The 53,977-nt window shown below is 64.3% G+C and carries 59 protein-coding genes (2 of these 59 only partly in view); 30 read left to right on the forward strand and 29 right to left on the reverse strand.

Annotated features, from left to right (window positions below; genetic code table 11):
• The 11 genes from CSQ95_RS18415 to CSQ95_RS18465 form a co-directional block, all read right to left on the reverse strand.
• Positions 1–715: the 5' portion of a DUF5009 domain-containing protein gene (locus CSQ95_RS18415; protein WP_180279098.1), read on the reverse strand. Its footprint begins 485 nt before the window's first position; 715 of the gene's 1,200 nt are visible here — the first part of the coding sequence; its start codon is at positions 713–715; its stop codon lies beyond the left edge, outside the window.
• An 80-nt stretch (positions 716–795) separates the two neighbouring features.
• Complete coding sequence (locus CSQ95_RS18420; protein WP_099410558.1) at positions 796–2,112, reverse strand: M48 family metallopeptidase; 1,317 nt, start codon at positions 2,110–2,112, stop codon at positions 796–798.
• 159 nt (positions 2,113–2,271) lie between these two features.
• Positions 2,272–3,405: an ABC transporter ATP-binding protein gene (locus tag CSQ95_RS18425; RefSeq protein WP_099410559.1), complete on the reverse strand. Its 1,134-nt coding sequence runs from the start codon at positions 3,403–3,405 to the stop codon at positions 2,272–2,274.
• 14 nt (positions 3,406–3,419) lie between these two features.
• Positions 3,420–4,742 carry an MFS transporter gene (locus CSQ95_RS18430; protein WP_099410560.1) on the reverse strand — a complete coding sequence of 441 codons (1,323 nt, stop codon included), beginning with the start codon at positions 4,740–4,742 and terminating at the stop codon, positions 3,420–3,422.
• A 26-nt stretch (positions 4,743–4,768) separates the two neighbouring features.
• Positions 4,769–5,605 (reverse strand): carbohydrate ABC transporter permease, encoded by an 837-nt coding sequence (locus CSQ95_RS18435; RefSeq protein ID WP_099410561.1) that lies wholly within the window; start codon positions 5,603–5,605, stop codon positions 4,769–4,771.
• Positions 5,606–5,618: 13 nt separating this feature from the next.
• On the reverse strand, positions 5,619–6,488 hold the full coding sequence (locus CSQ95_RS18440) for a carbohydrate ABC transporter permease (RefSeq protein WP_099410562.1): 870 nt from the start codon (positions 6,486–6,488) through the stop codon (positions 5,619–5,621).
• Between the two features lie 7 nt (positions 6,489–6,495).
• Positions 6,496–7,752 (reverse strand): ABC transporter substrate-binding protein, encoded by a 1,257-nt coding sequence (locus tag CSQ95_RS18445; RefSeq protein ID WP_099410563.1) that lies wholly within the window; start codon positions 7,750–7,752, stop codon positions 6,496–6,498.
• 100 nt (positions 7,753–7,852) lie between these two features.
• On the reverse strand, positions 7,853–8,866 hold the full coding sequence (locus CSQ95_RS18450) for an SIS domain-containing protein (RefSeq protein WP_070221837.1): 1,014 nt from the start codon (positions 8,864–8,866) through the stop codon (positions 7,853–7,855).
• Positions 8,856–9,968 (reverse strand): N-acetylglucosamine-6-phosphate deacetylase, encoded by a 1,113-nt coding sequence (gene nagA, locus CSQ95_RS18455; protein ID WP_070221836.1) that lies wholly within the window; start codon positions 9,966–9,968, stop codon positions 8,856–8,858. Before nagA ends, CSQ95_RS18450 begins: the two co-directional genes overlap by 11 nt.
• A complete protein-coding gene (locus CSQ95_RS18460; protein ID WP_099410621.1) occupies positions 9,965–10,699 on the reverse strand; it encodes a GntR family transcriptional regulator in 735 nt (244 codons plus the stop codon). The genes nagA and CSQ95_RS18460 overlap by 4 nt, the downstream gene beginning before the upstream one ends.
• Positions 10,700–10,701: 2 nt before the next feature.
• Positions 10,702–11,574, reverse strand: a complete 873-nt coding sequence (locus CSQ95_RS18465; RefSeq protein ID WP_099410564.1) for a BadF/BadG/BcrA/BcrD ATPase family protein — start codon at positions 11,572–11,574, stop codon at positions 10,702–10,704.
• 348 nt (positions 11,575–11,922) lie between these two features.
• Between CSQ95_RS18465 and CSQ95_RS18470 the strand changes: the two genes are divergently transcribed.
• Positions 11,923–12,210: a hypothetical protein gene (locus CSQ95_RS18470; protein WP_034759823.1), complete on the forward strand. Its 288-nt coding sequence runs from the start codon at positions 11,923–11,925 to the stop codon at positions 12,208–12,210.
• A gap of 51 nt (positions 12,211–12,261) precedes the next feature.
• On the opposite strand, the gene CSQ95_RS18475 is transcribed toward CSQ95_RS18470, so the two are convergent.
• A complete protein-coding gene (locus CSQ95_RS18475; protein WP_141750096.1) occupies positions 12,262–12,540 on the reverse strand; it encodes a hypothetical protein in 279 nt (92 codons plus the stop codon).
• A 417-nt stretch (positions 12,541–12,957) separates the two neighbouring features.
• On the opposite strand from CSQ95_RS18475, the gene CSQ95_RS18480 reads away from it, so the two are divergent.
• The 8 genes from CSQ95_RS18480 (at position 12,958) to CSQ95_RS18515 (ending at position 20,517) form a co-directional block, all read left to right on the forward strand.
• On the forward strand, positions 12,958–13,482 hold the full coding sequence (locus CSQ95_RS18480; RefSeq protein ID WP_099410565.1) for a hypothetical protein: 525 nt from the start codon (positions 12,958–12,960) through the stop codon (positions 13,480–13,482).
• 51 nt (positions 13,483–13,533) lie between these two features.
• Complete coding sequence (locus tag CSQ95_RS18485; RefSeq protein ID WP_099410566.1) at positions 13,534–15,165, forward strand: ExeA family protein; 1,632 nt, start codon at positions 13,534–13,536, stop codon at positions 15,163–15,165.
• A 1-nt stretch (position 15,166) separates the two neighbouring features.
• Positions 15,167–15,865 (forward strand): general secretion pathway protein GspB, encoded by a 699-nt coding sequence (locus tag CSQ95_RS18490; protein ID WP_099410567.1) that lies wholly within the window; start codon positions 15,167–15,169, stop codon positions 15,863–15,865.
• 102 nt (positions 15,866–15,967) lie between these two features.
• Positions 15,968–17,461 carry an alkaline phosphatase family protein gene (locus CSQ95_RS18495; RefSeq protein ID WP_099410568.1) on the forward strand — a complete coding sequence of 498 codons (1,494 nt, stop codon included), beginning with the start codon at positions 15,968–15,970 and terminating at the stop codon, positions 17,459–17,461.
• 94 nt (positions 17,462–17,555) lie between these two features.
• On the forward strand, positions 17,556–18,080 hold the full coding sequence (gene mobB / locus CSQ95_RS18500) for a molybdopterin-guanine dinucleotide biosynthesis protein B (RefSeq protein ID WP_099410569.1): 525 nt from the start codon (positions 17,556–17,558) through the stop codon (positions 18,078–18,080).
• 57 nt (positions 18,081–18,137) lie between these two features.
• A complete protein-coding gene (locus CSQ95_RS18505; RefSeq protein WP_034781856.1) occupies positions 18,138–18,338 on the forward strand; it encodes a YjfB family protein in 201 nt (66 codons plus the stop codon).
• Positions 18,339–18,571: 233 nt separating this feature from the next.
• A complete protein-coding gene (locus CSQ95_RS18510) occupies positions 18,572–18,874 on the forward strand; it encodes a DUF2282 domain-containing protein (RefSeq protein ID WP_070313700.1) in 303 nt (100 codons plus the stop codon).
• 17 nt (positions 18,875–18,891) lie between these two features.
• Entirely contained in the window at positions 18,892–20,517 is a 1,626-nt protein-coding gene (locus CSQ95_RS18515; protein ID WP_099410570.1) for a DUF692 family multinuclear iron-containing protein, read from the forward strand.
• 4 nt (positions 20,518–20,521) lie between these two features.
• Here the strand turns inward: CSQ95_RS18515 and CSQ95_RS18520 are convergent, their stop codons facing one another.
• The 3 genes from CSQ95_RS18520 to fumC form a co-directional block, all read right to left on the reverse strand.
• Complete coding sequence (locus tag CSQ95_RS18520; RefSeq protein ID WP_070221826.1) at positions 20,522–20,806, reverse strand: hypothetical protein; 285 nt, start codon at positions 20,804–20,806, stop codon at positions 20,522–20,524.
• 125 nt (positions 20,807–20,931) lie between these two features.
• The gene (locus tag CSQ95_RS18525) at positions 20,932–21,153 is read right to left on the reverse strand and encodes an RNA-binding S4 domain-containing protein (protein ID WP_099410571.1); all 222 of its coding nucleotides are present in this window, start codon (positions 21,151–21,153) and stop codon (positions 20,932–20,934) included.
• Positions 21,154–21,248: 95 nt separating this feature from the next.
• Positions 21,249–22,643, reverse strand: a complete 1,395-nt coding sequence (fumC, locus tag CSQ95_RS18530) for a class II fumarate hydratase (protein ID WP_099410572.1) — start codon at positions 22,641–22,643, stop codon at positions 21,249–21,251.
• A 172-nt stretch (positions 22,644–22,815) separates the two neighbouring features.
• Here fumC and CSQ95_RS18535 point away from each other — a divergent pair, with 172 nt between their 5' ends.
• Positions 22,816–23,934, forward strand: coding sequence for a FimV family protein (locus CSQ95_RS18535; RefSeq protein ID WP_143450005.1), 1,119 nt, complete (start codon positions 22,816–22,818; stop codon positions 23,932–23,934).
• Between the two features lie 432 nt (positions 23,935–24,366).
• On the opposite strand, the gene CSQ95_RS18540 is transcribed toward CSQ95_RS18535, so the two are convergent.
• Both CSQ95_RS18540 and CSQ95_RS18545 read right to left on the reverse strand, forming a co-directional pair.
• Positions 24,367–24,663, reverse strand: coding sequence for a flagellar protein FliT (locus CSQ95_RS18540; protein ID WP_070221823.1), 297 nt, complete (start codon positions 24,661–24,663; stop codon positions 24,367–24,369).
• A gap of 178 nt (positions 24,664–24,841) precedes the next feature.
• On the reverse strand, positions 24,842–25,669 hold the full coding sequence (locus tag CSQ95_RS18545; protein ID WP_099410574.1) for an HDOD domain-containing protein: 828 nt from the start codon (positions 25,667–25,669) through the stop codon (positions 24,842–24,844).
• A 155-nt stretch (positions 25,670–25,824) separates the two neighbouring features.
• Here CSQ95_RS18545 and CSQ95_RS18550 point away from each other — a divergent pair, with 155 nt between their 5' ends.
• From CSQ95_RS18550 to CSQ95_RS18560, 3 genes are all read left to right on the forward strand, one after another.
• The gene (locus CSQ95_RS18550; RefSeq protein ID WP_099410622.1) at positions 25,825–27,894 is read left to right on the forward strand and encodes a M13 family metallopeptidase; all 2,070 of its coding nucleotides are present in this window, start codon (positions 25,825–25,827) and stop codon (positions 27,892–27,894) included.
• A gap of 67 nt (positions 27,895–27,961) precedes the next feature.
• Positions 27,962–28,603, forward strand: coding sequence for a bifunctional 2-polyprenyl-6-hydroxyphenol methylase/3-demethylubiquinol 3-O-methyltransferase UbiG (locus tag CSQ95_RS18555; RefSeq protein ID WP_099410575.1), 642 nt, complete (start codon positions 27,962–27,964; stop codon positions 28,601–28,603).
• A gap of 155 nt (positions 28,604–28,758) precedes the next feature.
• Positions 28,759–28,944 carry a CsbD family protein gene (locus CSQ95_RS18560; RefSeq protein WP_034759763.1) on the forward strand — a complete coding sequence of 62 codons (186 nt, stop codon included), beginning with the start codon at positions 28,759–28,761 and terminating at the stop codon, positions 28,942–28,944.
• A 75-nt stretch (positions 28,945–29,019) separates the two neighbouring features.
• Here the strand turns inward: CSQ95_RS18560 and CSQ95_RS18565 are convergent, their stop codons facing one another.
• The 3 genes from CSQ95_RS18565 to CSQ95_RS18575 all read right to left on the reverse strand — a co-directional run bounded on the left by CSQ95_RS18565 (position 29,020) and on the right by CSQ95_RS18575 (position 33,667).
• Complete coding sequence (locus tag CSQ95_RS18565) at positions 29,020–31,230, reverse strand: S9 family peptidase (RefSeq protein WP_099410576.1); 2,211 nt, start codon at positions 31,228–31,230, stop codon at positions 29,020–29,022.
• 190 nt (positions 31,231–31,420) lie between these two features.
• Positions 31,421–32,260, reverse strand: a complete 840-nt coding sequence (locus CSQ95_RS18570) for a PhzF family phenazine biosynthesis protein (RefSeq protein WP_099410577.1) — start codon at positions 32,258–32,260, stop codon at positions 31,421–31,423.
• 15 nt (positions 32,261–32,275) lie between these two features.
• Positions 32,276–33,667 (reverse strand): MATE family efflux transporter, encoded by a 1,392-nt coding sequence (locus CSQ95_RS18575; protein ID WP_099410578.1) that lies wholly within the window; start codon positions 33,665–33,667, stop codon positions 32,276–32,278.
• A 193-nt stretch (positions 33,668–33,860) separates the two neighbouring features.
• Between CSQ95_RS18575 and CSQ95_RS18580 the strand changes: the two genes are divergently transcribed.
• The 6 genes from CSQ95_RS18580 (at position 33,861) to CSQ95_RS18605 (ending at position 38,844) form a co-directional block, all read left to right on the forward strand.
• Positions 33,861–34,532 (forward strand): beta/gamma crystallin family protein, encoded by a 672-nt coding sequence (locus tag CSQ95_RS18580; protein WP_099410579.1) that lies wholly within the window; start codon positions 33,861–33,863, stop codon positions 34,530–34,532.
• A 180-nt stretch (positions 34,533–34,712) separates the two neighbouring features.
• Positions 34,713–35,585, forward strand: a complete 873-nt coding sequence (locus CSQ95_RS18585) for a beta/gamma crystallin-related protein (RefSeq protein ID WP_099410580.1) — start codon at positions 34,713–34,715, stop codon at positions 35,583–35,585.
• 102 nt (positions 35,586–35,687) lie between these two features.
• Positions 35,688–36,680, forward strand: a complete 993-nt coding sequence (locus CSQ95_RS18590; RefSeq protein ID WP_070221817.1) for a beta/gamma crystallin-related protein — start codon at positions 35,688–35,690, stop codon at positions 36,678–36,680.
• Between the two features lie 160 nt (positions 36,681–36,840).
• Positions 36,841–37,512, forward strand: a complete 672-nt coding sequence (locus CSQ95_RS18595; RefSeq protein ID WP_099410581.1) for a beta/gamma crystallin-related protein — start codon at positions 36,841–36,843, stop codon at positions 37,510–37,512.
• A 96-nt stretch (positions 37,513–37,608) separates the two neighbouring features.
• A complete protein-coding gene (locus CSQ95_RS18600) occupies positions 37,609–38,529 on the forward strand; it encodes a DnaJ C-terminal domain-containing protein (protein ID WP_099410582.1) in 921 nt (306 codons plus the stop codon).
• A 3-nt stretch (positions 38,530–38,532) separates the two neighbouring features.
• On the forward strand, positions 38,533–38,844 hold the full coding sequence (locus CSQ95_RS18605) for a MerR family transcriptional regulator (RefSeq protein ID WP_070292118.1): 312 nt from the start codon (positions 38,533–38,535) through the stop codon (positions 38,842–38,844).
• Positions 38,845–38,851: 7 nt separating this feature from the next.
• Here the strand turns inward: CSQ95_RS18605 and CSQ95_RS18610 are convergent, their stop codons facing one another.
• Positions 38,852–39,079 carry a hypothetical protein gene (locus tag CSQ95_RS18610; protein ID WP_086138121.1) on the reverse strand — a complete coding sequence of 76 codons (228 nt, stop codon included), beginning with the start codon at positions 39,077–39,079 and terminating at the stop codon, positions 38,852–38,854.
• Between the two features lie 169 nt (positions 39,080–39,248).
• Entirely contained in the window at positions 39,249–40,166 is a 918-nt protein-coding gene (locus tag CSQ95_RS18615; RefSeq protein WP_099410583.1) for a LysR family transcriptional regulator, read from the reverse strand.
• 134 nt (positions 40,167–40,300) lie between these two features.
• Here CSQ95_RS18615 and CSQ95_RS18620 point away from each other — a divergent pair, with 134 nt between their 5' ends.
• Both CSQ95_RS18620 and CSQ95_RS18625 read left to right on the forward strand, forming a co-directional pair.
• Positions 40,301–40,906: an FMN-dependent NADH-azoreductase gene (locus CSQ95_RS18620; RefSeq protein WP_099410584.1), complete on the forward strand. Its 606-nt coding sequence runs from the start codon at positions 40,301–40,303 to the stop codon at positions 40,904–40,906.
• 113 nt (positions 40,907–41,019) lie between these two features.
• The gene (locus tag CSQ95_RS18625) at positions 41,020–41,574 is read left to right on the forward strand and encodes a nuclear transport factor 2 family protein (protein WP_099410585.1); all 555 of its coding nucleotides are present in this window, start codon (positions 41,020–41,022) and stop codon (positions 41,572–41,574) included.
• A gap of 17 nt (positions 41,575–41,591) precedes the next feature.
• Here the strand turns inward: CSQ95_RS18625 and CSQ95_RS18630 are convergent, their stop codons facing one another.
• A complete protein-coding gene (locus CSQ95_RS18630; RefSeq protein WP_099410586.1) occupies positions 41,592–41,891 on the reverse strand; it encodes a hypothetical protein in 300 nt (99 codons plus the stop codon).
• A 167-nt stretch (positions 41,892–42,058) separates the two neighbouring features.
• Between CSQ95_RS18630 and CSQ95_RS18635 the strand changes: the two genes are divergently transcribed.
• The gene (locus tag CSQ95_RS18635; RefSeq protein ID WP_257218104.1) at positions 42,059–42,283 is read left to right on the forward strand and encodes a hypothetical protein; all 225 of its coding nucleotides are present in this window, start codon (positions 42,059–42,061) and stop codon (positions 42,281–42,283) included.
• On the opposite strand, the gene CSQ95_RS18640 is transcribed toward CSQ95_RS18635, so the two are convergent.
• A complete protein-coding gene (locus tag CSQ95_RS18640) occupies positions 42,265–42,504 on the reverse strand; it encodes a TIGR02450 family Trp-rich protein (RefSeq protein ID WP_099410587.1) in 240 nt (79 codons plus the stop codon). The genes CSQ95_RS18635 and CSQ95_RS18640 overlap by 19 nt on opposite strands.
• Positions 42,505–42,576: 72 nt before the next feature.
• On the opposite strand from CSQ95_RS18640, the gene CSQ95_RS18645 reads away from it, so the two are divergent.
• Together CSQ95_RS18645 and pncB are read left to right on the forward strand one after the other, a co-directional pair.
• Positions 42,577–43,440, forward strand: coding sequence for a cysteine hydrolase (locus CSQ95_RS18645; RefSeq protein WP_099410588.1), 864 nt, complete (start codon positions 42,577–42,579; stop codon positions 43,438–43,440).
• Between the two features lie 79 nt (positions 43,441–43,519).
• Complete coding sequence (gene pncB / locus CSQ95_RS18650; RefSeq protein ID WP_070221805.1) at positions 43,520–44,710, forward strand: nicotinate phosphoribosyltransferase; 1,191 nt, start codon at positions 43,520–43,522, stop codon at positions 44,708–44,710.
• 181 nt (positions 44,711–44,891) lie between these two features.
• Here pncB and CSQ95_RS18655 read toward each other — a convergent pair whose 3' ends face one another.
• Both CSQ95_RS18655 and CSQ95_RS18660 read right to left on the reverse strand, forming a co-directional pair.
• Positions 44,892–45,191 (reverse strand): antibiotic biosynthesis monooxygenase, encoded by a 300-nt coding sequence (locus CSQ95_RS18655; protein ID WP_070221804.1) that lies wholly within the window; start codon positions 45,189–45,191, stop codon positions 44,892–44,894.
• 66 nt (positions 45,192–45,257) lie between these two features.
• Positions 45,258–45,692, reverse strand: coding sequence for a hypothetical protein (locus CSQ95_RS18660; protein ID WP_099410589.1), 435 nt, complete (start codon positions 45,690–45,692; stop codon positions 45,258–45,260).
• A gap of 195 nt (positions 45,693–45,887) precedes the next feature.
• Between CSQ95_RS18660 and CSQ95_RS18665 the strand changes: the two genes are divergently transcribed.
• The 4 genes from CSQ95_RS18665 (at position 45,888) to CSQ95_RS18680 (ending at position 49,332) form a co-directional block, all read left to right on the forward strand.
• On the forward strand, positions 45,888–46,469 hold the full coding sequence (locus CSQ95_RS18665) for a DJ-1/PfpI family protein (protein WP_070221802.1): 582 nt from the start codon (positions 45,888–45,890) through the stop codon (positions 46,467–46,469).
• Between the two features lie 64 nt (positions 46,470–46,533).
• A complete protein-coding gene (locus CSQ95_RS18670) occupies positions 46,534–47,766 on the forward strand; it encodes a GAF domain-containing protein (RefSeq protein ID WP_070221801.1) in 1,233 nt (410 codons plus the stop codon).
• Between the two features lie 53 nt (positions 47,767–47,819).
• On the forward strand, positions 47,820–48,467 hold the full coding sequence (locus CSQ95_RS18675) for a response regulator (protein ID WP_180279099.1): 648 nt from the start codon (positions 47,820–47,822) through the stop codon (positions 48,465–48,467).
• 166 nt (positions 48,468–48,633) lie between these two features.
• Positions 48,634–49,332, forward strand: a complete 699-nt coding sequence (locus CSQ95_RS18680) for a Crp/Fnr family transcriptional regulator (protein WP_099410590.1) — start codon at positions 48,634–48,636, stop codon at positions 49,330–49,332.
• Here the strand turns inward: CSQ95_RS18680 and CSQ95_RS18685 are convergent.
• Entirely contained in the window at positions 49,329–50,519 is a 1,191-nt protein-coding gene (locus CSQ95_RS18685) for an MFS transporter (protein ID WP_099410591.1), read from the reverse strand. The two genes, CSQ95_RS18680 and CSQ95_RS18685, sit on opposite strands and share 4 nt — an antisense overlap.
• A gap of 91 nt (positions 50,520–50,610) precedes the next feature.
• Here CSQ95_RS18685 and CSQ95_RS18690 point away from each other — a divergent pair, with 91 nt between their 5' ends.
• Both CSQ95_RS18690 and CSQ95_RS18695 read left to right on the forward strand, forming a co-directional pair.
• Positions 50,611–51,063, forward strand: coding sequence for a helix-turn-helix domain-containing protein (locus CSQ95_RS18690; RefSeq protein WP_099410592.1), 453 nt, complete (start codon positions 50,611–50,613; stop codon positions 51,061–51,063).
• A complete protein-coding gene (locus CSQ95_RS18695) occupies positions 51,060–52,283 on the forward strand; it encodes a D-amino acid dehydrogenase (RefSeq protein WP_099410593.1) in 1,224 nt (407 codons plus the stop codon). Before CSQ95_RS18690 ends, CSQ95_RS18695 begins: the two co-directional genes overlap by 4 nt.
• Here CSQ95_RS18695 and CSQ95_RS18700 read toward each other — a convergent pair.
• Both CSQ95_RS18700 and CSQ95_RS18705 read right to left on the reverse strand, forming a co-directional pair.
• Positions 52,258–53,337 carry a hypothetical protein gene (locus CSQ95_RS18700; protein WP_099410594.1) on the reverse strand — a complete coding sequence of 360 codons (1,080 nt, stop codon included), beginning with the start codon at positions 53,335–53,337 and terminating at the stop codon, positions 52,258–52,260. The genes CSQ95_RS18695 and CSQ95_RS18700 overlap by 26 nt on opposite strands.
• A 69-nt stretch (positions 53,338–53,406) precedes the next feature.
• Positions 53,407–53,977, reverse strand: partial view of a MerR family transcriptional regulator gene (locus tag CSQ95_RS18705; RefSeq protein ID WP_099410595.1) — the 3' portion only. It continues 461 nt past the right edge of the window; only the last 571 of its 1,032 coding nucleotides appear in the window; its start codon lies off the right edge, out of view — the gene reads right to left on this strand; it ends in the stop codon at positions 53,407–53,409.

Raw genomic sequence — 53,977 nt, forward strand, 5'->3', positions numbered from 1 at the left:
GCACCTGCGGCACGTTGACGAAGGCGTTGACGCCTGCCGGCAGGAAATCGAGGCTGCCCGCCATGCCGCCCATATACAGCATGAGCAGCAGGGCGAACATGCCCATCAGGGCCGTGCCGCTGCCCCGGCACGCCAGGTACAGCAGGCTGCACAGCAGGTAGGACCAGCCTATCATGCCGAGGATGCCCCACCAGGACGGCTGCAGCCAGGTGCTGGAAAATTCGCTGTTCAGCTCTCCGCGGAACGTCGCCAGCAGGAACAGCATCAGCGCGCCGCCCACGGCCAGCTCCAGCTTGCCCGCGCCCTGGCGCCACAGCAGGATCATGGCCACGTAAAACAGCAGGAAGTAGACGGCGTGCGGCAGCGGCGCTGCCTGCGCATCGTAGCGGTAGGCATTCGCCAGCACCACGCCGGCCAGCATCAGGCTGGCGGAGCGCCACAGCAGGCGTCCCAGCAGGGCGGGCGTGACGTGGCCGCAATGGCGCTGCGAGGCCAGCGGTATGGCCATGCCGACCATGAACAGGAAGCCGGGAAAGACCAGGTCGGGCAAGGTGATGCCGTCGGCGCGGGGCCCCGCGTGTTCGAGCCACCAGGCGATGCCGGGCATGCCGGCCAGATAGTTGACCCAGATCATGACGACGATCACGCAGCCGCGGAAGGCATCCAGGCTGGTCAATCGTTCAGGTACAGGTGCGGAGGCGGTGGCTGGCGGCATGGGGGAGTGAAAAAGGTCGAAAAAAAAGCAGCCCCGGCGTGAGCCGGGAACTGCCTTGCGCATGCTGGCGGGAACAGGAATTACTGTGCCGCTGCTGCCGGTGCCGCCGCTGCCGTGGCAGGACGGTTCAGCCACAGGATCCAGTAGCGGGCCAGGTCGCCCACGCCGTCGCCGCCCTTGACCGTTTCCAGGACCTTGATGGCGTCATCTTTCTTGCCAGCCATGGCGTAGGAATAACCGAGGCGCAGCTTGGCGTCTTCAGGACGCTTCAGGCCGCCCTTGGCGATGCCTTTCTGGATCAGGTCGATACCTTTGTCGAACTGGTCCATCGTCACGAAGGCGTAGCCGAGGTTGATCAAGCCCGTGCCATCCTTGCTCTTCATGGCCGACGCTTCGCCGCTGGCGATGTTCTTCGCATCGTCGGCGGCAGCCTTGTTGGCCTGGTCGCGCAGTTTCTTGTGCTTGGCGGCATTTGCTCCCGTGCCCAGTACGCCTTTGGCAAAGCCGGCGTCCAGCACTTTTTTCGCTTCCGTCGGGAAGGCGTTTTGCAGGGCGATTTCAGCCATGTCGCTGTAATCTTGCGGCGGCATGGTGCCCACGGCCTTGAATTGCAGGCGCAGCACGTCGAGCGCGAAGCGGTCGGAATAGCCGGCCTTGCCTTGCGTGCGGCTCAGCAGATCGCTCCAGTAGTCATCCGACGGGTAGTAGCGCACCAGGTTTTCCATGGCGACCAGGTAGGTGGCCGGGTCCTTGCTTTTCGAACCCGTGTTGGCCAGCAATTGCAATTCTTCGATGGTCGGCGTCTTGCCCGCTTGCTGCTTGGCCGTCAGGTCGGCCATCAGTTCCTGTTTCGCGCGCGCGAAATCATTGCTGAAGTAGTAGGCGCGGATGATGTACGGGCGCATGGTGGTCACGTCGCCTGTTTCCGTTTGGTAACGGGTGAACCACTTGATGGCGTTCGGATAATCCTTGGCGTTGTAGTGGTAGCTGGCCAGCGCCTGGATGAAGTCGCCCTGGGCTTTCTTGTCCAGCTTGCCTGATTCGATGACCGCTTCCAGCGCCGTCATGGCCATCGGTGCATTGTTGGTGGTCGACGCCAGCGCCACGCGCAGGCGGTTCAGCACGAACGTTTCATACGGCGTCAGGGCGGGAATGGCGGCAGCCTGGTCGATGCGGCTTTGTACGTCGGCGTAGTTTTTCGCATCCATCGATGCCTTCACGGCAACCGGATCGAGCAGCTTGAACACTTCAGGACGTACCGAATCGGCCGGCGCGGCGACAGGCGCACCGGCGGCTGCGGCCGGCTTGGCATCCTGCGCGTGCGACAGGGCTGGCAGGACATTGAGGCCGATGGCGGCCAGGAGCAAGCTAAGACGGGCAAGACGGAATTGGGACATGGGTTATCCTTCAATCAATAACAAAAATACGCTCCGGTACTGGCTGCCGCAACAGGGTGCGGCGGCATTTGCCGGGGGCAGGGAATCTAAAAAAACACGTATTCTGCCATCCTGACCGCACAAGTCAAAGGGCGGCAGCATGGTAAACAACGGCTATTGTCACATAAACGGCTGGGCTGGAGCGCCAAACGTGCGCGCCAGGGCTTGCCCTTTGGCATCGAACAGCAGGCAGCGCTGCGGCGGCAGATGCAGGCGCATGGCGTCGCCCGCCTGGCGCAAGCCCTCCTCGGCCGGCAGCTTGACGGCCAGCATCTCGGTCACGCCCCGCATGCTGGCGTAAACGATGGCCACGTCGCCCAGGTATTCGACGTGGCTGACAGTGGCGTCGACGACGTTGTTGTTCGTCGTCGCCCCGTCCTGCAGGCTGACATGCTCGGCCCGCACGCCCAGGGTCAGCTGGTTGCCCGGCGCCACAGCGTCACCTTGCGCCTCGATGTCGATCACGGCGCCGCCAGGCAGGCGCACGGCCACCGAGCCGGGGCCGCAGGCCACGGCCTCGCAGGCGATGAAGTTCATCTTCGGCGCGCCGAGGAAGCCGGCGACGAACAGGTTGCCGGGATTGTTATACAACTCGTGCGGACTGCCCACCTGCTCGATGCGCCCGCCGTTGAAGACGACTATGCGCTCGCCCAGGGTCATGGCTTCGACCTGGTCGTGCGTGACGTAGATCATGGTCGTCTTCAACTCCTGGTGCAGGCGCGAAATTTCCACGCGCATCTGTACGCGCAGCGAAGCATCGAGGTTCGACAGCGGTTCGTCAAACAGGAAGACCTTGGGCTTGCGCACGATGGCGCGGCCGATGGCCACGCGCTGGCGCTGGCCGCCCGACAGGTCCTTCGGCTTGCGTTTCAACAGTGGCGTGATCTGCAGGATGTCGGCCGCGCGCTCGACGGCGGTGCGCACCTCGGCCTTTTTATGTCCGGCCAGGGAGAGGGCGAAGGCCATGTTCTCGTACACCGTCATGTGCGGATACAGGGCGTAGCTCTGGAAGACCATGGCCAGGCCCCGCTCGGCCGGCGCGATATCGTTGGCCAGCTGGCCGCCGATATGCAGCTCGCCGTCCGTGATGTCTTCCAGCCCGGCGATCATGCGCAGCAGGGTCGATTTGCCGCAGCCGGACGGCCCCACGAAGACGACGAATTCGCCGTCGCGGATATCGAGGTCGATGCCGTGGATGACGGGGTGCTTGTCGTCGTACAGCTTGACGATGTTCTTTAAAACGATGTGTGCCATGGGTTGTGCGATTCCTAGCTGGCGCTGGCCGGCGCGGACGTGGCGCCGGCGTCAGACGGGTCGGAGGTATCCTTCGGGCCGATGCGCATGAAGCGCGACAGGATCAATACGGGCACGGCCGACACCAGCACCCACAGGAAAAAGGTCTTGTAGCCGAGCGCCGTCTGGATGTCGCCGCTGATCATCTTGAACAGCACGAAGCCCAGCTGCATCACGCCGGTGGCGAACGCATAGTGGGCCGTCTGGTACTTGCCGACAGAAACCACCTGCATCATGAACAGGATCAGGCCGACGAAGCCGAAGCCATAGCCGAACATTTCCACACTGAGCGCGGCCGTGATCAGGGTCAGGTCGGTCGGCATGCTGTGGCTCAGGTAGTAGAACACCAGGTTCGGCAAGTTCATGGCCAGGATCAGGAAGAACATGGCGCGCTTGAGGCCCAGCCACGACGTGAAGTAGCCGCCGCCTATGCTGCCCAGCAAAAAGGCCACGGTGCCGGCCGTGCCGTACACGGCGCCCACTTCCGTCGTCGACAGGCCGAGTCCCCCCAGTTCGCGCGCTTCGCGCAGGAACAGCGGGCCGATGGTCTGCACTTGCGCCTCGCCCGCGCGGAACAGGATGATGAAGGCGATCATGCCCCAGATGCCGGGTTTTTTCAGGAAGTCCACCAGCACGTCCCACAGGGTGCGGCTGATGCCGGCCACGCTCTTGTCGGCCACGGCCGCATTGCGCACCTGCGGCAGCGCCCACAGGTGGTACGCGGCCAGCGACAGCATCATGGCGCCGATGATCAGGAAGATCACCGACCAGGCGGGCTGGATGCCGATTTTTTTCTCCAGGTAGCCGGCCAGGATCACCAGGCCGCCCAGCGAGATGAACTTGCCCGCGTTGAAGAAGGCGCCTTGCCAGCCGGCGTAGGCCGCCTGCTGCTTGTCCGACAGACTGGCGATATACAGGCCGTCGCAGACGATGTCGTGCGTCGACGAGGCCAGCGCGGCGACGAACAGCACGGCGATGCAGGCTGCAAACCACAGCGGCGTTTGCAGCGCCAGCGCGATCAGGCCCAGGCTCAGGCCACCGGCGAACTGGAACAGCACCACCATGGTCTTCTTGCTCGACGCCAGTTCCAGGAAGGGACTCCACAGCGACTTGAAGACCCAGGCAAAGCCGATCAGGCCCGTCCAGCGGGCGATCTGGTCGTTCGGCACGCCCATGCTCTTGAACATCAGGCCGGCCACCAGGGCCACGGCGTAGAACGGCAAGCCCTGGGCGAAGTACAAGGTCGGCACCCAGGAAATCGGGCTGCGTTTGCCAATGTTGGTGCGCTTGTCGTGCATGGAGGCTTCCTTATCGAGAGATGTTTTCATTTGACTGCGCCGTCCATGCCGCGCATGAAGAAGCGTTGGGTAAACAGGAAGGCGAGCAGGGTCGGCACGATGGTGATCAAGGTGCCGGCCGCGATCACGCGCGTGCTGCTGCCGAAGGTGCCGCGCAAGTACAGCACGCCCACCGACAGCGGGAATTCATCGGGCTTGCTCATGACGATCGACGGCCAGATGTACTCATTCCACGATTCGACGGCCGTCAGGATGCCGACGGTGGCCAGCCATGGCGTAATCAGCGGCAGCATGATGCGGCTGAAGATGACCCATTCGGACGCGCCATCGACCCTGGCCGCGTCGATCAGGTCCTGCGGCACTTCCTCGAACGCCTGCTTGAGCAGCAAGATGGCCACGGCCGTCACCACGTTGGGCAGGATCACGCCCGTGTAGGTGTCGACCAGGCTCATTTGCGTGATGGTGATGAAGTTGACGAGAAAGTTCACCTCCGACGGCAGCACCAGGGTGGCGAGGATCAGGCCGAACACCAGCTTGCGGCCACGGAATTTCAGGCGCGCCAGCGGATACGCGGCCAGGGAACACAGCAGCAGTTTCCAGAACACGGTCAACACGGCGATCAGCACGGAGTTCTTGAAGAACGACCAGATGGGAATCGCGTTGAACACTTCGATGAAGTTCTCGAAGGACGGCGCCTGCGGCCAGAAGGTGGGCGGGAAGGCGAAGATATTGCCTTGCGTGGAAATGGCCGTCACGAGGGTCCACCAGAACGGGAAGACGCAGACGAGGGCGATCGCGCACAGCACGGCATAGTGGCCCAGTATGTGCAGACGGGTTTTCAGGGGACGGGAACGTTTTTGCATGGTCTTGTCCCGGTCAGCGGTGCTTGGGTTTGAGGTAGCGCAGGCACAGCAGGGCGATACCGATGCAGAATAGGGACACGACGAAGCTGGCGGCCAGCGCGCGCGGCAGTTTCAAGTGCTTCAAGCCCTGGTCATACGCGTAGTACAGCGCCGTGAAGGTGGAATTCATCGGGCCGCCCTGTGTCAGCACGTCGACTTCCTGGTACGCCTTCAGGGCCGCCAGCACGGACAGGATGGAGCACAGCATGATGGTCGGGCGCAGCATCGGTACGGTGATCTTCCAGAAGCGCTGCCAGCGGTTGGCGCCGTCGAGCATGGCCGCTTCCTGCATGTCCGACGGGATCGATTGCAGCGCTGCCAGGTACATCACCATGTACCAGCCCAGGCCGCGCCACAGGGTGACGAACATCACGGCAAACAGGGCCTGGCTGTCGTTCGACAGCCAGCCCAGGGGCGCGTTCACCAGTTTTAACGTCATCATCACGTAGTTCAGCGCGCCCTGTTCGTGGAACATGAAGCCCCACATGATGCCGACCACGGACACGGTCGTCACCACGGGCACGTAGAAGGCGGCGCGGAACAAACGGATGCCGGGCAGGCGGTTGTTCACCAGCACGGCCAGCGTGATGGCGCCCACCTGCACGAAGGGCACCATCAGCAAAAACATCAGCGAGTTTTTCAGGCCCGAGACGAACATCTCGTTGTTGAAGATGTAGCGGAAGTTATCGAGGCCGACGAAGCGCGTCTCGCGTATCAGGCTGTAGTCGGTGAAGGCCAGCACGGAGCCGTAGCCGACGGGCCAGAAGGAAAAGGCGGCCAGCAGCAGCAGGGCCGGGGCGAGGAACAACCAGGCTTGCACGGTATGGCGGTGGGCGAGTTTCATGGTGTCCTTAGTGGCGCGGCAGGGTGGCCAGCTTGCGGTTCCAGATGGCGACGGCCTGGTCGAGCGCCTGCTTCACGTCCTGCTTGCCCGTCACGCCCGCCTCGACGGCCTTTACCAGCGAGCGGCGCAGTTCGTCGTAGTCGTCGATGCCGGCCACGTACAGCGTGCGCGAGTGGCCCATCGACAGGGCGCCGGCGGCCACGGCCTTTTCGGCCGCGCCCGCATTTTTCGGCGTGGACAGAAAAAACGGGTCGGCCGCCGCTTTCACGGTGGTGGGGAAGACGCTGGCCTGGCGCGCGAAGGCCAGCTGGTTTTCGTCGTTCGTCAGGAAGCGCGCGAACTTGCCCACCGAGGGCAGCTGGCGCGCCGGCACGCCTTTCGGGATGGCGAAGTGCACGAGCCAGCCGCCGTCGGCGATGCCAGTGGGGCCCAGCGGCGCAGGCGCCACGTCGGTGATGGCGTAGATGTCTTTCGCATCGCCGCGGATGCGCTGCATGGCCGTGGGCGGCGCCAGCAGCATGCCCAGGCGGCCGCCCTTGTAGGCGTCGATCACGGCCGGGAAATTGTCTTCGGCGAACAGGCTTTCCTTCAACAGGCCGCCGACCTTGTAGGTGTCGGCCAGTTTCTGCACCAGCGCCACGTGCTGCGGCGAATTGAAGACGGCGCGGTTGTCGGTGATGACGGCCAGGCCCTGCTGCATGAACAGGCCGTCGATTTTCGAGAGGGCGGGGGCGATGCCGGCCTTGCCCGTGCGCTGCGCGATCTGGCGCGCGAACGCCAGTTGTTCATCGAGGCTGGCGGGGCCGCGCGTGAGCCCGGCCTGTTTGAAAATGGCGGTATTGAAGGCGATCACCGCGACATTGCTGTACATGGGAAAACCGTAGGTGCGGCCCTTGAAGCGCAAGTCCTCCAGGGCGCTGGGAATGTAGCTGGCGCGCGCTTCCTTGATCAGGCCATCGACGGGTGTGAGCAAGCCGTCGCGTGCAAATTCGTCGGCCCAGGGCACGTTCAGGCTGACCAGCGCGGGCGGCGTGCCGGCCACGATGCGCGTGACCAGCTTGGTCTGGATGACGTCCCACGGGAAGTCGATCCATTCGATTTTGACACCGGGATTCTGCGCCTCATAGCGCGCCACCACCGCATGGAAATACGGCGTGAACTTGGGCTTCATGCTGAAGGTCCAGAATTCGATTTTCTCGGCAGCCCATGCCTGCGGCGCGAGCAGGCCCGCGCAGGCAAACACTGCCAACAGTCTCTTGATCATTATTATTATCCTGGCGACTGACCCCGCAAGTGCCGGGGCCGGACCCTCAGGTCCGACCCCCGTCTCTGCCTTTGGGGGGGCGTAAGTTACTACTTGTTGCTTAGTTTGTTTTTGTTACTTTGCTCAAGTGACGCGGCGCATCCGGGTCCATGCCGCGCGCGGCCGACAGTTTTGCCGCCATCACATAGAAGGACTGGATGGCGACGATCGGGTCGAGATCCGGCGTGGCCGCCACGGGCAGGGTCAGGTCGCGTTCGGCCACGTCGGCGGGTGCCGCCAGCAAGACCTTGGCGCCGCGGCCGCGCATTTCCGTGGCCAGTTGCAGCAGGCCGGCCTGGGTCGGGCCGCGCGTGGCGAAAATCAGCAGCGGGTAGCCGTCTTCGATCAGGGCCATCGGGCCGTGCTTGATTTCGGCGCCGCTGAAGGCTTCCGCCTGCAGGGCCGAGGTTTCCTTGAATTTCAGGGCCGATTCCAGCGCCACGGGGAAGCTGATGCCGCGTCCGACGACCATGATGTTGCGGGCCGGCGCCAGCACGTCGATGGCGGGCGACCAGTCGACGCGGGTCGCTTCGAGCAGCGCTTCGGGCAGCGCTTCCAGCCCTCCCAGCAGCTCGGGATCGTTCTGCCACTGGGCCACCATGCGCGCACCGGCGACCAGGCTGGTGATGAAGCTTTTGGTGGCGGCGACGCTCTGTTCCTTGCCGGCGCGCAGGGGCATGGCCCATTCGGCGGCGTGCGCCAGCGGCGAATCGATGTCGTTGACGAGGGCCACGGTGGTGGCGCCGCCATCGCGGAAGTAGCGGATCGGTTCAACCACGTCCGGGCTCTGGCCCGATTGCGAGATCGAGATGGCCAGGGTATCGCGCGTCACCAGCGGCGATTTGTTCAGCGTGACCAGCGACATCGGCAGGGATGCCACGACACGGCCCAGGCGCGCCATGATCAGGTAGGCGACGTAGTTGCAGGCGTGGTCGGAGCTGCCGCGCGCGATGGTCAGCGCGGTTGAGAACGAGGTGCTCCTCAATTTGCGGCCCAGTTCCGCGTAGCGTTCCGTGTCGCTGGCCAGTTGCAGGGCGACGCATTCGGCGGCGGAAACGGCTTCTTTAAGCATCATTGAGGTCACAGATTTCTCCTTCTATATACACAGCTTTGAGTTTGAGATCGCGATCGAGTACCACCAGATCGGCGTAAGTGCCGGGGGCCAGCCGGCCGCGTTCTTCCAGGCCCAGGTAATCGGCGGCGTTGGTCGACACGCGCTTGGATGCGTCGGCCAGGTCCAGTCCCAGTCCCACCAGGTTGCGCAGCGCCTGGTCCAGGGTCAGGGTGCTGCCCGCCAGCGTGCCGTCGGGCAGGCGCACGCCGCCCATGCATTTCTGCACGGCGTGGCGGCCCAGCATGTATTCGCCGTCCGGCATGCCGGTGGCGGCGGTCGAATCGGTGACGCAATACAGGCGCGGGATGGCGCGCAGGGCCACCTTGATGGCGCCCGGATGCACGTGCAGCAGGTCGGGGATCAGTTCCGCGTATTCGGCGTGCGCCAGGGCGGCGCCGACCATGCCCGGCTCGCGGTGATGCAAGCCGCTCATGGCGTTGAACAGGTGCGTAAAACCCATGGCGCCGTGTTCCAGCGCGGCCACGCCGTCTTCATAGGAGCCCAGCGTGTGGCCGATCTGCACGCGCACGCCGGCGTCGGCCAGGGCGCGCACCAGCTCCAGGTGGCCGGCGATTTCCGGCGCCACGGTGATGACGCGCAGCTTGGCCAGGGTTTGCAGGCGCTCGATTTCCGCCAGCGTGGCGGCGCGCGCGTAGTTCGGCTGCGCCCCGAGCTTGCCGGAATTGATGTACGGGCCTTCCAGGTGGGCGCCCAGCACGCGCGCCGTGTTCGGGCGGCGGTGCCTGGCGGCGATGCCGATGGCCGTCAAGGCCATGTCGATGTCTTCCGGCGGCGCCGTCATGGTGGTGGCCAGCAGGCTGGTGGTGCCGTGGCGCGCATGGATGGCCGCGATGGTGTAGACGGCTTCGCCGCCTTCCATGATGTCCTTGCCGGCGCCGCCGTGCACGTGCAGGTCGATGAAGCCGGGCAGAATATAGTCGTCGCTGTTGCCCGACGGGTGGACGGAATCGCCCGTGATGCTGTCGACTTTTTCGCCGAAGGCGATGGCGCCGTGGATCCAGCCGCCGGGGGTAAGGATATTGCCTTTGATAGTGCTGCTCATCTGCGCGACTCCGCTACGAATTCATAATAATCACTGCGGCAATACGAGTGGGTCAGTTCCACCGCTGCGCCGTTGTCGAGATAACTGACACGGGTGATGTGCAGCATGGCTTCACCCGTCTTGATATTGGCCAGCTTGGCCTGTTCTGCCGTGGCGTTGACGGCGCGGATATGCTGCAGCGCGCGCATCGGGATGGTGCCGCGCGACTCCAGGTAGCCGTACAGCGAATCGGTCACCTGCTGCGGGTCCGGCATGTACAGGGCGGGGATGGTGGTCGTCTCGATCGCCATCACCACTTCGTCGGCCGTGCGCAGGCGGCGCAGGCGCGCCACCGGCATGTGCGGCGACAGTCCCAGCGACAGCAGTTCCAGCGGCGCGGCCGAGCCGATGTCGCGCTGCAGCCAGCGCGAGCCGGCCGTGAAGCCCCGCTGGCGCAATTCTTCCGAAAAACTCGTCAGGCGCGACAGCGGCTGTTCCAGCTTGGGCGTGATGTAGGTGCCCGAGCCGCGCTTGCGCGTCAGCATGCCCCGGTCGCACAGCATGTCGATGGCCTTGCGCGCCGTGACGCGCGAAATTTCGAGGATCTCCGACAGCACGCGCTCGGAAGGCAAGGCCTGGTTGGCGCGCCAGTCGCCGCTGGCGATGCCGTCCGACAGCATGTTCGCCAGCTGCATATAGAGCGGCGTGTCGCTGGCGGGATTCGGTTTGAAGGCGGACAGTTTGGCCAGCATGGTCATTGCTCCTGCAAGTGCTTGCGTATCAGGCGCAGACCGCCTGCGGCCGAGTCGCCCTGTGCCGGCACGACCAGTTGCAACAGTTCCGCCGGCAGGTAGCTCGACAAGGGCGCCGCCAGGCCGCCGCACAGTGCCACGGGCAAGGCGCCGGCCGGGTCGAGTGCCCTGGCGATGAGGGCGATCTGCTGGCCCGCGTCGGTCAGGATGGTGCGCGCCACGGCATTGCTGGCCGCGTGTTCGAGCACCAGGCGCGCCAGTTGCGCGAAATTGGTCTGGCTGGCGGCCGCCAGCCATACTTGCATGGCGTCGCGCTGGCCGCCGCAGGCGTCGATGACGGCCGTGGCGAAGGCGCTGCCGGGCACGCGGCCGTCGACCACTTGCTGCGCATGGTTGATGGCGCGCATGCCGATCCAGGCGCCGCCGGCTTCGTCGCCGGAAGGGAAGCCCCAGCCGCCCACTTCATGGCGGCTGCCGTCCGCGTGCAGCACTTCGCCCACGCTGCCGGTGCCGATGGCAACGATGGCGCCCGGCTGGCCGGCATGCGCGCCCAGCAGTGTGGTCAGGGCATCCGATTCGAGTGCGACTGCGGCATAGCCGGGATTGTGTTCGACGAAGCTGGCGGCCCACTGCTTGTTGTGCACGCCGGCCAGGCCCAGGCCGATGGCCATGCGCTGCAAGGAGGGTTGTTCCAGGCCGGCCGTGCGGAAGGCCAGGGTGACGGCATGCGCCACGGAGGTCCACGCCCGTTCGATGCCCAGTCCCAGGCCGGATGGGCCGCTTTGACCCTGTGCCAGTTCCTGGCCGTCGAGGCGCGCCAGGCGTACGCGGGTACCGCTTCCCCCGCCGTCGACGCCGATTATGTATTCGATCATGTTGTGCAGTCCCGCATTTGGTTGAGTGCGCCTGTCTCGCTTATTTTATTTGTCGGGCGGCGAAAAAGCTGAAGGCACTATATTGTTGCCCCGATGGCTAGTCAAGAGGTATTTAAGTGGTATTGTAAAATATTCTTGCGCCTGATGGCGTTCGCCTCGATATTTTGTTGCAAGTCATTGTTAATAAAGGATTTTTCGTGGGTGAGGAATGGTATTGAAATTGGCCTTGTTTAATGCCAATTTTTTCCAACTGGTCTGTTGTTGGCGATGCGGTATTGCTTGCATGCATGCTTGGCAAGGGGCGCCATGAAGAGTAAAGTCCGGCTTTTACACCTGAGTTGGAAGAGCATGATGAACGACAAGGCAGCAAAGAGCGAGTACTGGGACGACTGGCAGCAAGAGGCGCTGGCCGCCGGTGTGTCGGCGCCGCTGGCCGCGCTGGGCATGGAAATGATGCGCACGCACCGCAAGAACCGCTGGCCGAAGGATTTCCTGGGCCGCGAAAGCGATGGCCCGGTCATGATCGAAATGTGCCTGGAAGATGAGGCGGAAACGGAATTGTTCTTTATCGAGAACCTGTATCCCTACGATGCGGCGCTGATCGAAAAGACGCGCCGCCGTCTGTGCCTGCACTGATCGTGCGCTGACGTGTGACTGGAACGGCCGCCTTGCGCGGCCGTTTTCACGTCAGTTACTGAATTTTTCGCTGCTGGTGGTGGCTCTGGCGCGCATGCGCAGGCTCAGCAGCACGATGGTAACCAGCAGCAGCGAATGTGTGCCCGGTTCATGCGAAGCGGGGGCGCGCAGGCTGGCGTCTTGCGACTGGAAACTGGCCAGGCGCGTGGCCAGGGTGGCGGGTGCCGCCTGGTAGCTGGCCTTCTGAACCGGCGCCGTGCCCGCCGCATGCGTGCTTCCAGCGGCCCAGAGCGACAGGGCCGCGCCCAGCAAGATCATTGTTCTCATCATATTCTTTATTTCCGCCGAGGGCTGTCAATCGATTACACATGGTCCCGCCGTATGCCGGCCCATGTCCTGTCCCCAGTTTGTATGCTTTCCGGCGTTGCTTATAGTGCACCGGAATGATAGCTATTTATAAATTTCGTGTATTAAAACATAATAAAACAAAAATGCAAACGTCTTTTTGCAAATAAGTACATGCGCTGCCTGTGCTTGCCGGGTGCGGTCTGTCTATTGCATGGGGGAAATGACGTGGCATTTTCATGGGGGAGTGTCATAATGGCCCAGGCATTTCCGCCCAGGCATGGAGTAGATGATGAGCAAGGCACAGGACAGCAAGAAAGAAGCCAAGAAAGAACCGGCCAAGACCATGAAGGAAAAGAAGGAAGCCAAGAAGGTCAAGAAAGAAGAGCGCAAGCGCTGATCATGTGCGTGCGCCGTTCATTGACGCGCCCCTGGCGTGCGCCGGCCCTGCTGGCGGCGTTCGCCCTGCTGGCCGTTGGTGTGCCCGTGTCCGGCGTGCTGGCGCAGCAAAAGCCGGCGCCGTCCACGTTCGGGCAGGTGGTGGGCAATGCCGTGCTGTGCATCGACCAGATCGACAACAAGGCTTTTTATGCGTATTTGCTGACGGCCTTCGGCCCCGCCTACAAGCATGAAGGGGGCGCCTACTGGTTCCGCACGGACGCCACCTTGTGGGGCGCGCCGATCACCGACGTGATCGTCAGCGACGACACCAGTCCCCTCGTCTTCATGGGCGTGGTGGCGGACGCGGCGCCGGAAAAGCTGGAGCCGGCCATCCGCGGCGCCTCGGGCCTGCGCTTCAATAAACTCGACAATTCTGCCTTTCCTGTCCGTGGTTCAATGCCTGGCAGTAAAATCGTCTACTTCCGTAGCAAGGCGAAAGTCTATTGCGCCAAATACAAGCCGTTGCCGCCCGCCCGCACCCGCTGAGGGTCTCGGCTTGCCGCCGCGCATTTTGATCGTTTCATCCGCAGGGTCTCCATGTACACGCATTATTTCCAGCTCAAGCAATCGCCGTTTTCGATCGCCCCCGATCCGCGCTACCTGTTCATGAGCGAACGCCACCGCGAAGCGCTGGCGCACTTGCTGTATGGCGTGGGCAGCGGCGGCGGCTTCGTGCTGCTGACGGGCGAAATCGGCGCCGGCAAGACCACCGTGTGCCGCTGCTTCATGGAACAGATTCCGGAAAACTGCCAGCTCGCGTATATCTTCAATCCGAAACTGTCCGTCGAGGAATTGCTGCTGTCGATCTGTGAGGAATTCCGCATCGCCGTGGCGCCCGGCGTGGCCAGCGTGAAAGGCTATGTCGACGCCATCAATGCGCACCTGCTGGCCAGCCATGCGCAGGGCAAGAACAATGTGCTGATCATCGATGAAGCGCAAAACCTGTCCGCCGCCGTGCTCGAACAATTGCGTTTGCTGACGAACCTGGAGACGAGCGAGCGCAAGCTGCTGCAGATCATCCTGATCGGGCAGCCGGAATTGCGCGCCATGCTGGCCCGGCCCGAGCTGGAGCAGCTGGCGCAGCGCGTGATCGCCCGTTATCACCTCGGTTCGCTGACGGAGGACGAGACGGCCAGCTATGTCCGCCACCGCCTGGCCGTGGCGGGCAGTACGGCGCAGACGCCGTTCGCGCCCCGTTTGATGGCGACCATCCATGCCTTGAGCAAGGGAGTGCCGCGCCGCATCAATCTGCTGTGCGACCGCGCGCTGTTGGGCGCTTACGTGGAAAACCAGCCGCAGGTGACGCGCCAGATATTGCGCCGTGCCGCCGAGGAAGTCTTTGCGGAAGAGGGCAAGCCGGCTGCCGGACGGGGCTTGCGCTGGCCGCACGTGGCCGCTGGCGTGCTGGCTGGTGCGCTGGTCACGGCCGCGCTGGCCTGGCATTTCATGCCACGCACGCCTGCCACAGTGGCCGTGGCGAAAGTGCCCGTCGTGGTGGCGTCGGCGGCGCCCGCTGCGACACCTGTCCCTGCGTCCGCGCCCGTCAGCGTGCCTGACCGCAACGCCGTGCTGCGCCAGCTGGCCAGCCTGTGGGGCGAGCAGTTGCCGGCCGGCGACGCTTGCCAGGCGGGCGCCCGCGCCGGCCTGCGCTGCCTGCACAGCCGGGGCGGCATCGCCGAGCTGCGCGTGCTGGACCGTCCCGCCATGCTGGCCTTGCGCGATGCGGGTGGGACGGAACAGCCGGCGCTGTTGACGCGTCTGCAGGATGATACCGCCACCTTGATGCTTGATGGCAAACAGCAAAGCCTGCCGCTGGCTCAGCTCGCGCAGCGCAGCGATGGCAGTTTCACGACCTTCTGGCGCGCTCCGCGCAGCTGGCGCGACGAAGTCCCGCTGGGCGCGCGCGGCGCCGACGTGGATTGGCTGGCGCAGCGGCTGGCGCAACAGCGGGGCTTGCCGGCGCCGGCCGCCAATCTGCCGCTCGATGCCGAGATGCAAGGCCAGCTGCGCGCTTTCCAGCAAAGCCAGGGCCTGCGGGCCGATGGCCTGGCGGGCCCGAAAACATATATACGCCTGATGCAGCTGGGTGACAATGCGGAGCCGCGCCTGAGCAGCGCGGCTCCTGCCGTGGCGGCGCCCGCTGCGACGGCGATGGTGGCGGGGAAATAAGATGTCCTACATACTTGAAGCACTGAAAAAATCGCAGGCCGAGCGCCAACTGGGCGAGTTGCCCTCGATCCACGCACCGCAAGTGCAGCTGCACGATGCGGCCGCGTCCGGCGCTGGGCGGCGCGCGCCCGTCTGGCTGGCGCTGGGCGGCGTGACGGTGGCCGTGGCAGCCGTCCTGCTGTTCTGGCAGCCCTGGCAGGCAGGCACGGCTGCACCTGCGGCCGCTCCTGCCGTGCTGGCCCAGGCTGTGCCCGCTCCGCTGCCGGCAATCGTCCCGCCGGCAGTCCCTGTCCCTGTACCTGTATCCGCGCCGGCCCCCGTCACGCAAGTCGCGCCCGTGCCGCCTGCGGCCACGGCCGCGCCCGTGCACCATGCCAGGCCTGTGGCGGAACCGAAGCAGGAAACGCCAGGCCAGGCGCTTCCCGTCGTCCCGGCTCCGGCTCCGGCCGTGCCCCCGCCCGCAGCCGAAGATGCCGTGCCCGGCATGCGTGACCTGCCCGAGCCGATACAGCGGCAAATCCCCCCGGTCGCCATCGGCGGCTATATCTACTCGAAAAATCCGGCCGATCGTTTATTGTTGATCGACAAGGTCCTGCGCCACGAAGGCGAGGAACTGGCGCCCGGCCTGGTGCTGGAAAAATTGCAGCCGAAAGCGGCCATCTTCAGTTTCAAGGGCTACCGCTACCGCGTGCCGTATTGAGTTGTTGTGCATCAAGGCCGGACCCACATAGCTGAACCATACTGGCCTGGCCTGGTCGAACCAGGGTCGCTGCGACCGTGTGCGCGGCCGGGGGGAGGTCGCATGATTGCTGCTGCCGGTGAGGGTGTGCTTGATGCGGATGCGCCGGGAAACCTGGCGCGCATCGACCATATCGTCGTGCTGATGATGGAAAACCGTTCGTTCGACCACATGCTCGGCTACCTGAGCCTGGAAGGCGGGCGCGCCGACATCGACGGCTTGCAGGCCAGCCATGCCAACGTGCATGCGGGCGTGCGCTATCCCGTGCACCATTTGCGGCGCACGGCCTTCGGCCCGCAGCAAGACCCGTCGCATACGGGCACGTCGGTGGCGCAGCAATTGCAAAACAATAATGGCGGCTTTGTCGACGACTATGCGCAAACGCATCCGGGCGACCCCGACATCGACCTGGTAATGGGCTATTACAATGGGGCCGACCTGCCCATGTACGATTTCCTGGCACAGCAGTTCTGCGTCTGCGACCGCTGCTACAGCTCCGTTCCTGGCGCCACCTGGCCCAACCGCCTGTATGCGATCAGCGGCAAGGCGGCCGGCAGCCGCGACAGCAAGCGCGTGCCCCTGTACACGAACAAATCCTTCGTGCGCCACCTCGACCGCGCCCAGGTCAGCTGGAAATTTTATTCCGCCTGGAAGCCCTGGAGCCTGGCGCTGACGGACGACCATTACCGTTCGTCCGAGCTGTACGAACCGTTCGGATCGAGCGCGCGCCGCTATGGTTTCATCGGCGATGCGCTGGCGGGCGCCTTGCCCTCGGTCAGCTGGATCGATCCGCATTTCTTTGAAAACGACGACCACCCGCCGGCCGACATCCGCGCCGGCCAGGCGCTGGTGGCGCAGGTCTACCAGGCCCTGTCGCGCGGCCCCGCCTGGGCGCGCACCTTGCTGATCCTCAGTTATGACGAGCACGGCGGCTTTTTCGACCATGTGCCGCCTGGCCCCGCCATCGACGACGACCCTGCGTTTCGTCAGTACGGCGTACGCGTGCCCATGCTGCTGGTGTCGCCGCTGATCGCGCCGGGCAGCGTCAGCCACGAGGTATACGATCACACGTCGATCATCAAAACCATCCTGCAGCGCTTTGGCCGCGCCGCCGATGGCAGCTTGCCCCAGATGGGCGCGCGCGTGGCGGCCGCCAGCGGCCTGGGCGCCGTGCTGACCCTGGCGCAAGCCCGTGCTGCGCCCGCCGTGCCCGCCGCCTTAGTGGCGCAGCGCGCCGCCTGGGAGGCCGATGTGCGGGCGCAGGATTTCGCCCCGCCGCCGCCCGCTTGCCAGCCTGATGGCGAGCTGGCCGCCGCTGTCGCCGTCCCCTTCCAGTCCGATGCCGAGGCGGGCGCGATCGCCGCCCACCGGCAATTGGCGCGCACGGCCAGGAATGCACATGCGCTAAATGGCAAAGCAGCGGGCAAACCAGCGGGCAAACCAGCGGGTAAAACGGCGGGCGCGGCAGCGCCGAAGTCGTCGGGCCGGCGCCGTCGGCGGGGCGGCAAGCCGGCGCCTCTTGCCGCCGGGAATGGCGAAAAACCTGGAGTCGCGTGACTTGGGTGAAGAGCTGGACGATGCGCCGGGTCTGCGTCGGCGGTCGCGCCCGTGGGGCTGCGTATAATCATTCCTTCTCAATCAAGGAGTGACCATGCACGATGCGATGCCCCCACACCCGGTACTCGGTGTGATCGGCCGTTCCGGCAGCGGCAAGACGACCCTGCTGGAATTTGTGGTGAAGGAACTGGCGGCGCGCGGCTTGCGCGTCAACCTGGTCAAGCACAGCCACCATGACCTGGCGCTGGAACCGCCGCAAAAAGACAGCGCCCGCCTGCGCATGGCGGGGGCGGCGGAGGTGCTGGTGGCGTCGCCGTATCGTTTTGCCATCGTGCATGAGCTGCGCGGGGCTCCCGAGCCGAGCCTGGCGCAGCAATTGGCCCGCATGGGGCCGGCAGACCTGACCCTGGTCGAGGGTTTCAAGACGGACCCGATTCCCAAGCTGGAAGTGTTCCGTCCGGAAGTAGGGCAGGCGCCCCTGTATCCGCATGACCCGCATGTGATCGCCGTCGCCTCCGACAGTCCGGCGCCGGCCGACTTGCGCGAGGGCGTGCAATGGCTGGACTTGAATGCCCGCGAGCACGTGCTGGTCTGGTTGCTGCACAGGCTGGAAAAATAAGCTAAAGGTTTGCCGGCGGCATCCGTTAACAAGAGTAGAACCTCATTGGAGAAACGTATGGACGTCGGAAGCATTGCTCAACTGTCAACCACGATGGCGGAGACAGGCACGCGGCAAGCCGTTGGCTTGACTGTCCTGAAAAAAGCCCAGGATATCCAAAGCTCGACCGCCACCGCCTTGCTGGCAGCGTTGCCACCGGTACAGTCGGCGCCGAGTCTGCCGGCTCATCTCGGTAACCGCATCAACACGACAGCCTGAGCGCGGTCCCGCGGCGCCAGTCCGGCGCTCGCCATAGATACGCCCACACCACCGTCATCGACGGTGGCGCGTGGGCGTTTTTGTCTGTCGTTTCGCCGTCCTTTTCGCCTTCCTCCCGTCTCCGTTCGCCATGATCCGGCCGATTCAGTAGAATGACGTCCATCACTTCGTGCTGCTCATGGCGCAGCCCGGGGCGTGCCCACTTTACTTTGACCCATGCAAGAGGAATCCCCATGAACAAACGTCAAGCTCTCATCGCCGCCGCCCTCGCGGGCCTCTGTGCCGGTACTTCCGTCAATGCGGCCGCCCACGATGGCCCCGCCCCCGGCGATAAGGAAAAATGCTATGGCGTGGCCAAGGCGGGGCAGAACGATTGCGCTTCGTCCGACGGTGCGCATTCCTGCGCGGGCCAGGCGGAGGCGGACAACCTGCCCACGGAATGGGCGTATGTCGCCAAGGGGACGTGCGAACAGGCGGGCGGTTCCGTCAAGCCCATCAAGGCCGGCAAGGCGGCAAAACCGGCCACGCAGCCGTAAACGTCCGCCGCCTGCCCATGCCGCCGCCCATTCAGGCGCTTGCCGGCGTCGGCCTGCGCGCCGCGCACTACCGCGACTTTCTGGCGCGCCGGCCCAAGGTCGGCTGGCTGGAAGTGCACACTGAAAATTATCTGCAGCCGTCGGGCTGGGATAACCATGTGCTGCAGACTCTGCGCCAGGATTACCCCATCAGCCTGCATGGGGTGGGCCTCGGCCTGGGATCCGCGCGCGGCTTTTCCGAGAGTCATTTGCAGCGCGTGCGCAGCGTGGTCGAGCGTATCGAACCTTCCCTCGTGTCGGAGCACCTGAGCTGGGGCGCCGTGGCGCAGCAGCAACTCAACGATCTGTTGCCGCTGGCCTTGAATGGCGCCGCCCTCGATTTACTGTGTGCAAGAGTGGGGAGGGTGCAGGATATGCTGAAAAGGCCGATCTTGCTGGAGAATGTCTCCACTTGCCTGCGTTTTGCCGACGATGCCATGAGCGAGGCGCAATTCCTGGCGGAACTGGCGCGCCGCAGCGGTTGCGGGCTGCTGCTCGATATCAATAACCTGTATGTGAACCAGTGCAACCACGGCGAGGACGCCATGCTTGCGATGCAAGCCATCGCGCCGGGCAGCGTGGGCGAACTGCACCTGGGCGGCCATCTGCTGACGCCGCACGCCGTGATCGACCACCATGGCGCCGCCGTGGCCGATCCCGTCTGGGAGCTATATGCGGCCGCCTTGCAGCGCTTTGGCGCCATTCCCACCCTCGTCGAATGGGACACGGATTTGCCGCCGCTCGATATCCTGCTGGGCGAAGCGGACAAGGCGCAAGCCATGCTGGCGCGCCATGCGCCGCAAACCCCATCATGGCATGCAGCGTCGCCGCCATCCGCGCCGCTACCCGCGTCGCTTGACGCGCTGGCCGCTGGCCAGCAGGCATTTGCCATAGCCTTGCTCGATACCGGGGCAACATTGCCATCGTTCGCGGGCGAGGCGGTGCCGCAGCGTTTCGCGCTGTACCGCGGCAACTTGAGCGCCACCTGGCGCCGTACCCTGGGCCACGCCTATCCCGTCGTGCTGGCGCTGGTGGGCGAGGATTTCTTTGGCGGCCTGGCGCGCGCGTATGGCCGGCAGATGCCATCCGATAGCGCCGATTTGAACTACTTTGGCGCCCGTTTCGCCGATTTTCTGGCGGCTTTTCCACCCGTGGCCGCATTGCCCTACCTGCCGGACATGGCGCGCCTGGAATGGGCCTTGCACCTGGCCCATTACGCGGCCGATGCGCAGGCACTGGCGCCCGAGTCGCTGGCCGCCCTGCATCCCGATCAACTGGAAGCGCGGCGTTTTACCTTGCATCCCGCTTGCACCTTGCTCGCGTCCGACTGGCGGGTGGCGGCCTTGTGGCAGGCGCATCAGGAGGAGGACGGTTCGGGGATGTTTCCGCAAGATATGCAGGTGGCGAGCTGGGCACTGGTCTGCCGGCCGCGCTGGAAAGCGCAGTTGCTGGTGCTCGATGCGGCTGCGCATGCCGCCTTGCAAGCCTTGCAGCAGGGGCAAACGTTCGGCGCCGCGCTCGATGCGGCGTTCGAGCTGGACCCGGCCTTCGACCTGGCTGCGCACCTGCGCCAGTGGCTGGCGCATGCGGTGCTGGCAGCGTGACGGTTTATTCGAAGGCCCGCAGCAGTCGCGCTTCGCCCGTCTGATCGCGGTACAGGGCATTCGCGGCCAGGGTGGCGTCCATCATGCGCGTGACTTGCTCTTCTTCAAAGCGGGCCAGTTCGGCCGTGGCCGCGACGAGGGCCAGTTGCAGCCTAGCGCGCGCGCTCTGGTACAGGCTGCTGGTGTATTTGTCTGTGTTACGCAGTAATTCTTCCGCGTTTTCTATTACCTGGCGCAAGTCGCCGATCAGGCGTTCCTGGCTGCGCGTACCTTGTTCGGGATGGTCCATGGCGCTTCCCTTCTGCAATCGATATTTATCTGACAATAACGACGTGTCGCAGCTTGACTTGGGCAGCCGGGCTGGCAGGAGTGCTGGCTGGACGCATGGGGCCGCTTTCGCGCCCCATGCCGGCATCAAACGGGAGCGACGACCGTGATACGGATATCGCCCACGCTGACGACCTGGCCGGCGCGGATCTTGGCGGTCTTGCGCAATTCCTTCTTGCCATCGACCTTCACCACGCCGCTATCGACCATGACCTTGCCTGCACCACCGCTGTCGCACAAGCCGACCAGCTTGAGCAGCTGGTTCAGCTCGATGAACTCGGATGTTAAATCAAAGCTTACTTTTTGCATTGTATCCCTTATTGCAATGATGTGTTTTCAACACTTGATGACGACCTCAACTAATCCATAGTTTACCTGAAGCCGCCAGCAATGCAGGGTGTAAGTCAGCTTTTGTTGGGCCGCGTCATCTCCAGCGGCACGATCCATGCGCCGAATTGCTCTTCCGTCACAAAGCCCAGGGCCAGCGCCGCTTCCTTCAAGGTCGTGCCTTCGTGCTGGGCTTGCTTGGCGATTTGCGCCGCCTTGTCATAGCCGATGTGCGGCGCCAGCGCCGTGACCAGCATCAAGGAGCGTTCCATCAGTTCGGCGATGCGTGCGCGGTTCGGCGCGATGCCGTGGGCGCAATGCTCGTCGAAGCTGCGCATGCCGTCGCCGAGCAGGCGCGCGCTTTGCAGGAAGTTGTGTGCAATCAAGGGCTTGAAGACGTTCAACTCGAAATTGCCCGAGGCGCCGCCCACCGTGATGGCCACATCGTTGCCGAAGACCTGGCAGCACAGCATGGTCAGCGCTTCGCACTGGGTGGGATTGACCTTGCCCGGCATGATGGAGCTGCCCGGCTCGTTTTCGGGGATCGTGATTTCGCCGAGGCCGGAACGGGGGCCGGACGCCATCCAGCGCACGTCGTTGGCGATTTTCATCAAGGCCGTGGCCAGGGTTTTGAGGGCGCCATGGGCGGCCACCAGCGCGTCGTGGGCGGCCAGCGCGGCAAACTTGTTGCTGGCCGTTTCGAATGGCTGGCCCGTCAGGCGCGCCAGTTCGGCGGCGATGCGGCCGGCAAATTCCACGTGGGCATTCAAGCCCGTGCCCACGGCCGTGCCGCCGGCGGCCAGCTGCAGCAGCGGCGGCAACGCTGCCGTAATGATGTGCTCGGCAAAGTCCAGCTGCGCCACGTAGCCGGAAAATTCCTGGCCCAGGGTCAGCGGGGTCGCGTCCTGCAAATGCGTGCGGCCGATCTTGACGATGTCGGCAAATTCCGTGGCTTTCGCATCCAGGGTGGCGCGCAGCTGGCGCAGCGGCGGCAAGACCGTGTTGGCGACGGCCAGCGCGGCGGCCACGTGGATGGCGGTGGGGAAAATGTCGTTCGAGGACTGGCCCAGGTTGACGTCGTCGTTCGGGTGCAGCAGGCGCTCGGCGCCGCGCAAGCCGCCGATCAGCTCGGAACCGCGGTTGGCCAGCACTTCGTTCATGTTCATATTGCTTTGCGTGCCGGACCCTGTTTGCCAGACGGCCAGCGGGAATTCTGCGTCGTGCTTGCCAGCCAGCACTTCGTCGGCCGCCTGCGTGATGGCGATGGCTTTCTTGCCATCCAGTAATCCCAGGTCCAGGTTGACGTGGGCGGCCGCGCGCTTGACGGTGGCCAGGGCGGCGATCAGTTCGGGCGGCATCTTTTCCGTGGAGATATGGAAATGCTCGAGCGAGCGCTGCGTTTGCGCTCCCCACAGCCGGTCGGCGGGTACGTCGATCGGGCCGAAACTGTCGCGTTCGATTCTGCTACTCATGGCATCCCTTTCATCGATGGAGGTGGATCGAGTGTACTCCAGACGTCAAAAAGGCACAGGATGATGCTGTATTGCATCATTTTTGCCCTGGCCCATCTATATTTTTGCGATTTCCTGCCGTTAAAGACAGGCGAGTCCCTATTATTTATCCTGTTATCAAAGCGATCAGTCCATGCAGAGCAGCATCCTTCCCCGTTGGTCTTTGATCGCGTGCGCCGCCGCCAGCCTGGCCTTGCCGCCCGTCATGGCGGCCGAACTGGGCGACATGGCGGTGCTGTCGCACGTGGGCCAGCCCCTGCTGGCCGAGCTCGAACTGACGGCCCTGGCGCCCGAGGAGGCCAATGGCGTGACCGTGCGCCTGGCTTCGCCCGATGTGTACCGCGGTGGCGGCATCGGCATGGATCCTGCCCTGCAAACCTTGACGATCGGCCCGTTTGAGCGCGGTGGACGCCATTATGTGCGCGTGGCCACGCGGCAAGCGATCCAGGCGGGGCATGTGCACCTGTATTTATTGCTGGGCAATGGCAGTGGCGCCGTCGTGCGCCTGGGTACCTTGTGGCTGACGCCGGCGCCGCCCGCCGCCGTACCCGTCAGTGCGCCAGCCAGGCCAGCTATTCCGTTGCCCGCGCCGGTCTCCACGCCTGTGCCGTTGCCACGCGCCGTACCCGTCGCGCCGTCGCCCGACGCCGCCGCGCTGGCGGCCCGCGCGCGGGCCGAGGGCCTCGTGCGTCCGGCGCGCGTGTTCGTGCCGCCGCCCGCCGCACCCAAACTGGCCGCTCCCGCGCTGCCGCGCCGCGCCGCAGCGCCCGTGGCCGCCTGCGCGCCGCAGGCGGAGACGGGGCAGGCGGCAGCGTGCGTGGGGCTGGACGAGAAAAACACGGCCCTGACTGAAAAGCTGGGCGAACTGGAAGGCAAGATCGGCGTCTTGCAAAAGGCGCTGGCCCTGCCTGCAGCCGCCGTGCCGCCCGCCGCCGCGCCGGCCGTGGCGGAAGCGCCCCATGCGAAACCGAAGCCCCTGCACGCGGCGCCGGCAGTCGACAAGGAAAAAAAATCGGGCGGCATGCTGTGGCTCGGTATCGGCACCCTGGTCTTCCTGCTGCTGACGGCGCTCATCGTGTACATCGTGCGCAAGCGCAGGCAAGCGGCGGGGCCGGGCGCGCCGTCGAAATACTGGGTCTTGCTGCGCAAGCCGTTCGGCCGCAGGAAGAAGGATGTGCCCGTCTTGACTGAGGCGGTGGAAGAAGGGGCGGCGGCCGAACCGGAAGTGGAGCCGGAGCCGTTCTCGCGTTAATGCTGCCGCAAGGCGCTGCCGCAAGGCCGCCCACAATTTGATATAAAAAAAGATATTGAAAAAATACATGGAAACGCTTGCCAAGCACGTTGCCTGTTTCTTAAAGATGGTGCTATGATGAATTCAGTGGACTTGCTCTACGACAAAACAGCCCCAGCCTGGCGCAGTCACCAACGATAGTGTGGCGCGGCAAACCAGGTGTAGCGTTGCATAAACGCCTGGGTCTGGAAGCGGTTCGCGATGCCGACGATGTGCTCGCGAACGCCGGATGCAACCGGCAGCGAGGCGACGCCAGGAGATACCTGGGGCTCGCCTTCCAAATTCCCCCCGCCTTGCCTTTTTTGAGCGCCGCAGATGGCGCTCCCTCGCATGGCGGCAGACGTAAAAAAAGCACCCGCGGGTGCTTTTGTCGTTTCTGGCGCGGCAAGCTTCTTACATGCGGGCGCGCGAACCTGGCATGGCGTTCGACAGCTGGGTCATCCACGGTTCCGTGATGGCGCGGATTTCGCGGTCATTGGCCAGGATTTGCTTGAGCAAGTCGATCTTGCGCAGGCGCGAGGCGCCGGCCAGGGCAGGCGCCTTGCCCGTCATGGTCGCGCTGGCGGCGCTGGCGCACTGGTTTTCCAGGGTATCCAAGCCATCCCAGTCGCTCGAACGTGCGGCCACGACCATTTGATTGGTCATTCCTGCAATATTTTCATACATCGAGAGAACGTCGTTGGAGGTCATGAGCACACCCGTAACTAGTGAATGGATTACCGCTTGTCTAGATTAACGGCGGGTCCAACGGGAACTTGAGGGGGTTTTTGAAAAAAAAGTGGAAATAATTTGGATGTTTTTTTGCGGGCAGCCGGCATGCCCGCAAACCCGCATGCCTGCTCGGTTGGCGATGCGGGCAACGGCCAGCTTACTTGACGAGTTCTTCCAGGCCCGCGCTCAGTTCGGCAAGCGGCGGCATCCTGTCGACCAGCACGGAGGGCGGCAAACCGAGCGCTTCGGCTACCGCGTTGGGATAGCAGGCGATGATTTCTTCATTGCTCAGCTGGTTTTCATCGATGCGCGCGCGCCAGGCGGCCAGGTGGATGATGGCGGCCAGGCGGTTCAACGGTGGCTTGGCCAGCGGAGCGGGGAAGGCGGCGATGGCCTCGGCAAAGGCGGGTGGAAACTTCCAGCGGCGCGCCAGTTCGGCGCCCACCTGCGCATAATCGTAGCCCAGCGACACCCGCTCCGCGTCGAGCCGGCGCGCGTCGAGCGGCGGGGCGATCTTGTCGAGCTGCATGGCTTGCTCGGGCATGGCGGCATGGATCACCAGTTGTCCGATCGCATGCATCATGCCGATGGTGAAAGCCTGGTCCTGGTTGTCGCCCGTCTGCTTCGCGATCCAGCGGGCAGATACGGCGCTGTGCAGGCTGTAGCGCCAGAATTGCGGCAAATTCAGGCCCGGCACGGCCTTGAAACCGCTGACGAGGCCCGAGCTGATGACGAGGGTGCGCACGGTCACAAAACCCAGCATCAGCACGGCGTCTTCCACCGTGCCGATGCTGCGCGACACATGGTAATAGGCTGAGTTGGCCAGCCGCAGCAGCTTGGCGCTCAAGGCCGGGTCCGCTCCCAGCTTGCGCGCGATGTCTTCGGTGGCGATGGCGGGGTTGTCGAAACTGCGCACCAGTTCATCGACGATCTTCGGGGCGGCAGGCAGGGCGTGGGGATGCTGGAACAGCGCTTCCAGTTGCATGGCAATCTCCTTGGCGTTCGTGCGGTGCGGGATGCGGTCGTACCACTATATGCTGATTTTTTGTCCGCATGCAAAAAAGTTAGGGGATGCTTTTTCGCCCCAAAAAGGCAGGATTTTCAGGTTATGATTTTGGCTATTACATCGAAAGGATCGCCATGCACGGTTTGCGTTTTTCCTGGTCCCGGACGCCAGTCCAGGCCGCCATCATCCTCGCCCTGGCCGGCGTTTCGCTGACCGGTTTGCCTGCCCGGGCGCATGACCAGCAAGGGGCCGCCAGCGCCGCCGCCCCCGCTGTCGCGCAGGCCTTGCCCGGTGACGATTTCTACGATTACGTGAATGGCGACTGGCTGCGCGCCACGGAAATTCCCACCGACCGCAGCAGCTGGGGCTCGTTCGCCATGCTGGCCAACGCCACCAACGAGCGCATCATCGGCCTCGTCGAAGGTCTGGCGGCGGCGCCGCAGGCGGATGCATCGGCGCGCCAGGTCAGCGATTTTTACCGTTCCTGGATGGATGAAGCGGCTATCGAAGCGAAAGGCTGGGCGCCGATCAAGCCGCTGCTCAAGAAGATCGACGGCATACGCGACCAGGCAGGGCTGGCCCGCGCGCTGGGCAAGAGCCTGCGCGCCGACGTCGACCCGCTCAACGCCACCAATTTTTATACGGAAAACCTGTTCGGCCTGTGGGTCGCGCAAGACTTGAACGACACCACGCGCAATGTGGCCTACCTGCTGCAGGGCGGACTGGGCTTGCCCGACCGCGCGTTCTACCAAAGCGACAGCGCGCGCATGCAGGGCTTGCGCGCGGGCTACCAGGCGCATATCGCCGCCATGCTCAAGCAGGCCGGCTACCGCGATGCGCCGGCCCGCGCCGCGCGCGTGTTTGCGCTGGAACAGCAAATTGCGGCAAGTCACGCCAGCCGCGAGGATTCGGCCGATGTCGCCAAGGGCAATAATGCCTGGCGCGCCGCCGACTTCGCCAGCAAGGCGCCTGGCCTGGACTGGAAAGCCTTCTTCGAAGCGGCAGGGCTGGGCCGGCAGAACGATTTCATCGTCTGGCATCCGACGGCCATGACGGGCAGCGCCGCGCTGGTGGCGAGCGTGCCGCTGGCCACGTGGAAAGATTTCCTCGCCTTCCACGCGGTCAACCATTTCAGCACGATCTTGCCGAAGGCGGCCGCCGACCAGCGCTTCGCCTTCTATGGCAGCGCCCTGAGCGGCACGCCGCAGCAGTCGCTGCGCAGCAAGCGGGCGCTGGCCGCGACGAATGCGGCCCTGAGCGACGCCGTCGGCAAGCTGTACGTGGAACGCTATTTTCCGCCGGAATCGAAAGCCCGCGTGCAAGATATGGTGACGAATATCGTCGCCGCCTTCTCGCGCCGCATCGACAAGCTGGACTGGATGGCGCCGGCCACCAAGGCGCAGGCGCAAGAAAAACTCAAGACTCTGTACGTGGGCGTGGGCTACCCCGAACAGTGGGAAAGCTATGCGGGCTTGCGCGTGGTGCGCGGCGATGCGCTGGGCAATGTGCAGCGGGCGGAGCAGTTCCATTACCGGCAGGAGCTGGCCAAGCTGGGCCAGTCGCCCGACCGCAAGGCCTGGGCCATGCCGGCGCAGCTGGTCAATGCCGTCAACTTGCCGCTGCAAAATGCGCTGAACTTTCCGGCCGCCATCCTGCAGCCGCCGTTCTTCGACCCGCAAGCATCCGATGCGGCCAACTATGGTGGCATCGGCGCGACCATCGGCCACGAAATCAGCCACAGCTTCGACGATCAGGGCGCGCAGTTCGACGCCCAGGGCAAGCTGCGCGACTGGTGGACGCCGGCCGACCTGGCGCATTTCCAGGCGGCATCCAAGCAATTGGTGGAACAGTTCGCGGCCTACAAACTGTTCCCCGACCTGGCCGTGAATGGCCAGCTGACCCTGAGCGAAAACCTGGCCGACCTGGCCGGCGTGGCGGCCGCCTATGACGCGTTCACCCTGTCGCAGCAGGGCAAGCCGGCGCAGCCGGGGGCGGACCGCGAGTTCTTCGTCGGCTACGGCGTCAGCTGGCGCAGCAAGGCGCGCGAAGCGGCGGCGCGCCAGCAAATCCTCACGGATGGCCATGCGCCGGCGCAATACCGCGCCGCCACCGTGCGCAACCTCGACGCCTGGTATCCGGCCTTCGACGTCAAGCCGGGGCAGCAGCTATACCTGGTGCCGGAACAGCGCGTGCGCGTCTGGTAGTCATCAGCGGTGCCGGACGCGCAGCGCGCCGGCACCGTAAAATGGCGTAATTACTGATTGGAGCGCCATGAAGCCGACCCCACCGCAAGATCCCATCCATGCCATCACGGGCCGTACCCTGGCCCACTACGACGCCAGCGCCGAGCAGTTTTTCGAAGGCACGCGCGATCACGACGTCAGCCAGAACATCGCCGCGCTGCTGAACGCCATCGGCAAGCCGGCACCTTTGGCGATTCTCGACCTCGGTTGCGGCCCCGGCCGCGATCTGAAGGCGTTTACGGCCCTGGGGCACCACGCGACGGGCGTCGACGGCTGCCCCCGTTTCGTCGGGATGGCGCGCGCCTACAGCGGATGCACCGTGTGGCAGCAGGATTTCGTCGACCTCGACCTGCCTGCCGCACACTTCGACGGCGTGTTCGCCAATGCCGTACTGTTCCACGTGCCCAGCGCCGCCTTGCCCGGCGTGCTGCGCGCTTTGTACGCGTGCCTGAAACCGGGCGGCGTGCTGTTCAGCTCGAACCCGCGCGGGCAGAACGAGGAAGGCTGGAATGGCGCGCGCTACGGCAGTTACCACGACGAAGCGACGTGGGCCGCCTACGTGCAGGCGGCCGGTTTTACCCTGGTCGAGCAATACTACCGTCCGCCCGGCTTGCCACGCGAGCAGCAGCCGTGGCTGGCCACCGTCTGGCGCAAGGATTTGGCGGCCTGATCGACGATGTTGGCACTGTGTTAGGAACCGTACAGAGCCTTTGATCCCCACTGCGTACTATGGACACATCGACACGCAACAAGCAGCGTGTGAGCCGCAGTACCGGCCCTTGTCGGGCTGGACAACAGATGTACCAACTACAGTGAGGATCCATCATGAACAAAGATCAAGTCGAAGGTAAACTGAAAGAAGTCGGCGGTAAAATCCAGGAAGCCGCTGGCAAAGTCGTCGGCAGCGAAGAACAGCAAGCCAAGGGCCTGGCAAACCAGGTCGAAGGCAAAGTGCAGAAGAAAGTTGGCGACGTCAAGGATGCAGTCGAAACTGTGACCCGCAAGCCATAATTTCTGCTCCAGCATAAAAAAAACCGCCGCCTGTCGCAAGACAGGCGGCGGTTTTTTATTTGATGCAGCGCAAACTTATTGTGCTGGCTGCATCAGGTTCTGCTTGAAGAACAGCTCGATTTTCTTGTACACGTGGCGCTGGCCCGCGCGCGACGAGATGCCGTGCTTGGCACCTGGATACGTCATCAGGTCGAACTGCACGCCGCGGTTGACCAGCGCGTCGATCAGGCGCGTGCTGTTGCTGAACAAGACGTTGTCGTCGGCCATGCCATGCACCAGCAGCAGCGGCGACTTCAGGCCGTCGAGGTGGGCGAACACGGTGCTGGCCTTGTAGCCGTCCACGTTTTCCTTCGGCATGCCGAGGAATTGTTCCGTGTAATGGGTGTCGTACAGCGACCAGTCGGTCACGGGCGCAACCGACACGCCCATGGCGATCTTGTCGGATGCGGCCGACAGCAGGCGCAGGGTCATGAAGCCGCCATAGCTCCAGCCGAACACGCCGATGCGTTTCGCATCGACGAAGCTTTGCTTGCCCAGCCAGTCGATGCCCACCAGCTGGTCCGCCACTTCGGCCGCGCCCAGGTTGTGATAGATGGCGTCCGTGAATGCGCGTTCGCGACGCGACGAGCCCCGGTTATCGAGGCGGAAGACGACGAAACCCTGCTGCGCCATGTACTGGTCGAAGTTGTTGCCCCAGCGGCGCGCCACGTGCTGCGAGTGCGGGCCGCCATACGTTGACAGGTAGACGGGGTAGCGTTTGCCCGCATCGAAGTTCGATGGCTTGACGATCGAATAGTGCAGGGTCTGGCCATCGTTGGCCTTCAGGGTGCCGTACTCCGTCGGCAGGTGGTCGGCCTTGTACTGGAAGTACGGGTGGCTGGCGTTGAGCGCGTTTTCTTCCAGCCAGCCCACCATGGCGCCGTCCGGGCGGCGGATGCTCACCTGCGGCGGCGTGGCCGGGTCGGAATACGTGTCGACGAAGACTTCGCCATTGCGCGAGAACGTCGTGTCGTGCCAGCCGTCCGCTTTCGTCACGCGCTGCGGCTTGTCGGCCGTGCTGCCGTCGAGGGCCAGGGCGTAGGTCTGCTTGTCGATCACGGCGTCGCGGTTCGACGACACGAACACTTTACCGGTTTTCTGGTTCACGGCCAGCACGCTGTCGATGCCCCACTCGCCGGAAGTGACGGGGTGCAGCAGCTTGCCGCTCATGTCGTACAGGTACAGATGGTTGCGGCCCGTGCGCTCGGACGACCACAGGAAGGTGCCGTTCGACAGGAAGCGCAGGTCGTCATGGATGCTGACCCAGGTTGTCGATGTTTCCGTCAGCAGGGTGCGCTGCGCCAGGGTAGCCGCGTCGACGGCGACCAGGTCCAGCGTCTTCTGGTCGCGCGACTGGCGCTGGTAGACGAGCGATTTGCCGTCCGCGCTCCAGTCGGCGCGCACCAGGTAGATGTCCGGGTTCGTGCCCAGGTCCACCTGGCGCTGCACGCCCGTTTCCGGCGAGACGATCAGCAGCTGCACCAGCACGTTCGGGTCGCCCGCGGCAGGGTAGCGCTGCTCGACGACGTCGGTGCGGTCGGCGAAGATTTCGAAACGGCGCACGACGGGCACGGGCGCCTCGTCATAGCGCTTATACGCGATGGCGGAATCGTCGGGCGCCCAGTAGTAGCCGGTGCGCTGGCCCATTTCTTCCTGCGCCACGAATTCGGCTTCGCCGTTGCGGATCGTGCCCTTGCCGTCGGTCGTCAGCTGGCGTTCCTGGCCCGACTTCAGGTCGATCACATGGATGTTCTGGTCGCGCACGAACGACACGTAGCGGCCTTTCGGCGAGATTTTCGGATCGAGCACATTGCCCTTGGCGACCAGGCGCGCCTTGTCCGGATGGGCCGCGTCGACCAGATACAGATTGCCGCCCAGCGGCACCAGCAGCTGCTTGCCGTCCGGCGACCAGCTGTAGCTGAGAATACCGTTCAGGCTGGCCGTGCGCTCGCGTTCGCGGCGCGCCTGCTCTTCGGGCGAAATCGTTTCATTCGGCACCAGTGCCTTCGAGTCGACCAGGCGGTGCGTGCTCTTGTCCTTGAGCTTGAATTCCCACAGGTCGAGCTGGAACTGGTTGTCGGCGCGGCCGCGCAGGAAGGTGACGCGCTCGCCGTCGGGCGAGACTTTCAGGTTGCGCACGCCGGGGCCGGCCAGCGCCGGATCGGCGTGGATGCGTTCCAGGGTCAGCTTTTCAGCCGATGCGGGAACGCTGGCCATCGCGGCCAGAAAACAAAGAATAAAACGCATGGATGTCTCGGTAGTTGGAAGAAGAAGGGGACTGCATGTACAGGCGAGCTTGAGCGTTGCCTAAGCGTAAGACGATACCAGAGCGTGCCTGTTTATGCGATAGCGCCAGCCACGGAATAAACCGTTGCTGGCCGTATTTCCTTCGTCAAAAATGTCCAGCAGCCGCCCATTCCATGGCGCTTTGCCCCGTTCAGGCCAATATTGCACCTTCGATTACGGTCAGGCATGCGCCGCCTATCCAGGCGTGACCAGCGCGGAAACTGATGGACACGCGGCCGTCGCGCTGCAGGCAGGTGCCCTGGCGGACCGTGTAGTCGCTGCCCGCCAGCAGCTGCGCGATACAGGCGTTGGCGCTGCCCGTGACGGGGTCTTCCACCAGCGCGCCGTGTTCGCTGAGCAGCGCGCGCACTTCGTAGTCGGCCGGCTCGCCGGCGTCGTGCGGGCCATACAGCGCCAGGCCGTCGGCGCCGGCGGCGGCCAGCAATGGCGTCAGCGCGGCGATGTCGGCGCGCACGGCCAGGCAGGCGGCGGCGCTGGCCAGCGGCACGCACAGCCAGCAGATGCCCATGTCCACAATAGTGGCGCCGGCGGCCAGTTCTCCGCCCAGCGCTGTTTGCAGCAGCGGCAGCAGCGCGGGATCGAGCGCGCGCGTGCTGCAGGACGGCGCCTGGAACGCCAGCACGCCGCCGGCGGCCCGTTCTATCTGTACCAGGCCGACGCCGCATTCCTGCACGATGCGCGCACCCCTGGGCCGCATGCCCGCATCGAGCAGGGCGTGCGCCGTGCCCAGGGTCGGGTGGCCGGCAAACGGGAATTCCATCTCGGGCGAAAAAATCCGCACGCGGTAATCGGCCGCCGGGTCGCGCGGCGCCAGCACGAAGGTGGTTTCCGACAAGCCCGTCCAGCGCGCGATGGCCTGCATCTGCGCCGTATCGAGGCCATTCGCGTCGAGCACCACGGCCAGCGGATTGCCCGAGAAGGGAACCGTGCTAAAGACATCGACTTGCCTGAAGGGGCGTTGTTGCGGCATGGGGTGCTCCTTGTCTCAGGCTGCGCGCAGGCGCTGCAGCGACAGGCGGTTCAGATACCAGGTCAGCAGCACGGCGGCCACCGTCAAGCCCGTGACCAGACCGATCCAGAAGCCGGCGGCGGCCATCGGTTCGGCCGGCGACCAGATGAAGCCTTGCGGCGCCAGGCCCAGCACATAGCCGATCGGCAGCGAGAAGCCCCAGAAGGCCAGCAGCTGGATCAGCATCGGCTGGCGCGTTACCTTGTAGCCGCGGATGGCGCAGGAAGTGGCCACCTGCGTCGCGTCGGACAGCTGGAACAGGGCGGCGAACAGCAGCAGCTGCGCGCACAGTTCCTGCACTTGCGGATCGGACGTGTAGGCTTGCGCGATCTGGTGACGGAAGACGGTGATCAGGGTGGCCGAGACGATGGCCGCCGTCAGCGACATGGCCACGCCCACCCACGAGATGAAGCGCGCGCGGCGCAGATTGGCTTCGCCCACGGCGTGGCCCACGCGCGTGACCAGCGCGATGCCGAAGGTGAGCGGCACCATGAAGACGACGGACGAGAAGTTGAGGGCGATCTGGTGCGCCGACACCTGGATCACGCCGAAGCGCGCCACCAGCAGGCTGATGACGCCGAAGGCGCTCACTTCGGCAAAATACGTGACGCCGATGGGCAGGCCCAGGCGCAGCATGGGGCCGATCGACGACAGCTGCGGCCATTCCCAGTGCGTGAACGGATACGTGGCGTGGTAGGCGGGCGCGATCCTGATCCAGGCCAGCATGGCCAGCAGCATCATCCACACGCAGCAGGTGGTGGCCACGGCGCAGCCCACGCCGCCCAGTTTCGGCATGCCCCAGTGGCCGTAGATCAGCAGGTAGTTGACGAAAATATTCAGCGCCAGCGCGGCCAGCGCGATGACCATCACGGGCTTGGTCTGGTTGATGCTGGTGCTGTAGCCGTACAGCGCGCGGTAGGCGGCGAACGGCGGCAGCGCGCAGCTGATGATGTGCACGAACAGCTTGGCCTTGGACGCCACGTTTGGCTCCAGCATCAGGTGGTCGAACACCAGCGCCGCCATGTTCGTCAGCAGGCATGCGACCAGCCCGACCAGCAGCGCCTTCCACAGCGATTGGCGCACGATGTGCGGCACGCGGTCGTGGCGCGCCGCGCCGATTTCATGCGCCACGAGGGTATTGATCGCCATCATGATGCCGCTCACCGTCACCAGTACGATGGACCAGATGGCCGCGCCCAGCGACACGGCCGCCAGTTCCTCGGGATTCGTATGCCCCGTCATCGCCACGTCGGCCGCGCCCATGCCGACGGTGGCCAGCTGGCCGATCAGGATGGGCCAGGCCAGCTTCCACAGCGACGAGACTTCAGTGCGGATGGCGGGCAGGGTGAACGAGGTAGTGTGTGGCATGGTCTGCAAGCTTGACTAAACACAAGATTCTACCGGCATTCGCCGTGCTTGTCCGCCGCGGCGCCCCGGGGGTCGGCCCGGCACGGTAATCATTTGTTACAGCTAAGTGGGCCAGTCGCGGATAGACTGCGCGCTCTATTTGGCAAAATGACCAAATAGTCACACCGCAATATCCTGACTATGGAGCAAGACCATGCTGAAACACACCCTGAACTGCGCCCTGTTGCTGGGCGCTGCCATGACGGCCGAACTGGCCGGCGCCGGCGAACTGACCCTGTATTCGCGCGACGATTATCACGGCCGCTCGCAAACCGTGCGCGAGGCCGTCGCCGACCTTGAAGAGCTGCGTTTCAACGACACGACGCAAAGCATCCGCGTGCGCTCGGGCCGCTGGGAAGCGTGCGAGGACGCTGATTTCCGCGGCGCCTGCTTCCTGCTCGAGACGGGCGAGTATCCGTCGCTGGACGGCCAGGCCAACAAGATCACGTCGCTGCGCGAAGTGCGCGGCGGCTGGGACGGCCATCGGGGCCGCGACCGTGACGGTGACCGCGACCGGGGACGCGACTGGGACGACCGCCGTGACCGCGAGCGCGGCCATTTGCCGGGGCGCTCGCTGGGCGGCGAGCTGACCTTCTATACGCGCGACGATTTCGCCGGCCGCAGCTTGAGCGTGAGCAATGCTTCGGCCGACTTGCGCGAGCGCGACTTCAACGACACGGTGCAAAGCGTGCGCGTGCGCTCCGGCTATTGGGAAGTGTGCGAAGACGTGGGCTTCCGTGGCCGCTGCCGCACCTTGGCGCCGGGCGAGTACGCGAGCCTGGAACGCATGAGCAACCGCATCTCGTCGGTGCGCGAAGTGCGCTGACGCGGGGCAGGCGGTACGCGAAGTGGCAATAACAGGCTCCCGCAGGGGCCTGTTATTGCTTTTGGTAACAATTTATTGTGCTTTTCCCATACTTTGTTACACCGTTTTTTCTGTGGATGGCTACACTGACATCAGTTGTCATGTCGATCACTTACCTTTGCCGCCACCGGAGACCGCCCCATGAATCGCCCGTTCGCCTTTGCTCTGCTGTGTGCCAGTTCGCTGTTTGTCCACCTCGCGGCGCAGGCCGGCGAGATCCGCCTGTACACCGATGACAATTTCAAGGGGCGCGTAGTCGTCTTGCGTGATACGACGGACGACTTGTCGCGCGTTAATTTCAATGACACCGTCTCGAGCATCCAGGTCGATTCGGGCAGCTGGGAAGTGTGCACGCATGCCGATTTCAAGGGCGATTGCAAGACGCTGGAACGGGGCGACTACCGCTCGATGCCGGGCATGAACGATAAAATCTCGTCTGTGCGGGAAACCGGCGCCGGGCAGGGCAGCGGCAGCGGCGGTGGACGCCGCGCGGCGCTGGAGTTGTTCGCCGACGGCGGCCAGCGCGGCGCGTCGGCCGGCGTGAACTCGGACCGCGACGACCTGGTCGACATCAGCTTCAACGACCGCGCCAGCAGCGCGCGCGTCGAATATGGCTACTGGCAGTTGTGCAGCGATTCCAACTACCGTGGCAGCTGCCGCGTGTTCGGGCCTGGCGGCCATGATGACCTGGGCAGCCTGAATGGACGCGTGTCGTCGGCGCGCCTGGTCGATCCGCGCGAAGAGAATCGTCCGCAAAATGACGAGGGCCTGGTGGTGCTGTATGGCCGCGCTTTCCTGAAGGGATCAGGGCTGCAGGTGAACCGCGACGTCAGCGACCTGGTGCGCCTGAACTTCAACGACCAGGCCGCATCCCTCGCCATCAACGAGGGTACTTGGGAAGTCTGCACGGACTCGCAGTTCAACGGCAGCTGCGAGCGCATGGGGCCGGGCAAGTATGAAGTGCTGAACACGACGCTCGACAAGCGTATTTCCTCGCTGCGCCGGCTGTACTGAACGCATGACCGGGCCTTCCGCATGGCCTTGTATTTGTTACACTAGCATCCTGGCGCAACCGCCAGGCAAATCATCACCAAAGAATGAAGAATGGAGTTAATCATGACGGGCCCTTTCAAACACACGCTGGCATGCGCGGCGACCTTGCTGCTCTCGCTGGGGGCCCATGCGGCCGCCCATGCGGGCGATATCACCTTGTTCGAAGACGTTGATCTGCGTGGCCGCGCAGTGAACCTGCGCGAGACGACGGACGATTTGTCGCGCTTTGGGTTCAACGACAAGGTGTCGAGCATCCTGGTGCGTTCGGGCACGTGGGATGTGTGTACCGATGCCGGTTTTCGCGGCAATTGCCGTACCCTGGGACCGGGCGAATACCGTTCGATGCCGGGCATGAACGACGCCATCAGTTCGGTGCGCGAGTCGGGGCGCGGTGATGGCAACAATCCGGGACGTCCGGGACGCGATCCCGACCGGGGCCATGGCGGCTATGGCCGTGGCGGCACCCTGGAAGTGTATTCGGGCGCGGGCCAGAATGGCGGCTCGGCGCGCCTGAACCGCGACACGGACGATTTCGTCAATATCGGTTTCAACGACCGCACCACCAGCATCGTCGTCTATAACGGTTACTGGCAGCTGTGCAGCGATTCGAACTACAACGGCGTGTGCCGCATCTTCGGCCCTGGCCGCCACGACGACCTGGGACGCGGCCTCGATGGGCGCGTCTCGTCGGCGCGCATGGTCGACGAGCGCGAGGCGCGCCGCCAGCAGCAGTACGATAATCAGTACCAGCGGCCGCAGTACGACCAGCCCCAGTATCCGCAATACCAGCAGCCGCAATACCAGCAGCGCGGCGCCGTCCTGCTGTTCCCCGAAGCGGGCATGCGCGGCGAACCGCTGGCGCTGGACCGCAATGCGGAAGACCTGGTGCGCTACAACTTCAACGACCGCGCCTCGTCCATCGTCGTCAACGAGGGCCAGTGGGAAGTGTGCAGCGATTCGAACTTCCATGGCCGCTGCGAAGTGATCGGGCCGGGCGAATATGGCCGCCTGAACAGCATGGAAAACCAGATTTCCTCGCTGCGCCGCGTACGCTGATCCCGTCCTGACGTCGTGCTGACAGACCGCCTGCCGGGTTGATCCCGCCAGGCGGTTTTTACATTCGCTGCCGTGCGCTGACATTTGCTTGCCCTTTGTTACACTCGCCGCCTGCCGCCTGGTCTACACTGGCGAAAATGTCATCAGTATTGGAGTTGTCATGGTTCGATCTTTCCGGCCAGCGCTGTTGTGCGCCGCCACCTTCCTCGCCCCCCTTGCCGCATCCGCGGGCGAAATCACCCTGTTCGAAGATGCCGGTTTCCGCGGCCGCCCCGTGACCCTGCGTTCCGACACGGGCGACCTGTCGCGCATGGGCTTTAACGACAAGACCTCGAGCATCATCGTGCGCTCGGGCACCTGGGAAGTGTGCAAGGACGCCAATTACCGTGGCAACTGCCGTACCTTCGGACCTGGCCGCTACGGCAGCATGCCGGGCATGAACGACGCCGTTTCCTCCGTGCGCGAAGTGGGCCGTCCGGGCCATGGCGGCGGCGACCACCGGCCTTACCCGCCGCGTCCGGAGCCCGAGCGTCCGCATCCCGGGTATCCCGGCCACGGCGGCGGCCACCGTCCCGACATGAATGGCGCCGTGCTGCTGTTCCCTGACGCCGGCATGCGCGGGCGGCCCGTGCGCCTGGACCGCGAAGTGCGCGACTTGAGCCGCTATGGCTTCAATGACCGTGCCGAATCGGTCGTCGTCAATTACGGCCGCTGGGAATTCTGCGTCGATGCCAACTTCCGCGGCCGCTGCGTGGTGATGGGGCCAGGCAGCTATGGCCGCCTGCACGGTGGCCTCGACCGTCGCATTTCCTCGGTGCGCCGCGTGCGCTGATCCCGCTGCCGGGCGGCGTTGTATCGTGCACACGCTGCCCAGCGACCAATTCGTGTACTCTTCCCATAGGCAGTTCAACCATGGGGAGCAGGCACGGTGGAATACAAGGATTATTACAAGGAGCTTGGCGTCGAAAAGACGGCGTCCGAGGCCGAGATCAAGAAAGCGTACCGCAAGCTGGTGCGCAAATACCATCCCGACGTGAGCAAGGAACCGGACGCCGACAAGCGCACCAAGGCCCTCAACGAGGCCTACGGCGTGCTGGGCGACGCGGAAAAGCGCGCCGCCTACGATGAACTGGGCCGCAACCCGGGCGCGCAGGGCCAGCCCTTCCGGCCGCCGCCGGACTGGGGCTCGGGCTACGAATCATCGGGCGCCGACGACAGCGACTTCTTTGCCGACCTGTTCGCCCACGTGGGCGGGCGCCGCCGCGCCGGCGGCAGTTTCCAGATGCAGGGCGAGGACAGCCACGCCGCCATCACCATCGACCTGCAGGACAGCTACCAGGGCGCCAAGCGCCACATCGTCATGCGCGTGCCCGAAGCGGATGCGCAGGGCCACGTGGTGACGCGCGAGCGCACGCTGGAAGTGACGATACCGAAAGGCGTCACGGAAGGGCAGCAGCTGCGCATGAAGGGGCAGGGCAATCCCGGCAGCGGCGGCGCGCCCGCCGGCGACTTGTACCTGGAAATCCGCTTCCGGCCCGACGCGCGCTACAAGGTGGAAGGGCGCGACGTGTTCGAGACGGTGCCCGTCACGCCGTGGGAAGCGGCGCTGGGCGGCGAGATCGACGTGCCCACGCCATCGGGCACCGTGACCGTCACCGTGCCGCCCAATTCGCAGACGGGGCGCAAGCTGCGCCTGAAGGGGCGCGGCATTCCCGCCGCCCAGCCGGGCGACCTGTATCTGCTGCTGGAAGTGGTGCTGCCGCCGGCGAACGATGACAAGGCGCGCGAACTGTATGCAACCATGGCGCGCGAGATGGCTTTCAATCCGCGCCAGAAGCTGGGAGGATAAATCATGACAAACAAGGTAATTGGCGAATTGCTGGAAGACCGTGCCCTGAGCCTGGAAGAACTGGCGCGCGCCTGCGCGGTGGAACCGGATTGGGTGGTGCAGCATGTGCAGACCGGCGTGCTGCTGCAGGATGGCCCGCCGGCGGGCCAGCTGACGGCATGGCGCTTCACCAGCCTTGACCTGGTGCGCGCGCGCCGCCTGCACGAAATCGAATCCGTGTTCGACGCGAACGCGGACCTGGCCGCGCTGGTGGTCGATTTATCGGAAGAAGTGGCGCGCCTGCGCCGCCGCCTGCACGTGCTGGGCGTCGAGTAGCTTTTATTTACTCAGGCTCGCCGTGGCGTGCCACGGTGAGCCTGGCAATATAAAACTGCCCATCGACGACGACCCGGTGCGGGATGCCGGCCACGTCGAAGCCGGGACCGCCGTCTTCCATCCACTCCTGCGCCAGCGAGTCGAACTGCTGCGGCGTCATGCGCAGCATCTGCGCCGTGATGACGAAGCGCGCGCCTGGTTTTTGCTTGTTGACGAAGTCGTCGATGCCGGCCATGTGAATCCTTGTAATTAAAAGTTAACTCCAGGTTGACCCCGGGTTGACCCCGTTAACGGCCGGGGTCAGACCCCCGGACACGTTGGCACTGAGCCTTGCGTTGGCGGTGTTGAGGGTCTGACCCCAGATTCCCGCTGCGGGCCACTATCATACCTTCGCGCTCACTTATCTAGAACCCCGCTTCTGGTAGCAGCGGCAACTGCTCCGCAAACCGCTCCGTCAGCCACTTGCCCGCCTGGCCCGGCGGCGTGTCGGCGCGCTGGATCAGGTAAATCGGATAATTCTCGCCATTGTCGACGGCCAGCGGCAGGTGCACCAGCCGTCCCTCCGTCAAATCCTCGCGCACCATCGCTTCGGGCATGTTGCCCCAGCCCAGGCCCGCGCGCAGCAGCGCGTGTTTTGACCCCAGGTCGCCCAGGCGCCAGTTGCGCAATCCCAGCACGCCGAAATCCTGGCCCTCCGTCAGCACGCTGCGGTCGCTGAGCACCAGCTGCACGTGTTCGCGCGCCACGCTGGAAGGAATCGGGCCGGCCAGCTGCGCCAGCGCGTGGCTGGGCGCGGCCACGGGAATCAGGCGCACGTGGCCGACGGCCAGGCGCTCGAAGACGCTGGCCGTGGCCGTCATCCAGCCGCCGAGGCCGATGTGGCAGCTGCCATCCATCACCAGCTGCGCCACGGCGCCCATGGCTTCGATGCGCAGGCGCAGGGCGACGGTGGGAAACTGCGCCTGGAACGCCTCGAGCACGCGCACTAGCACGCAGGTGGGGAACATCACGTCGACCACCACCGACACTTCCGCCTCCAGCCCGCCGGCCAGCGCCTTGGCGCGCGCGCGCATGCCGTCGACCTTCAGGGCCACGGCGCGCGCGTCGGCCAGCAGGGCCTTGCCCGCGTCCGTCAGCGTGGGCTTGCGCTTGCCGCGGTCGAGCAGCACCACATTCAGTTGTTCTTCCAGGTTGGCGATGGTGTAGCTGATCACCGACTGTGTGCGGTGCAGCTGGCGCGCCGCGTGGGCGAAGCCGCCCGCGTCGATGACGGCGACGAACACGCGCAACTGGTCGAGCGAAGGCTGGCCTGGTTCTCTCATGATGATTCCTTATCTAAAAATTCGATGCTAATCATTTATATTTACATGGTTTTCTCGATGGTAGACCTGAACTATGCTGTATGCAAGGGCTGCGATACGGCCCATCCCGTCACCCGTTTTCCCAGGAGCACTTCATGAGCAAGGTCTTGTACATCAATAGCAGCGTGCGCAACAGCGGTTCCCTGTCGCGTCAATTGTCCGGCGAATTCGTCGCGAAACTGGCCGCGCAAGGCGCCAGCGTGGTCGAGCGCGACCTGTCCGCGCAACCGGTGCCGCACCTGACGGAAGAGGTGATGGGCGCCTTCTTCACGCCGGCTGAGCAGCGCAGCGCCCAGGCGGCAGCGGCGGTGCAATTGTCCGATACCCTGGTCGATGAATTGCTGGCCGCCGACGTGCTGGTGCTGGCCGCCCCCATGTACAATTTCTCCGTGCCGTCGACCCTGAAGGCGTGGATCGACCACGTGGCGCGCGCAGGCCGCACTTTCCAGTACACGGCAACGGGCCCCGTCGGCCTGGCCACGGGCAAGAAAGCATATATTTTTACGGCCAGCGGCGGTGTCTACAGCGAAGGCCCGGGCGCCGCGTATGACTACCTGAGCACCTATCTGCGCACGGCGCTGGGCTTCATCGGCATCACCGACATCGAGTTCGTGCAAGCGGAAGGCGTGGCCATGGGCGAGGATGCCGTCGCCAGCGCGATCGCCAAGGGCCGCGCCTCGATCGCAGCGCTGGCTGCCTGAGTCTACTCCGCCGTAGTTCCAAAGAGGGATTGCCAATCTGCCATGGTTGACATAAGCTTGCCGGCGGCACGCCCCGTGCCAGGCCGGCGAGCCGTTCGCCATGAAAGTCCCTCATGCACAAGTTGGCAAGCGCAATACTGTTCGGCTGTTCGCTGTTTTTGGCAGGCATGGCGCTGGCGCAGACCGCGCCCGCTGCACCGCCTGCGCCGCCCCACGTGGGCCGCCACGCCTCCACGCACGAGGATCTCCGCGCCATCGAGCAAGTCGTCGCCGACTTCCAGGCGGCCCTGATCGCCAAGGATGTCAAGCTGCTGTCGTCGCTGATGCTGCACACGAATATCTTGTTCGCCTCGCCGGCCGACGATGCTTTCATCAAGAACATGCGCGTCACGACGGACGTCCACTTCGACGGCGTCGGGGCGGGTGGCTACGCCGCTTTCGCCAACTTCATCACGCGCGAACCGCAGCGCACGGAAGAAAAATTCTACAACGTCAAGATCATCCAGGACCGCCATGTGGCGTGGGTCAACTTCGACTACGAATTCCTCGTCGGCGGCAAATTGTCGAACTATGGCGTGGAAGCGTGGCAGATGGTCAAGCGCGACGGCGACTGGAAAATCCTCAGCGTCGTCTGGTCCATGCATCCCGCCGCCGAGGCAGGAAAATAGCCGCCCGCCATGCCGCGTCAGTCGCGCGGCAGCGCGCGGATTTCCACCGTGCCCCCCGCGTTCAGTACGGGGTTTCCGATCAACAATTTTTTTGCATCGTCTATACTTTCAGCTTGCACACGTAGATAGCCTGACAAGTGTGGCGTGACCGCTCTGGCCTGGCCTGAGCGGTGCACGCAGATGCCGGGCCCGATGGAGCTGCCACCGCAGAAGCGGCCACTGGCCCTGAGCATGGCGAAGTAGTCTTCCCAGGCGGACGTGGTGACGTCCATCGGTGTTTCCGTGTCGTCATGCATGAAGATGATGTAGTCATTCATCCTTTTTCTCCTGTGCCGCGTGATAAAAAGAGAGCTGAATTGAGTATCCTGAGCAATCGCGAGCGCATGGTTTTACCCTCACCGCGTCAGTCCGTAGAGACAAGCTGTCCGGCCATGTCATTTTTGGAGCGCACATCGTGCCGATAAAGTATGTTGATTTTTATGAGGTGAATTACACGGCAGAGCGCTTGCGGGGCTGCAAGCTATGGGGCGCGTACGTCGCCATCTATGCCCCTTCGCCCAACCCCATGCACCGGGTGAACCTGGTGAAAAAGCGCCGGGTGTCGGCCGACCATCAGTTTACAACGGAAGCCGATGCCATGGCGGAAGCGGGCGAGGCGGCCGTCAAACTGGTCGAGCGGCGCCAGCGCCGCTATGTCTTCCACCCCTGATGCCACTGCGCGGTATCCTGCAGCGCGCGCCAGGGCAGGATGTGCACGCGGCCCGAATGCACGGCTTCCAGTTCCACGTGCGTGGCCGGTTCATCCGGCGTGGCCGGGGCGCACAGCTTGATGACGAGAAAATGCCTTTCCTTGTTGACGGGCGTGACGGCGGTCCATTTGCTGTTGAGTAACTTGTTCGGACGCAAGTTATTGCGATTGACAAGGTGCATGGCGGTCTCCGGATTGGCGTGATGGCGATGTTGCCATTATCATGCAACTTCCTGCCACGCACGAGGACCGCCATGAAACGCCAGCTGCACTTGCTCGTCATCGACCCGCAAAACGATTTTTGCGACTTGCCTGCCACCTGGCTGCCGCCCGATGCGGCGCCTGCGCTGGCCGTGCCCGGCGCCCACGCCAACATGCTGCGCGTGGCGCAGCTGATCCGCGAAGGGGGGAGCGGCTTGACGCAGATCAGCGTAACGCTTGACGCCCACCACCGCTACGACATCGCCCACCCCGCCTTCTGGCGCACGGGCGATGGCGGCGCCGTGCCGCCGTTTACGCAGATCAGCGCCCAGCAGGTGCGCGACCGCCTGTTCCTGCCCGCCGCCAGCGGCGCCTTGCCGCGCGCGCTGGCTTACCTTGACGCCTTGCAGCAGGCGGGACGCTACCAGCTGATGGTGTGGCCCGTGCACTGCGAGATCGGCAGCTGGGGCCAGAATATCCACGCGGCCGTGCGCGCCGCCTACAACGCCTGGGAAGTGGCCAACTTGCAAGTGGTGGCCAAGCTGAGCAAGGGTTCCAATCCGTGGACCGAGCACTACTCGGCCGTCATGGCGGAAGTGCCCGATGCGCAGGATGCGGCCACCCAGCTCAACCGCGCATTCCTCGACACCTTGCTGCCGGCACAGCAACTCTACATCTGCGGCGAAGCGGGCAGCCATTGCGTCAAAGCCAGCACCGAGCACATCGCCGATTACCTGGAAGCGCAGCAGGGCAAGGCGGCTCTGTCGCGCCTGGTCTTGCTGACGGACTGCATGAGCCCCGTCACGGGCTTTGCAGCGCAGCAGCGCGACTTCCTTGCCGCCATGCATGAGCGCGGCGCGCGGTTGGCCACATCCACCGAGGTCGTGCCTGAATTGCTGGCCAACGCAGGCGATTGATGCTTTCCTGCAAGCGAACCCTGCTGAAATGCTTGCGGTGGCGTACTATTCTGGCTTCAGGAAGTTGGAGAAAACACACATGACCCCGATAGTGCGCAGTTTGCTGGAAACCGATCTGTATAAATTTACAATGTGGCAAGCCTTGCTGCACGGTCATCCGAATACCCATACCGAATACGAATTTGTCTGCCGCAACGCCACCGCCTTTCCCCTGGCCGAACTGAAGGGCGAGCTGGAAGAACAGCTCGACCACCTGTGTTCGATGTCGTTTGCCGACGACGAGCTGGCCTATCTGCGCACGCTGCGCTTCATGAAGAGCGATTTCGTCGATTTTTTGACGGTGTTCCGCTTCCAGCGCAAGTTTATCGACGTCAGCACGGACGGCGACACCCTGATCGTGCATGCGGCCGGGCCGCAGGTGCACGTGATGGGTTTCGAGATTTTCGTGCTGTACATCATCAACGAACTGTATTTCCGCCGCTTCGACCTCGATGCGGCCATGCGCGAAGGGCGCCACCGTCTGGGCTTGAAAGTGGCGGCCGTCAAGGAATTCGGCAAGCTGCCGCGGCGCAAGCATCCGTTCGAATTTTCCGATTTCGGCGTGCGCCGGCGTTTTTCCGGTGCCTGGCATGACGAGGTGGTGCAACGGCTGGCGCGCGAAGTGCCCGAATACTTCAAGGGCACGTCGAATGTTTACCTGGCGAAAAAGCTCGGCATCGTGCCGATCGGCACCATGGCGCATGAATACATGCAGTCGTTCCAGTCCTTCGGCGTGCGCCTGCGCGACTTTCAAAAGGCGGCCTTGGAAGACTGGGTGCAGGAATACCGCGGCGACCTGGGCATCGCCCTGACGGACGTGGTCGGCATGGATGCCTTCCTGGCCGACTTCGACCTGTATTTCGCCAAGCTGTTTGACGGCTTGCGCCACGATTCGGGCGACCCCGTCGAGTGGGGCGAGAAGGCGCTGGCCCACTATGCGGCCCTGCGCATCGACGCCAACACCAAGCGCCTCGTGTTTTCCGACGGCCTGGACCTGGACAAGGCGTTTGCCCTGTACCAGCACTTCGCCGACCGCATCATGACGGGCTTTGGCATCGGCACCAATCTCACCAACGACGTCGGTTTGACGCCGCTCAACATCGTCATGAAACTGGTGCGCTGCAATGGCCAGTCCGTGGCGAAATTGTCGGATTCACCGGGCAAGACCCTGTGCAAGGATGAAACCTTCCTCGCGTATCTGCGGCAGGTGTTCCATCATCCTGCCGTCTAAGCTGCGCCCAGGCGCCTATGCGTGGCGTAGGTCGGATTAGCGGGGCCGCCGAGGCGCGGCAAAGCCGCGCGTAATCGGACAACTTCGCGGACAACTGCGCGGACAACTTCGCGGCCAAGTCCGCCGACAAACTCGCGGACTAGCTTGGCGGGCAGACGATGTGCCGTGTGCAACCCCCGGCTTAAAACCCCGTCACCACCGTGTTCATGTGTTCCACCTGGGGCGGGGCGGCAAAGAATTCGCCCACCAGGCCGCGCCAGGCCTGGAAGTCGTCGCTGCCGCGGAAATGCACGGTATGGTCTTCCAGGGTCGTCCAGCCGACCACCAGGCGGTAGGCGTCGCCGTTTTCGATCGAGCGCTCCAGGCGCATCGATTCGCAGCCGCGCGCGCGCTGGAACAGGGGGACGGCTTTCGCTACAGCCGCTTCGAAGGCTTCATGCGTGGCCGATTTGATCTGGATGTGGGCAATTTCAAAAATCATGGCAATTTCCGCTGTGAAATGAAGGAACGGTGATCTTGCCATAATTTCGCCGTGCAGGGGAGGGCGTCAGCCCGCCAGCGCCGGTGTGCCTGCATCGGCGCGCCGGCTGCCCGCGTGGCTGGCCGTGCGCTGTTCGATGTCGCAACCATTGCATGCCTGCACGATGGCGTGCGCCCGTTCCTGCTCCTGCGGATCGCTGACGGCGACAATGAGGCGTACCATGCCGCGAAACGCCGTCTTGCCGTAGTTACGCCGGTACATATGGTTGTCGCCGCCGAACAAGGCGTTGATCGCGCGTTCCAGCCGGCTGGTCATGGTGTCGCGGTTGCCGATCGTAAAATTGCCCTGCACGGGGCCGGCCTCGTCGTCGCCCGCGTCCAGTTGCACGGCGTGAGGAGGAAAACCTTCGGCCAGCAAGCGGATGCGGGCGCGCTCCGCATCGGGGAAATGGTCGAAGATACGTATCAGCGTGCTGCCGCCGCTGTTTGTGCTGCTGTCCATGGCCCGGCCTTTCAAGGAGGTGTACCTGATTTGACCGGCGAGCCTGTAAAAAATTCTGCCTCAGCCTGTAAAATCCTCGATCAAGGCGCAAAAGTTTGATAAATATCCAGTATGGTTGCCAAGTCGCGCTAAGATACGCCTTGCGGTGTGTCCTGCAGGCAAGGATATGGGATCAATCTTTCATAGGAGAACTAAATGGCAGCGAAGAAAATTCTGTTTTTGACCGGCGATTTTGCAGAAGATTATGAAACGATGGTGCCGTTCCAGGCCCTGCTGATGCTCGGCCATGCCGTGCACGCCGTCTGTCCCGGCAAGAAGAGCGGCGAGACGATCAAGACGGCCATCCACGATTTCGAGGGCGACCAGACCTACACGGAAAAGCCGGGCCACCTGTTCACCTTGAACGCCAGCTTCGACGAGATCGACCCGGCCGACTATGACGCCGTGATGATCGCCGGCGGCCGCGCGCCCGAATACCTGCGCCTGAACGACAAAGTCATCGCCGCCGTGCGCCATTTCGCCGAGGCGGGCAAGCCTGTCGCGGCCGTCTGCCACGGCGCGCAATTGCTGGCTGCCGCCGACGTTATCCGCGGCAAGCGCATTTCCGCCTATCCCGCCTGCGCGCCGGAAGTCAAACTGGCGGGCGGCACGTATGCCGACATCGCCGTCACGGACGCCGTCACCGATGGCCAGTTCGTCACCGCGCCCGCCTGGCCCGCGCATCCGGCGTGGCTGGCGCAGTTCGTCAAGCTGCTCGGTACCGAGATCCGTTTGTAACCTTTACCTGCCCGGCAGGCCGCAGCGTTCGCCGGGCGCACCACTTTTCAGATTCGAGTTCTTCATGCATGCGCCGCGCAGTCAACCTTCCCGCAAACAACTTCCAGCGTCGCGCTGGCGCCAGCGCCGCCTGGCGCAAGCCGCATCGGGCCTGAGCGCCGCGCAGGAGCGCCAGCTGGCCACCCTGCATGACATTTCCACCTTGCTGGCGGGACAGCACGCCATCGATGCGCTGTGCCGCGGCTTCCTGCGCCACGTGATGCAGTTCGCGCAAGCCGAAGGCGGTACCGTGCGCATCCTCGATCCGCAGCACGATACCGTGCACATCATCGTGCACGAAGGCATTTCCGACGCGATGGTGGAAGAGGAACACTGTATCCGCAACAACGATTGCCTGTGCGGCGCGGCCGTGGCGCAGGGCGTGATCCAGATCCGCGATTTCCGCCAGGTCGAAGCGCTGCAGCGCTACCGTTGCCAGGACGAAGGCTTTATCGCCATCGCCGTCTTTCCCATCCTCGCGCGCGACCAGGTGGTGGGCAGCTTTTCGCTGCACTTTGCGCAGCCGCAAGCCGTGCAGGCGCAGCAGCAGGGCTGGCTGGAGACGCTGGGCCAGAGCCTGGGCATCGCCATCGAGAACCAGCGCCTGATCGCGCGCGAAAAGGAATTTGCCGTGGCGCGCGAACGCAGCCTGCTGGCCGAGGGCTTGCACGACAGCATCGCGCAAAGCCTGAACTTCATCAGCCTGCAAGTGCAGATGCTCGACGATTCCGTGCGCCGGGGCCAGCTCGACGAGGCGGCCGAAGTGTTGCCGCTGATGCGCATGGGCGTCGAGCAAAGCTACCAGGACGTGCGCGAATTGCTCGTCAATTTCCGCACGCGCTGGCATGGCAGCGACCTCGAAAGCAAACTCAGCGAAGTGCTGGCCAAGTTCGAGCTGCAGACGGGTGTCGCAGGCACCCTGGAGATGAGCGGCAATGGCGCGCCGCTGGCGCCCGAGCAGCAGTTGCAGATCCTGTTCATCGTGCAGGAAGCGCTGTCGAATATCCGCAAGCATGCGCAGGCGAGCAATGTGGCGCTGCGCGTGGAAAACGGGCGCGATTTTGCGCTGCAGGTGCGCGACGATGGCGAAGGCTTTGCCGCCAACCTGCGCGACAAGAAAACGGAATTGCAGATCGGCTTGCGTATCATGCAGGAGCGGGCCGAGCGGCTCGGTGCGCAATTTGCCATCGACAGCACGCCCGGCGGCGGCACGACGATCTCGCTGGCCTTGCCGGCGGCGCGGCGCCAGGCCGCGTAACAGATGATTCCGAATCTATTCCCGCTATTTATCAGGCTAAAGAAACAAACATAGTGAACGCACCAATCAAAATCCTGCTGGTCGACGACCACACCTTGCTGCGCAGCGGCGTCAAGCTGCTGCTGCAGCGCAATCCTCAATTCCAGGTGGTGGGCGAGGCATCGAACGGCCTCGACGGCGTGCGCCTGACGGCCGAACTGCAGCCCGACGTGGTGCTGATGGACTTGAACATGCCCGGCGTAACGGGCGTCGAGGCGCTGCAGCTGATCTTGCAGGACATGCCGCAGATGGTGGTGCTGATGCTGACCGTGTCGGAAAACGCGGCCGACCTGGGCGCGGCCCTGCGCGCGGGCGCACGCGGCTATTTACTGAAAAACATAGAAGCCGAGCAGCTGGGCCAGGCCATTTGCCGCGCCGCCGCCGGCGAATCCGTGATTGCCGACGCCATGACGGCCAAGCTCGTGTCGCAGTTCCGCGCGGGGCAGAACGCGCCGCAGGAAGACTACGACAAACTGACGCCGCGCGAACGCGAAGCCATGGCCTGCCTGGCGCAAGGACTGAGCAACAAGGAAATCGCGCGCCAGCTGGACGTGGCCGAAAGCACGGTGAAAATCCACGTGCAAAACATCCTCAAAAAGCTTAAGCTCAGCAGCCGCGTGCAGATCGCCGTGTATGCGGTCGAGCGCGAACTCGGTAAATAAAGATCAAGCAAAGCGTAAATACAGTGCCAAAAAGCCACAAGGAATGCGCGATTGTTTGATCTGCATGGCGTTCCGGCCTAGACAACCCTAGTTCCTTTGACGTATGGCCTTGACCGTGCCTGCGCATTACACTCTTAGTCATTCGCTAATCTAATAAGAGAGTGTCATGCATAAGGTCAACGTCGATGGCTTGCTATCGAGCCAGGCTCTGTTCCGCCATATTTCCCCTTCGCAATTAGAGCAATTGCGCCAGGATGTCGTGCGTGTCGAAGTGGAAAAAGGCAAAGTGTTGTTCCGCAAGGGCGAAGTGGCGGAAGGCGCCTACGTGGTGGTCTTCGGCCTCGTCAAGCTCAGCGTGTTTTCCATGGAAGGGACCGACAAGGTCCTGGAATTGATCCGCCCGGGCCAGAGCTTCGGCGAAGCCATGATTTTCCTCGATGAACCATACCCGTTCTGCGCCGAAGCGCTTGAGCACTGCCTGCTGCTGCGCATCCCGCCGCACGCACTGCTGCGCCTGCTGGACCAGTCGCCCCGCATCGCGCGCCAGATGATGAACAGCCTGTCGCACCACCTGATGGGTTTCATACGCAACGTGGAGCGCTGCTCCGTGCAGAATGCCACCCAGCGCGTGGTCGAGTATCTGCTGCAGGCATCGGACCAGCAGCGCTCGAACGAGGTCAAGCTGGACCTAAAGAAAAGTCTGTTGGCCTCGTTCCTGAACCTGGCGCCCGCCACCTTGTCGCGCGTGCTGCACCAGCTGACGGACTTGCACCTGATTAAAGTCAGCGGTTCGCTGATCCAGATCCAGTCCGATGCGCTGAAGACGTACCGCCATGGTTCCGCCGCCACGGCCATGCTGAACTAAGCTTTTTCAGCAGGCAAGGTCAGCCGCCAGAACAGCAGGGCGAGCAAGCTGACCGCCGCGCCCAGCGCGCATACCCCATGCCAGCCCGCCAGCGCATACACGCTGGTGGCGGCAATCGCACCGAGTCCGCTTCCCACCGCATAAAACAGCATATAGCACGCCACCAGGCGGCTGTGCGCGTCGCTGTCCTGCTTGAAAATCAGGCTCTGGTTCGTCACGTGGATGGCCTGGCCCGCCAGGTCCAGCGCGATGATGCCGATGACCAGGGGCCACAGGGCCGCGCCGGCAAAGCTGAGCGGCAGCCATGCGGCCAGCAGCAGCAACAGGGCCGCGCCCGTCGTCCACTGCGCGCGGCCCTTGTCTGCCATGGCGCCCGCACGTGCCGCGCCCAGCGCACCGATCACGCCCACTAACCCGAATGCGCCGATGGCCGCATGGCCATAGCCTTGCGCCGTCAATGGCAGCACGAGCGCGCTCCAGAAAATATTGAAGACGGCAAACATCAGCAGGGCCAAGGTGCCGCGCACGCGCAGCACCTTGTTGTGCAGCAGCATGTCCAGCATGGAAGCGAGCAGGGCGCCGTAGGCCAGCTTTTGATCGGATGGCTGCGCCAGCGGCAGCTTGCGCCACAGCAGCAACAGCAGGGCGCAGGCGATGGCTGCGGAAACAAAATACACGGCGCGCCAGTCGGCCAGGTCCGCCACCACGCCGGACAGGGTGCGCGCCAGCAGCAAGCCGATCACCACGCCGCCCTGCGCCATGCCAACGACCCTGCCCCGCTCATGGCTGGCCGCCGCGCTGGCGGCATAGGCGATCAAGCCCTGCGTCATGGCCGTGCCCAGCAAGCCCACCAGCAGCATGCCGCCCAGCAAGGCGGCCGTGGAACGGGCGCAGCCCAGCGCCGCCAGGGAAATGGCAAGCAAGCCTAGCTGGAACAGGGTCAGCCGGCGCCGGTTCAGCATGTCGCCCAGGGGCACGAGCAGCAGCAGGGCCAGCGCGCAGCCGAGCTGCGTGGCCGTGATGACCATGCCGCTGGCGGCTTCCGTCATGCCGAACTCCTGCGCCAGGGTGGCGAGTAAAGGCTGGGCGTAATACACATTGGCCACGCTGAGGCCGGCCGCGCAGGCAAACAGCCAGACGAGAGGGGAAGGAAGTGCTGCTGTGATGGGGGTGGTTGTGTCGCGCATGGGCTTGCCTATAAGTAGTTTTAAATTAAAACCAGTTGGAGTCTACGGTGATTAGTTTTAAAATGCAACTACTCAATCCTGGAGCATGCCGATGGCCAAGCGCAAGAGCCTGAAAACCGATCCCTGTCCCGTGGCGCGGGCGCTCGACGCGATCGGCGAGCGCTGGTCGCTCTTGATCGTGCGCGACGCCTTCGACGGCATGCGCCGGTTCGGGGAATTCCAGAAAAGCCTGGGCGTGGCGAAGAACATCCTGGCCGACCGCCTGCACACCTTGGTGGAAGAGGGTATTTTTACCATTGCGCCCGCTTCGGACGGCACGGCCTACCAGGAATACGTGCTCACGCCCAAGGGCCTGGCCCTGTTTCCCGTCGTCGTCGGCTTGCGCCAGTGGAGCGAGGAGCAATTGTTCGACCCTGGCGAGGCCCATTCGACCCTGCTGCAGCGCGGTTCAGGTTTGCCCGTGCGCAGGCTGGACGTGCTGGCCGAGGATGGCCGCGTGCTGCAGGCGGGCGATACCGTCGTGCACAAGGTAGGGGCGCCATGAGCCGCACGGTGGCCGTCATCGGCGGTGGCATCACGGGCGTCACCACGGCGTACGCGCTGGCGAAACGGGGCGTCGCTGTCACCTTGATCGAGCGCCACCGCTATGCCGCTATGGAAACGTCGTATGCGAATGGCGGGCAATTGTCGGCCTCGCACGCGGAAGTGTGGAACCACAAGGCGACGATCTGGAACGCGCTGAAATGGATGACGCGGCGCGATGCCCCGCTGCTGCTCAATCCGACTCCCGGCTGGCACAAGCTGAGCTGGTTTGCCGAGTTTCTCGCCGCCATGCCGGATTACGAGCGCAACACCATCGCCACGGCGCGCATGGCGATTGCCGCGCGCGCACATCTGTTTGCGTGGGCAGAGCAAGAGAATATAGCTTTCGATCACCGCCGCGCCGGCATCCTGCACGTTTACCGCGACCGGCGCGGCTTCGAGCGGGCGGCCGGCGTGTCGCGCCTGCTGGCGCAGGCAGGGCTGGAGCGGCGCGCCGTCACGCGGCAGGAAATGCGCGCCATCGAACCGGCCCTGCACGGTGACTTTTACGGCGGCTACTACACGGACAGCGATTCCACGGGCGACATCCACAAATTCACCAGCGGCCTGGCCGACGCCTGCGTGCGCCTGGGCGTGGCCTGCCGCTATGGTGCACAGGTCACCGCGCTGGCGCGCGAGCACGGCAAAGTGCGTGTCTCCATGGGCGAGGACAGCACCGTGTTCGACGCCGTCGTCATCTGCGCGGGCACGGCCAGCCGCGCCATGGCGGCCATGCTGGGCGACCACGTGAATGTGTATCCCGTGAAAGGCTATTCGATTACCGTGCAGCTCGATGACGGCGCCAGCCGCGCCGCGGCGCCGTGCGTCAGCCTGCTCGACGATGCGACCAAGCTGGTCAGCAGCCGCCTGGGCGAAGACCGGCTCAGAGTGGCGGGTACGGCGGAATTCAATGGCGTCAATCACGACATCCGCGCCGACCGCATCCGCCCGCTGCTGCAGTGGGTCGAGCAGTGTTTTCCTGGTGTGAATACCCGCAAGGTCGTGCCGTGGGCGGGCTTGCGCCCCATGCTGCCGGCCATGCTGCCGAAAGTGGGGCCAGGCAAGGCACCGGGCGTGTATTACAACACGGGCCACGGCCACCTGGGCTGGACCCTGGCGGCCGCGACGGCGGAGATGGTGGCAGAGGCGGTCGCGCCTAGTTCTTCGGCAGCAGATCGCTGAGCGCGGCGCGGCCCTTGACGGTGAGGAAGGGGCCGACCTTGCTGTAGGGCAGTAAAAAATCGTTTTCGCAGCCGCTGCCGTTCGAGTCTTCCCAGAACGATACGCCTTCCGGCTTCAGGGACAGGTGGAAGCGGCCGCGGCCGTCGTAATCCGTGCCCTTGCATTCGGCGTCGATCTTGACATCTTTGAAGAGGGCCTGGCGCAGACGGTCCGGCAATTCGGCCTTGTCGTCGCCATCGCTGGCGCTGGCGCCAAACCAGTTCCACACGTCCGTCTCCTGGCCCGTTTTGACGTCCCAGGTACGGAAGCGGATGGAAATGCCGCTGGCGCCATAGCCGGCCGCCCAGCGGTAGAACTTGATCGTCACCCAGCGCGGCGACCAGTAGGTGGGCTCCGCATACACTTCGTCTTCCGTCGTGAAACCGTTGCGGCCCAGGTATTCGCGGCGCGTGGCATAACAGTCTTCCAGGTCTTTCTTGTTCTTCGCCAGCACGGCGCGCAGCTGCGCATTGATTTTTGCGATGCCGTCGCCGGGCGCCATCAATTCCACGGTGATGGTGTCGCCCACTTGCAGGTTGCGGTATTGCTTGCCTTCGAAGGTAACGGATTTGCTGACCTTGGTGTTGGGAAAGTCTTCCAGCGCCAGGTTGTAGGCGTCGCTGGCGCAGGACGGGTGTTCGCGGTCGCCCGCCGCTTCCAGCAAGGTCAAGGCCAGCGGCAGGGTCTTGCCGCTTTTCGGCTCCGTCCAGGTGCCGGTGAGCTTGCCGCCTTGCGGCGCACCCAGGCGCCACGTGCCCGTGGTGTCACCCTTGGCGTCGGACTCGCTCCAGTCGCTCTTGCCGTTCGCCATGGACAGCATGATCGGTGTCTTGTAGCGCGTGTAGTAATAATTGCCGCTGCGGTCAGATCCTTGCGTGGGGCTGGGCTGGTTGAAGCAGGCGACGATATTGGCCTTGCCCAGAGTGCCCTGCCACACCCCTTGCACGGGCGGCTCGGCCGCCATGGCGGAATTCAGGGCGGGCAGGGTCAGACATATAAGCAAAAAGCGGCGCATCGGATTTTCCTGTGATTGGCGATGGCCGATTCTACATGGCCACCGCCTGGAAATGCCGCACGCCAACTTTTACGCTTGTTTTTCCTGCGCCACCACGGCCATTGCCGCGCCCAGGTATTGCAACATGGCCCCGTCGACGAAGCTGCCTTCCATCAGACGCGGTTCCTGCTGGTGCGCCTGGCGGAATTTCAGCTGCGTGGCCGGGTCTGTGCCCGCATACGAACGGAACAGATCCAGCCACTGCCGCGCCAGCTGCAGCACGGCCGGGTCGGTGGGCGGCGTGCGCGCATCGATGGCGGCGCGCACGGCGGCGATCAGGGCCGGCCACTCGCCCGATCGCTTGCCGTAGTTGGCGAGTAAATACGCATACTCCTGCTCGTCGAGGAAAGGCTTGTACAGCGCCATGCGCGAGGCGTTGAAGGCGGCGAGGATGAACTGCATCAGTTCCGCATCGATGCTGGTGGTCGTCTGCATCGATGGTTCCTGCTCGTGCATGTCGTTCAGGCGCGCGAACAGGCCCGGGTGGGCGCCCGTGTCGCGCACCAGCTTGACCATCCATTCCGTGGCCAGCGCCTGCGCTGGCGCGTCGCCGGGGCCGGCGCCCGTCGCCTGCAGGGCGCGCACTCTGGCCACCAGCGCC

The organism is Janthinobacterium sp. BJB304 (assembly GCF_002735765.1).
Classification (GTDB): domain Bacteria; phylum Pseudomonadota; class Gammaproteobacteria; order Burkholderiales; family Burkholderiaceae_D; genus Janthinobacterium.

Bases quoted from the DNA above. Each gene is read 5' to 3' on its own strand.
- CSQ95_RS18655 (WP_070221804.1), bottom strand. From the start codon at position 45,191: ATGATTTTTGAAATTGCCCACATCCAGATCAAATCGGCCACGCATGAA.
- CSQ95_RS18690 (WP_099410592.1), top strand. From the start codon at position 50,611: ATGGCCAAGCGCAAGAGCCTGAAAACCGATCCCTGTCCCGTGGCGCGG.
- CSQ95_RS18505 (WP_034781856.1), top strand. From the start codon at position 18,138: ATGGACGTCGGAAGCATTGCTCAACTGTCAACCACGATGGCGGAGACA.
- nagA (WP_070221836.1), bottom strand. From the start codon at position 9,968: ATGAGCAGCACTATCAAAGGCAATATCCTTACCCCCGGCGGCTGGATC.
- CSQ95_RS18510 (WP_070313700.1), top strand. From the start codon at position 18,572: ATGAACAAACGTCAAGCTCTCATCGCCGCCGCCCTCGCGGGCCTCTGT.
- CSQ95_RS18645 (WP_099410588.1), top strand. From the start codon at position 42,577: ATGAAACGCCAGCTGCACTTGCTCGTCATCGACCCGCAAAACGATTTT.
- CSQ95_RS18685 (WP_099410591.1), bottom strand. From the start codon at position 50,519: ATGCGCGACACAACCACCCCCATCACAGCAGCACTTCCTTCCCCTCTC.
- CSQ95_RS18435 (WP_099410561.1), bottom strand. From the start codon at position 5,605: ATGCAAAAACGTTCCCGTCCCCTGAAAACCCGTCTGCACATACTGGGC.
- CSQ95_RS18610 (WP_086138121.1), bottom strand. From the start codon at position 39,079: ATGGCCGGCATCGACGACTTCGTCAACAAGCAAAAACCAGGCGCGCGC.
- CSQ95_RS18485 (WP_099410566.1), top strand. From the start codon at position 13,534: ATGTACACGCATTATTTCCAGCTCAAGCAATCGCCGTTTTCGATCGCC.
- CSQ95_RS18430 (WP_099410560.1), bottom strand. From the start codon at position 4,742: ATGCACGACAAGCGCACCAACATTGGCAAACGCAGCCCGATTTCCTGG.
- CSQ95_RS18615 (WP_099410583.1), bottom strand. From the start codon at position 40,166: ATGAGAGAACCAGGCCAGCCTTCGCTCGACCAGTTGCGCGTGTTCGTC.
- CSQ95_RS18665 (WP_070221802.1), top strand. From the start codon at position 45,888: ATGGCAGCGAAGAAAATTCTGTTTTTGACCGGCGATTTTGCAGAAGAT.
- CSQ95_RS18480 (WP_099410565.1), top strand. From the start codon at position 12,958: ATGTGCGTGCGCCGTTCATTGACGCGCCCCTGGCGTGCGCCGGCCCTG.
- CSQ95_RS18630 (WP_099410586.1), bottom strand. From the start codon at position 41,891: ATGAATGACTACATCATCTTCATGCATGACGACACGGAAACACCGATG.
- CSQ95_RS18470 (WP_034759823.1), top strand. From the start codon at position 11,923: ATGATGAACGACAAGGCAGCAAAGAGCGAGTACTGGGACGACTGGCAG.
- CSQ95_RS18440 (WP_099410562.1), bottom strand. From the start codon at position 6,488: ATGAAACTCGCCCACCGCCATACCGTGCAAGCCTGGTTGTTCCTCGCC.
- CSQ95_RS18540 (WP_070221823.1), bottom strand. From the start codon at position 24,663: ATGACCTCCAACGACGTTCTCTCGATGTATGAAAATATTGCAGGAATG.
- CSQ95_RS18525 (WP_099410571.1), bottom strand. From the start codon at position 21,153: ATGCAAAAAGTAAGCTTTGATTTAACATCCGAGTTCATCGAGCTGAAC.
- CSQ95_RS18700 (WP_099410594.1), bottom strand. From the start codon at position 53,337: ATGCGCCGCTTTTTGCTTATATGTCTGACCCTGCCCGCCCTGAATTCC.
- CSQ95_RS18515 (WP_099410570.1), top strand. From the start codon at position 18,892: ATGCCGCCGCCCATTCAGGCGCTTGCCGGCGTCGGCCTGCGCGCCGCG.
- CSQ95_RS18620 (WP_099410584.1), top strand. From the start codon at position 40,301: ATGAGCAAGGTCTTGTACATCAATAGCAGCGTGCGCAACAGCGGTTCC.
- CSQ95_RS18545 (WP_099410574.1), bottom strand. From the start codon at position 25,669: ATGCAACTGGAAGCGCTGTTCCAGCATCCCCACGCCCTGCCTGCCGCC.
- CSQ95_RS18560 (WP_034759763.1), top strand. From the start codon at position 28,759: ATGAACAAAGATCAAGTCGAAGGTAAACTGAAAGAAGTCGGCGGTAAA.
- CSQ95_RS18425 (WP_099410559.1), bottom strand. From the start codon at position 3,405: ATGGCACACATCGTTTTAAAGAACATCGTCAAGCTGTACGACGACAAG.
- CSQ95_RS18450 (WP_070221837.1), bottom strand. From the start codon at position 8,866: ATGATGCTTAAAGAAGCCGTTTCCGCCGCCGAATGCGTCGCCCTGCAA.
- pncB (WP_070221805.1), top strand. From the start codon at position 43,520: ATGACCCCGATAGTGCGCAGTTTGCTGGAAACCGATCTGTATAAATTT.
- CSQ95_RS18695 (WP_099410593.1), top strand. From the start codon at position 51,060: ATGAGCCGCACGGTGGCCGTCATCGGCGGTGGCATCACGGGCGTCACC.
- CSQ95_RS18580 (WP_099410579.1), top strand. From the start codon at position 33,861: ATGCTGAAACACACCCTGAACTGCGCCCTGTTGCTGGGCGCTGCCATG.
- CSQ95_RS18445 (WP_099410563.1), bottom strand. From the start codon at position 7,752: ATGATCAAGAGACTGTTGGCAGTGTTTGCCTGCGCGGGCCTGCTCGCG.
- CSQ95_RS18420 (WP_099410558.1), bottom strand. From the start codon at position 2,112: ATGTCCCAATTCCGTCTTGCCCGTCTTAGCTTGCTCCTGGCCGCCATC.
- CSQ95_RS18640 (WP_099410587.1), bottom strand. From the start codon at position 42,504: ATGCACCTTGTCAATCGCAATAACTTGCGTCCGAACAAGTTACTCAAC.
- CSQ95_RS18660 (WP_099410589.1), bottom strand. From the start codon at position 45,692: ATGGACAGCAGCACAAACAGCGGCGGCAGCACGCTGATACGTATCTTC.
- CSQ95_RS18605 (WP_070292118.1), top strand. From the start codon at position 38,533: ATGACAAACAAGGTAATTGGCGAATTGCTGGAAGACCGTGCCCTGAGC.
- mobB (WP_099410569.1), top strand. From the start codon at position 17,556: ATGCACGATGCGATGCCCCCACACCCGGTACTCGGTGTGATCGGCCGT.
- CSQ95_RS18585 (WP_099410580.1), top strand. From the start codon at position 34,713: ATGAATCGCCCGTTCGCCTTTGCTCTGCTGTGTGCCAGTTCGCTGTTT.
- CSQ95_RS18595 (WP_099410581.1), top strand. From the start codon at position 36,841: ATGGTTCGATCTTTCCGGCCAGCGCTGTTGTGCGCCGCCACCTTCCTC.
- CSQ95_RS18570 (WP_099410577.1), bottom strand. From the start codon at position 32,260: ATGCCGCAACAACGCCCCTTCAGGCAAGTCGATGTCTTTAGCACGGTT.
- CSQ95_RS18460 (WP_099410621.1), bottom strand. From the start codon at position 10,699: ATGCTGGCCAAACTGTCCGCCTTCAAACCGAATCCCGCCAGCGACACG.
- CSQ95_RS18535 (WP_143450005.1), top strand. From the start codon at position 22,816: ATGCAGAGCAGCATCCTTCCCCGTTGGTCTTTGATCGCGTGCGCCGCC.
- CSQ95_RS18565 (WP_099410576.1), bottom strand. From the start codon at position 31,230: ATGCGTTTTATTCTTTGTTTTCTGGCCGCGATGGCCAGCGTTCCCGCA.
- CSQ95_RS18590 (WP_070221817.1), top strand. From the start codon at position 35,688: ATGACGGGCCCTTTCAAACACACGCTGGCATGCGCGGCGACCTTGCTG.
- CSQ95_RS18625 (WP_099410585.1), top strand. From the start codon at position 41,020: ATGCACAAGTTGGCAAGCGCAATACTGTTCGGCTGTTCGCTGTTTTTG.
- CSQ95_RS18495 (WP_099410568.1), top strand. From the start codon at position 15,968: ATGATTGCTGCTGCCGGTGAGGGTGTGCTTGATGCGGATGCGCCGGGA.
- CSQ95_RS18670 (WP_070221801.1), top strand. From the start codon at position 46,534: ATGCATGCGCCGCGCAGTCAACCTTCCCGCAAACAACTTCCAGCGTCG.
- fumC (WP_099410572.1), bottom strand. From the start codon at position 22,643: ATGAGTAGCAGAATCGAACGCGACAGTTTCGGCCCGATCGACGTACCC.
- CSQ95_RS18465 (WP_099410564.1), bottom strand. From the start codon at position 11,574: ATGATCGAATACATAATCGGCGTCGACGGCGGGGGAAGCGGTACCCGC.
- CSQ95_RS18575 (WP_099410578.1), bottom strand. From the start codon at position 33,667: ATGCCACACACTACCTCGTTCACCCTGCCCGCCATCCGCACTGAAGTC.
- CSQ95_RS18680 (WP_099410590.1), top strand. From the start codon at position 48,634: ATGCATAAGGTCAACGTCGATGGCTTGCTATCGAGCCAGGCTCTGTTC.
- CSQ95_RS18490 (WP_099410567.1), top strand. From the start codon at position 15,167: ATGTCCTACATACTTGAAGCACTGAAAAAATCGCAGGCCGAGCGCCAA.
- CSQ95_RS18550 (WP_099410622.1), top strand. From the start codon at position 25,825: ATGCACGGTTTGCGTTTTTCCTGGTCCCGGACGCCAGTCCAGGCCGCC.
- CSQ95_RS18475 (WP_141750096.1), bottom strand. From the start codon at position 12,540: ATGATGAGAACAATGATCTTGCTGGGCGCGGCCCTGTCGCTCTGGGCC.
- CSQ95_RS18555 (WP_099410575.1), top strand. From the start codon at position 27,962: ATGAAGCCGACCCCACCGCAAGATCCCATCCATGCCATCACGGGCCGT.
- CSQ95_RS18520 (WP_070221826.1), bottom strand. From the start codon at position 20,806: ATGGACCATCCCGAACAAGGTACGCGCAGCCAGGAACGCCTGATCGGC.